The 57671-nt window shown below is 61.4% G+C and carries 49 protein-coding genes; 20 read left to right on the forward strand and 29 right to left on the reverse strand.

Annotated elements, in window-relative coordinates; all coding sequences use genetic code 11:
* Positions 1–1032 (forward strand): IS110 family transposase (locus ACQQ92_RS00985; protein ID WP_427795564.1); only part of this gene is annotated, 1032 nt, incomplete at its 5' end.
* Between the two features lie 424 nt (positions 1033–1456).
* On the opposite strand, the gene ACQQ92_RS00990 is transcribed toward ACQQ92_RS00985, so the two are convergent.
* The 4 genes from ACQQ92_RS00990 to dnaK form a co-directional block, all read right to left on the reverse strand.
* Entirely contained in the window at positions 1457–1873 is a 417-nt protein-coding gene (locus ACQQ92_RS00990) for a heat shock protein transcriptional repressor HspR (protein ID WP_427719306.1), read from the reverse strand.
* Between the two features lie 72 nt (positions 1874–1945).
* Complete coding sequence (locus ACQQ92_RS00995; protein WP_154518131.1) at positions 1946–2911, reverse strand: DnaJ C-terminal domain-containing protein; 966 nt, start codon at positions 2909–2911, stop codon at positions 1946–1948.
* Between the two features lie 107 nt (positions 2912–3018).
* Positions 3019–3861, reverse strand: a complete 843-nt coding sequence (locus ACQQ92_RS01000) for a nucleotide exchange factor GrpE (protein ID WP_427795565.1) — start codon at positions 3859–3861, stop codon at positions 3019–3021.
* Positions 3862–3863: 2 nt separating this feature from the next.
* The gene (dnaK, locus tag ACQQ92_RS01005) at positions 3864–5756 is read right to left on the reverse strand and encodes a molecular chaperone DnaK (protein ID WP_427795566.1); all 1893 of its coding nucleotides are present in this window, start codon (positions 5754–5756) and stop codon (positions 3864–3866) included.
* 590 nt (positions 5757–6346) lie between these two features.
* Between dnaK and ACQQ92_RS01010 the strand changes: the two genes are divergently transcribed.
* On the forward strand, positions 6347–6598 hold the full coding sequence (locus tag ACQQ92_RS01010; RefSeq protein ID WP_158564522.1) for an indolepyruvate ferredoxin oxidoreductase subunit alpha: 252 nt from the start codon (positions 6347–6349) through the stop codon (positions 6596–6598).
* A 237-nt stretch (positions 6599–6835) separates the two neighbouring features.
* On the opposite strand, the gene ACQQ92_RS01015 is transcribed toward ACQQ92_RS01010, so the two are convergent.
* Genes ACQQ92_RS01015 through nadA form a run of 4 tightly spaced genes read right to left on the reverse strand, consistent with a single transcriptional unit; the run spans position 6836 to position 10703 of the window.
* The gene (locus ACQQ92_RS01015; RefSeq protein WP_427719302.1) at positions 6836–7381 is read right to left on the reverse strand and encodes a transcription repressor NadR; all 546 of its coding nucleotides are present in this window, start codon (positions 7379–7381) and stop codon (positions 6836–6838) included.
* Positions 7381–8241, reverse strand: a complete 861-nt coding sequence (gene nadC, locus ACQQ92_RS01020) for a carboxylating nicotinate-nucleotide diphosphorylase (protein ID WP_427794080.1) — start codon at positions 8239–8241, stop codon at positions 7381–7383. The genes ACQQ92_RS01015 and nadC overlap by 1 nt, the downstream gene beginning before the upstream one ends.
* A 3-nt stretch (positions 8242–8244) precedes the next feature.
* On the reverse strand, positions 8245–9621 hold the full coding sequence (locus ACQQ92_RS01025; RefSeq protein WP_427794079.1) for an L-aspartate oxidase: 1377 nt from the start codon (positions 9619–9621) through the stop codon (positions 8245–8247).
* 56 nt (positions 9622–9677) lie between these two features.
* Positions 9678–10703, reverse strand: a complete 1026-nt coding sequence (nadA, locus tag ACQQ92_RS01030; RefSeq protein WP_427794078.1) for a quinolinate synthase NadA — start codon at positions 10701–10703, stop codon at positions 9678–9680.
* Between the two features lie 194 nt (positions 10704–10897).
* Here nadA and ACQQ92_RS01035 point away from each other — a divergent pair, with 194 nt between their 5' ends.
* Entirely contained in the window at positions 10898–11038 is a 141-nt protein-coding gene (locus tag ACQQ92_RS01035) for a hypothetical protein (protein ID WP_427794077.1), read from the forward strand.
* 60 nt (positions 11039–11098) lie between these two features.
* Here ACQQ92_RS01035 and ACQQ92_RS01040 read toward each other — a convergent pair whose 3' ends face one another.
* Complete coding sequence (locus ACQQ92_RS01040) at positions 11099–11674, reverse strand: hypothetical protein (protein WP_427794076.1); 576 nt, start codon at positions 11672–11674, stop codon at positions 11099–11101.
* Between the two features lie 136 nt (positions 11675–11810).
* Between ACQQ92_RS01040 and trxA the strand changes: the two genes are divergently transcribed.
* From trxA to ACQQ92_RS01080, 8 genes are all read left to right on the forward strand, one after another.
* Positions 11811–12131, forward strand: a complete 321-nt coding sequence (gene trxA, locus ACQQ92_RS01045) for a thioredoxin (RefSeq protein ID WP_154518161.1) — start codon at positions 11811–11813, stop codon at positions 12129–12131.
* A 219-nt stretch (positions 12132–12350) separates the two neighbouring features.
* A complete protein-coding gene (locus ACQQ92_RS01050; RefSeq protein WP_006235225.1) occupies positions 12351–12599 on the forward strand; it encodes a hypothetical protein in 249 nt (82 codons plus the stop codon).
* Position 12600: 1 nt separating this feature from the next.
* Positions 12601–13107, forward strand: a complete 507-nt coding sequence (gene nikR / locus ACQQ92_RS01055; RefSeq protein WP_427794075.1) for a nickel-responsive transcriptional regulator NikR — start codon at positions 12601–12603, stop codon at positions 13105–13107.
* Between the two features lie 117 nt (positions 13108–13224).
* Positions 13225–15882, forward strand: coding sequence for a carbamoyltransferase HypF (gene hypF, locus ACQQ92_RS01060; RefSeq protein WP_427795567.1), 2658 nt, complete (start codon positions 13225–13227; stop codon positions 15880–15882).
* Positions 15883–16016: 134 nt separating this feature from the next.
* Complete coding sequence (locus tag ACQQ92_RS01065; protein WP_427727316.1) at positions 16017–16277, forward strand: HypC/HybG/HupF family hydrogenase formation chaperone; 261 nt, start codon at positions 16017–16019, stop codon at positions 16275–16277.
* Positions 16277–17389 (forward strand): hydrogenase formation protein HypD, encoded by a 1113-nt coding sequence (gene hypD / locus ACQQ92_RS01070; protein ID WP_427794073.1) that lies wholly within the window; start codon positions 16277–16279, stop codon positions 17387–17389. The genes ACQQ92_RS01065 and hypD overlap by 1 nt, the downstream gene beginning before the upstream one ends.
* A 48-nt stretch (positions 17390–17437) precedes the next feature.
* Complete coding sequence (gene hypE, locus ACQQ92_RS01075) at positions 17438–18472, forward strand: hydrogenase expression/formation protein HypE (protein ID WP_427794072.1); 1035 nt, start codon at positions 17438–17440, stop codon at positions 18470–18472.
* A gap of 124 nt (positions 18473–18596) precedes the next feature.
* Entirely contained in the window at positions 18597–19265 is a 669-nt protein-coding gene (locus ACQQ92_RS01080; RefSeq protein ID WP_427794071.1) for an HAD family hydrolase, read from the forward strand.
* Between the two features lie 511 nt (positions 19266–19776).
* Here ACQQ92_RS01080 and ACQQ92_RS01085 read toward each other — a convergent pair.
* The 4 genes from ACQQ92_RS01085 to ACQQ92_RS01100 all read right to left on the reverse strand — a co-directional run bounded on the left by ACQQ92_RS01085 (position 19777) and on the right by ACQQ92_RS01100 (position 23996).
* Positions 19777–20334: a hypothetical protein gene (locus ACQQ92_RS01085; RefSeq protein WP_427727307.1), complete on the reverse strand. Its 558-nt coding sequence runs from the start codon at positions 20332–20334 to the stop codon at positions 19777–19779.
* Between the two features lie 233 nt (positions 20335–20567).
* The gene (locus ACQQ92_RS01090) at positions 20568–21104 is read right to left on the reverse strand and encodes a PTS sugar transporter subunit IIA (protein WP_427747646.1); all 537 of its coding nucleotides are present in this window, start codon (positions 21102–21104) and stop codon (positions 20568–20570) included.
* Between the two features lie 263 nt (positions 21105–21367).
* The gene (locus ACQQ92_RS01095) at positions 21368–22816 is read right to left on the reverse strand and encodes a glycoside hydrolase family 1 protein (protein ID WP_427747645.1); all 1449 of its coding nucleotides are present in this window, start codon (positions 22814–22816) and stop codon (positions 21368–21370) included.
* A gap of 172 nt (positions 22817–22988) precedes the next feature.
* Positions 22989–23996 (reverse strand): AraC family transcriptional regulator, encoded by a 1008-nt coding sequence (locus ACQQ92_RS01100; RefSeq protein ID WP_427793656.1) that lies wholly within the window; start codon positions 23994–23996, stop codon positions 22989–22991.
* A 116-nt stretch (positions 23997–24112) separates the two neighbouring features.
* Between ACQQ92_RS01100 and ACQQ92_RS01105 the strand changes: the two genes are divergently transcribed.
* Entirely contained in the window at positions 24113–26683 is a 2571-nt protein-coding gene (locus tag ACQQ92_RS01105) for a hypothetical protein (protein WP_427795568.1), read from the forward strand.
* Positions 26684–26725: 42 nt separating this feature from the next.
* Positions 26726–27580 carry a MurR/RpiR family transcriptional regulator gene (locus ACQQ92_RS01110; protein WP_427795569.1) on the forward strand — a complete coding sequence of 285 codons (855 nt, stop codon included), beginning with the start codon at positions 26726–26728 and terminating at the stop codon, positions 27578–27580.
* Positions 27581–27844: 264 nt separating this feature from the next.
* Here ACQQ92_RS01110 and pyrE read toward each other — a convergent pair whose 3' ends face one another.
* The 4 genes from pyrE to ACQQ92_RS01130 all read right to left on the reverse strand — a co-directional run bounded on the left by pyrE (position 27845) and on the right by ACQQ92_RS01130 (position 33462).
* The gene (pyrE, locus tag ACQQ92_RS01115) at positions 27845–28528 is read right to left on the reverse strand and encodes an orotate phosphoribosyltransferase (RefSeq protein WP_006236284.1); all 684 of its coding nucleotides are present in this window, start codon (positions 28526–28528) and stop codon (positions 27845–27847) included.
* Positions 28529–28649: 121 nt separating this feature from the next.
* Positions 28650–30185, reverse strand: coding sequence for a LuxR C-terminal-related transcriptional regulator (locus ACQQ92_RS01120; RefSeq protein WP_427795570.1), 1536 nt, complete (start codon positions 30183–30185; stop codon positions 28650–28652).
* Between the two features lie 324 nt (positions 30186–30509).
* Positions 30510–31823: a DUF4038 domain-containing protein gene (locus ACQQ92_RS01125; protein WP_427747641.1), complete on the reverse strand. Its 1314-nt coding sequence runs from the start codon at positions 31821–31823 to the stop codon at positions 30510–30512.
* A 211-nt stretch (positions 31824–32034) separates the two neighbouring features.
* Positions 32035–33462 carry a PTS transporter subunit EIIC gene (locus ACQQ92_RS01130; protein WP_418825681.1) on the reverse strand — a complete coding sequence of 476 codons (1428 nt, stop codon included), beginning with the start codon at positions 33460–33462 and terminating at the stop codon, positions 32035–32037.
* Between the two features lie 490 nt (positions 33463–33952).
* Between ACQQ92_RS01130 and ACQQ92_RS01135 the strand changes: the two genes are divergently transcribed.
* From ACQQ92_RS01135 to ACQQ92_RS01160, 6 genes are all read left to right on the forward strand, one after another.
* Complete coding sequence (locus ACQQ92_RS01135) at positions 33953–35290, forward strand: prolyl oligopeptidase family serine peptidase (protein WP_427747640.1); 1338 nt, start codon at positions 33953–33955, stop codon at positions 35288–35290.
* A gap of 78 nt (positions 35291–35368) precedes the next feature.
* The gene (locus tag ACQQ92_RS01140; RefSeq protein ID WP_427795571.1) at positions 35369–36880 is read left to right on the forward strand and encodes a nucleoside hydrolase-like domain-containing protein; all 1512 of its coding nucleotides are present in this window, start codon (positions 35369–35371) and stop codon (positions 36878–36880) included.
* Positions 36881–37109: 229 nt separating this feature from the next.
* Positions 37110–37847, forward strand: coding sequence for a DUF4428 domain-containing protein (locus ACQQ92_RS01145; RefSeq protein WP_427795572.1), 738 nt, complete (start codon positions 37110–37112; stop codon positions 37845–37847).
* A 24-nt stretch (positions 37848–37871) separates the two neighbouring features.
* A complete protein-coding gene (locus ACQQ92_RS01150; RefSeq protein WP_427793660.1) occupies positions 37872–39194 on the forward strand; it encodes a hypothetical protein in 1323 nt (440 codons plus the stop codon).
* A 48-nt stretch (positions 39195–39242) separates the two neighbouring features.
* Positions 39243–40484 carry an SPFH domain-containing protein gene (locus tag ACQQ92_RS01155; RefSeq protein ID WP_427795573.1) on the forward strand — a complete coding sequence of 414 codons (1242 nt, stop codon included), beginning with the start codon at positions 39243–39245 and terminating at the stop codon, positions 40482–40484.
* Positions 40485–40565: 81 nt separating this feature from the next.
* Positions 40566–41408 carry a hypothetical protein gene (locus ACQQ92_RS01160; RefSeq protein WP_427795574.1) on the forward strand — a complete coding sequence of 281 codons (843 nt, stop codon included), beginning with the start codon at positions 40566–40568 and terminating at the stop codon, positions 41406–41408.
* 192 nt (positions 41409–41600) lie between these two features.
* Here ACQQ92_RS01160 and ACQQ92_RS01165 read toward each other — a convergent pair whose 3' ends face one another.
* The 4 genes from ACQQ92_RS01165 to ACQQ92_RS01180 form a co-directional block, all read right to left on the reverse strand.
* Positions 41601–42224 (reverse strand): response regulator transcription factor, encoded by a 624-nt coding sequence (locus ACQQ92_RS01165; RefSeq protein WP_427795575.1) that lies wholly within the window; start codon positions 42222–42224, stop codon positions 41601–41603.
* Positions 42221–43720 carry a sensor histidine kinase gene (locus ACQQ92_RS01170; RefSeq protein ID WP_427795576.1) on the reverse strand — a complete coding sequence of 500 codons (1500 nt, stop codon included), beginning with the start codon at positions 43718–43720 and terminating at the stop codon, positions 42221–42223. Before ACQQ92_RS01170 ends, ACQQ92_RS01165 begins: the two co-directional genes overlap by 4 nt.
* An 880-nt stretch (positions 43721–44600) precedes the next feature.
* On the reverse strand, positions 44601–45515 hold the full coding sequence (locus ACQQ92_RS01175) for a histidine kinase N-terminal 7TM domain-containing protein (RefSeq protein WP_427795577.1): 915 nt from the start codon (positions 45513–45515) through the stop codon (positions 44601–44603).
* 226 nt (positions 45516–45741) lie between these two features.
* Positions 45742–47172 (reverse strand): 6-phospho-beta-glucosidase, encoded by a 1431-nt coding sequence (locus ACQQ92_RS01180; RefSeq protein ID WP_427727282.1) that lies wholly within the window; start codon positions 47170–47172, stop codon positions 45742–45744.
* 406 nt (positions 47173–47578) lie between these two features.
* Between ACQQ92_RS01180 and ACQQ92_RS01185 the strand changes: the two genes are divergently transcribed.
* A complete protein-coding gene (locus ACQQ92_RS01185; RefSeq protein ID WP_427795250.1) occupies positions 47579–48685 on the forward strand; it encodes an ATP-binding protein in 1107 nt (368 codons plus the stop codon).
* A gap of 195 nt (positions 48686–48880) precedes the next feature.
* On the opposite strand, the gene ACQQ92_RS01190 is transcribed toward ACQQ92_RS01185, so the two are convergent.
* The 8 genes from ACQQ92_RS01190 to ACQQ92_RS01225 form a co-directional block, all read right to left on the reverse strand.
* Positions 48881–49525, reverse strand: a complete 645-nt coding sequence (locus ACQQ92_RS01190) for a DUF4867 family protein (RefSeq protein WP_427747629.1) — start codon at positions 49523–49525, stop codon at positions 48881–48883.
* 144 nt (positions 49526–49669) lie between these two features.
* Positions 49670–50158 carry an S-ribosylhomocysteine lyase gene (locus ACQQ92_RS01195; RefSeq protein ID WP_118652431.1) on the reverse strand — a complete coding sequence of 163 codons (489 nt, stop codon included), beginning with the start codon at positions 50156–50158 and terminating at the stop codon, positions 49670–49672.
* A 150-nt stretch (positions 50159–50308) separates the two neighbouring features.
* Positions 50309–51799, reverse strand: coding sequence for an FGGY family carbohydrate kinase (locus ACQQ92_RS01200; RefSeq protein ID WP_427747628.1), 1491 nt, complete (start codon positions 51797–51799; stop codon positions 50309–50311).
* 170 nt (positions 51800–51969) lie between these two features.
* Entirely contained in the window at positions 51970–52908 is a 939-nt protein-coding gene (locus tag ACQQ92_RS01205) for a transketolase family protein (RefSeq protein WP_427747627.1), read from the reverse strand.
* A complete protein-coding gene (locus tag ACQQ92_RS01210) occupies positions 52901–53737 on the reverse strand; it encodes a transketolase (protein ID WP_427718096.1) in 837 nt (278 codons plus the stop codon). The genes ACQQ92_RS01205 and ACQQ92_RS01210 overlap by 8 nt, the downstream gene beginning before the upstream one ends.
* A gap of 2 nt (positions 53738–53739) precedes the next feature.
* The gene (locus ACQQ92_RS01215; RefSeq protein WP_427747626.1) at positions 53740–55140 is read right to left on the reverse strand and encodes an L-fucose/L-arabinose isomerase family protein; all 1401 of its coding nucleotides are present in this window, start codon (positions 55138–55140) and stop codon (positions 53740–53742) included.
* 255 nt (positions 55141–55395) lie between these two features.
* A complete protein-coding gene (locus ACQQ92_RS01220; RefSeq protein WP_055252157.1) occupies positions 55396–56406 on the reverse strand; it encodes a LacI family DNA-binding transcriptional regulator in 1011 nt (336 codons plus the stop codon).
* A gap of 167 nt (positions 56407–56573) precedes the next feature.
* A complete protein-coding gene (locus tag ACQQ92_RS01225; protein WP_427747625.1) occupies positions 56574–57488 on the reverse strand; it encodes an ROK family protein in 915 nt (304 codons plus the stop codon).
* Positions 57489–57671: the final 183 nt, after the last annotated feature.

Consider the following 57671-nt stretch of genomic DNA (forward strand, 5'->3'; position numbering starts at 1 on the left):
ACGAGGAGGTTCCCCGGCAACCCCTGGGGCGAGATCGCCGGGTGGATGGATGGGTTCCCCGGGCCGTCGCTCGCGGCCTACGAGAGCGGCTACCTCGGCTTCGCCCCGCAAAGGGAGCTCGCCGGGCTCGGCGTCGAGTGCGTCGTCGCCGCGGTCTCGAAGATCCCCAGGTCGGCCGCCGACTCGGCCTCCAAGAACGACAGGAACGACGCCGCCAGGATGGCCAAGGCGATACTCGCCCACGACATCTCCCCCGTATGGGTCCCCTCCCCCGAGGTCGAAGGCATCAGGGACCTCGCCGGCGCCTACGACGGGGCGACCGCGCGCCTGGCGACCGCCAAGCAGCGGCTGCTCGCCTTCCTCGCAAAGCGGGGGTTCGTCTACGGCGGAACCACGCCCGCCGGCAACCCGAGGAAGTACTGGACCTACGACTTCCTGAGGTGGCTCGACAAGGTCAGGCCTGAGGACGATGGCGGGGTTCGGGCGCTCGCCGCCCTGAGGAACGAGGTCGAGGCCGCGGCGGAGGCCCGGGCGGACCTGCTCTCCGAGTACAGGGCAGCCGTGGATGCCAGCCCGATCGCCGCGGAGGTGGCCGCCCTCCAGTCGATCAAGGGCTGCGCCTTCGCGCTGGCCGCAGCCTTCTCGGCCGAGGTCGGCGACTTCACGAGGTTCCGTTCCGGAAGGCAGGTCACGGCCTATTTCGGTCTCGCGCCGAGTCAGAGGTCGAGTGGCGACTCCGTGCGGCTCGGAGGCATCAGCGATGCGGGCAACGCGCTCGTGAGGAAGCTGGCCGTTGAGGGTTCATGGTGCTACGCCGCGGCACGGCACCAGCCGAAGCTCATGCCAAGGGACACGGGCGTGCCCCTCGAGATAAGGATGCACGGGAGGAAGGGGTCCGAGCGGCTCCTGCGGCGGCGCGAGGAGATGCTCGCCCGCGGCATGCCCGCGGCGAAGGCCAACGCGGCCACCGCGGCCGAGCTCGTGAGGTGGCTCTGGGCCCTCGGCATGATGTGCCGGGAGGGCGCGGAATAGACATAGCCCCCGTCCCGGCGAGCCGGGCGGCCTTCGGGGATACCCCCTATTTCGCTGTGCGCGCGGAGCCCTCCGCATGCGCCTCGACAGAGTTGGGGAACCCCGCCGAAGGAATGGAGTGCGGGCCGACAGAACGGTATCCGCGGATATGAGACTGAGCCGAAGGCGTCGATGACATGCCGGGGGCGGACCGGGACGGGTTCAACGGCAGGCCCCGCCGACCGATTGCAAGCGGTCGGCGGGACCATTGTGGCTCTTGACAGCGGATTGGGTCATATGAGCGAGCGACGTCCAGAGCGAACAAGTTGGCATGAAAAAGGCAAGGCATAGACCTTCTGGTCATGCCTTGCCTTTTGAATGACAAATTGTCGCTCTGGGCGGCGCGCAGCGTCGACCGGTCCGCCGTTCGTTAGAACGGCGGAACCTAGAGATCCCCGCCGGCTCCCAGTAGCTTGCGCATGACCTGTTCGGGATTAACCGAGCCATCGCGCGGGGCCAGGGAGGTGATCTTCTTCTGCATCTTGTACTCGTGCAGCTCGTCCTCGAGCTGGCGCATGCGGGCGCGGAGCTTTTCGTTCTCGCGCTCGCGCTCCTCGGCACGCTCCTTCATATCGAGGATGCGCACCACGCCGGCAAGGTTGATGCCCTCGTCGGTCAGCTGGTTGATGAGCTCCAGGCGCTCGATATCGGCACGCGAATACAGGCGCGTGTTGCCGCCCGAGCGCTGGGGGTTCACCAGACCCTTGGACTCGTAGACGCGCAGAGTCTGCGGATGCATGCCGGTCAGCTCGGCCGCCACGCTGATCATGTACAGCGGTTTGTTCCTATTGTCCTCGGCCATGCTACCTGACCCCTTTCCGTCTCGTTATCGTCCATCATAAGCCCGCAGGCGTGGGCGTGCACCGCGACCGCCCTAGAACGTCGCCTTGTAACGGTTGACCTTCTCGCGGTAGTCGCGCGTGTCGGCCTCGCGCAGCTTGGTCATGGCATCGCGCTCGTCATCGGATAGGTTCGTGGGAACCTGTACCTTGATCTCGACGAGCAGCGCGCCCGTACGGCCACGGTGCTTAACGTCGGGCGCCCCCATCTCCTTAAAGCGGAACTTCTTGCCCGTCTGGGTACCCGCAGGCACTTTCAAACGGACCGTCGCACCGCCGGGCGTGGGCACGTCCACCGTACAGCCGAGCGCCGCCTCGTAGACCGAGACCGGTACCTCCATGGTCACGTCGGCGCCTTTGCGCTTAAACAGCGGGTGCTCCTCCACATGCGTGGTCACGACCAGGTCGCCGCGCTCGCCGCCGGCGACGCCATACTCGCCGCGACGCTTGTAGCGTAGCTTGCCGCCGTCGACCGCGCCCGCGGGCACCGAGACCGTAATGGTCTGCTGCTCGCCTGTCGAGGGAATGCGATAGGTGACCTTGTGCGTCACGCCGCGAAACGCGTCCTCGGCCGTCACATCGACGGTCAGCGACAGGTCGCCGCCCTTGCGAGCGCGGCTGCGACCCGCGCCGGCACCGGCAGCGCCCGCAGCCCCGGCAAAGCCCGAGCCCCAATCGCTGCCCCAGGCGCCGTTGCCGCTAAAGATGCTGTCGAAGATGTCTCCCCAGCCGCTGGCACCCGCGCCGGCACCGTAGCCGCCGCCATACGCGCCGCCTGCGCCCGGCATGCCGCCAAACATGAGCATCTGGTCGTACTCTTTGCGCTTCTTCTCGTCCGAAAGCGTCTCGTAGGCCTCGCTGATCTCCTTGAACTTGGCCTCGTCGCCGCCGGCGTCGGGGTGATATTTTTGCGCGAGCTTGCGAAACGCGCTCTTGATCTCTTTGTCGGAGGCGCTCTTGGATACGCCCAGGATGTCATAGAAGGTTTTGCCTGCAGCCATCGTAGCTCCTCTCCTGTTTTATCCGTCGCCCAGCGGGCGGCGGTTCATGCTTTCATATGGCACTAGGCCAGAAAGGGCCCCGGGTGTTGCCCCGGGGCCCTTCTCAATTACTCCTCGGTGCTCTCGGCCGTATCGGCCGCAGCATCCTCGGGCGCCGCTTCGGGCTCCGGTGCGGGGCGCTTTTCGCCACCGTAGGTCACCGTCACCATCGCGGAACGCAGGATGCGGTCCGCCATGCGGTAGCCCTTCTGGTACACGTCGTTGACGGTCTCGTCGTACTGCGACGAGTCCTCGACGCGACCCACAGCCTGGTGCTCGAGCGGATCGAACGCCTCGCCCTTGGGGTCGATGGGCTCAACGCCCTCGTGCGCAAACACATCGAGTAGCTTGGCATGCACCGCGTCGACGCCGTCGACGAACTGCTTAAAGTCGTCGGAAAGCTCTTGGCTGCGAGCATGGTCGATCGCGCGCTCGATATCGTCGACCACCGGCAGCAGCGCAGTGACGAGCTTCTCGGTCGCGCGCTCACGCTCGGCGATACGCTCGCTGGCGGTGCGGCGACGGAAGTTCTCCCAGTCGGCCTGCAGACGGGCGGTGCGCTCGGTGGCGTCCTTCGCCTTGTCCTCGGCAGCCTTCTGAGCCTCTGCCGCAGCATCGAGCTCATTGCGCACGTCGGCAAGCTCCTTCTGGGCCTGCTCGAACTTGAGCTTAAAGTCGTTGTCGGCGGCTTCCTCACCGGCGCGGATAGCGGCTTCCACCATCTCGTCCTCGGTCATCGTCGCCTCCTTGTTGGAATCCTCTACCTGGTTCTCGACAGCCTCGGCGGCCTCGGCCTCGTTGGTCTCGGTATCGTCGACGGCCTCTACGGGAATCTTCACGTCCTTCTCCTCAGAGTCAACGGGGGCGGCTCCAACGGCAGCCGCCTCCGTGCGAGCTTTACGGGCGGACATGATTACTTGTCCTCGTCGTCCACAACCTCGTAGTCGGCGTCGACGACGTCATCGTCGGCAGGCTGGGCGCCGGCGGCACCGTCGGTCTGCTGCTGAGCGTCGGCGTAGACAACCTGAGCCAGCTCGTAGGCCACGGACTGCAGGGACTCGCCAGCGGCCTTGATGGCCTCGACGTCAGAGCCCTCGAGCGCCTTCTTGGCATCGGCGATAGCGGCCTCGGCCTTGGACTTCACGTCGGCGGAAACCTTGTCGCCCAGCTCGTTGAGGGTCTGCTCGGTGGAGTAGCACAGGCTGTCGGTCTGGTTGCGGACCTCGACCTCTTCCTTCTGCTTCTTGTCCTCCTCGGCATGAGCCTCGGCGTCCTTGACCATACGATCGACTTCTTCGTCGGACAGAGCGGTGGAGCCGGAAATGGTGATCTGCTGCTCCTTGCCGGTGCCCTTGTCCTTAGCGGAGACCTTGACGATGCCGTTGGCGTCGATGTCGAAGGTGACCTCGATCTGCGGCACGCCGCGGCGGGCAGCCGGGATACCGGTCAGCTGGAACTTACCGAGCGACTTGTTGTCGCGGGCAAGTTCGCGCTCGCCCTGGAGCACGTTGATCTCGACGCTGGTCTGGTTGTCGGCAGCGGTGGAGTAGATCTCGGTCTTGGAGGTCGGAATCGTGGTGTTGCGGTCGATCATCTTGGTCATGATGCCGCCCATGGTCTCGACGCCCAGCGACAGCGGGGTAACGTCGAGCAGCAGGATGCCCTCGACGTCGCCGGTGAGCACGCCGCCCTGGACGGCAGCGCCGTCGGCAACGACCTCGTCGGGGTTCACGGACATATTGGGCTGCTTGCCGGTCATGGTCTTGACGAGCTCCTGGACGGCGGGCATACGGGTGGAGCCGCCGACGAGGATGACCTCGGTCAGATCGGAGAGCTTAAGGTTAGCGTCGCGCAGGGCGTTGGTGACAGGCTGCTTGCAGCGCTCGAGCAGGTCGCGGGTGATCTTCTCGAACTCGGCGCGGGTCAGCGTGTAGTTGAGGTGCAGCGGGCCGGACTGGTTCATGGTGATGAACGGCAGGTTGATAGTGGACTGCTGGGCGGCGGAGAGCTCCTTCTTGGCGTTCTCGGCGGCCTCCTTCAGACGCTGCAGGGCCATGGGGTCCTGACGCAAGTCGACACCGTTCTCCTGCTGGAACTTATCGGCCATCCAGTCGATGACGCGCTGATCCCAGTCGTCGCCGCCCAGGTGGTTGTCGCCCGAGGTGGACAGAACCTCAAACACGCCGTCGGCGAGGTCGAGGATGGAGACGTCGAAGGTACCGCCGCCCAGGTCGAAGACCAGGATGCGCTGGTCGGAGCCCTGCTTGTCCAGGCCATAGGCCAAAGCGGCAGCGGTCGGCTCGTTGACGATACGCTTAACGTTGAGGCCGGCGATCTTACCGGCGTCCTTGGTGGCCTGACGCTGGGCGTCGTTGAAGTAGGCCGGGACGGTGATGACGGCGTCGGTGACGGTCTCGCCCAGATACTTCTCGGCGTCGGCCTTCATCTTTGCGAGCGTCATGGCGCTCACCTGCTCGGCGGTGTATTCCTTGCCCTCGATGTCGACGACGGCACGGCCACCCTGGCCCTCCTTGACCTCATACGGCACGGTCTTGAGCTCGGAGGTGCACTCGGAGTACTTGCGGCCCATGAAGCGCTTGATGGAGAACACGGTGTTCTTGGGGTTGGTGACCGCCTGGTTCTTAGCGGCCTTGCCCACGACGCGGTCGCCGTCGGCACGGAAGCCCACGACAGACGGGGTGGTGCGGTCGCCCTCGGCGTTCACGATGATGGTCGGAGAACCGCCCTCGAGAACGGCCATTGCGGAGTTAGTAGTACCAAGGTCGATACCAAGAATCTTGCCCATTAGAAATTCCCTCTCTCTTGTGCGTTTGCACCGACTCGGCGGTCTGCCAAGCGGTCTTTCGGTTTGTCTTTCAGGATGTAGTGTATCCCCTTATGGACCGGAATATACAAAATCTAAGTCAATTCATATAAGATTTCTTATCACTTAGAGTTTAGGTTCTCGAATACGCAGGTAGATGCGCTGATTGAGTTCTCGGCAAATCTATCGAGATCTATGTAGAGATGGCTGAGGTTTGGGCCGGGGGTGCTTGGGGCTGCTTTACGGAAAGCTCGTCCCGGTTTGAGCGTGGATTCCGGGTCGTAGTTTCCGTCTGAAGGCTCAACCGGAAACTGTATCCCGTTTTGAGAGCTAATACCGGGTCGCAGTTTCCGCTAGCGGGCCCAACCGGAAACTGCGACCCGTTTTTCGACCAGATAACGGGATGCGCTTTCCGAAAGCCCACTCAATTGCTCAATAATTCGAGTCACCTTTAGCTAACATTTGCACAGCTCACCAGCCTCACCTGTGCGTTTCTTAGTAAGCCGTGGCATACTCGGCGAATGGTATGAAGATGCCGGCCAGAGGGTATTGCAAACGGTCGCTCACGTGGTATGTTTTTGCCCGAATCAAACCGGCGCGCATCGCCTGTAGCGTCGGTCAACAGAGAGGAAACTACCATGGCTCATCCCGTAATTGATGCCGACGAGTGCATCGCTTGTGGCGTTTGCGTCGACTCCTGCCCCGCTGGCGTTCTGGAGCTCCAGGACGTCGCTACCGTTGCTGACGAGGACTCCTGCGTCGCCTGTGGCGCTTGCCAGGACGCTTGCCCCGCCGGCGCGATCACCGAGATCGTCGAGGAGTAACAACTCCCCCACTTGCACACTCACAAGTACACCGTGCACAAAAAAGGAGGCCTCCGCATCGCCGCAGAGGCCTCTTTTTTGTGCGGATAGCTAATTTGGCACCGTCGCAGGTTGAGCATAAGTCAGCGAAAACGCCCCTAAGCGAGCAAGGTGACGCGAAAGAGAAGAGAAGCGTACTTTTGTACGCGACCGACGATTGAACGTCAGATTGCCGCTTAGGGGCGTTTGCAGCGTCGGCTACGACAGATCGTCTTCGTAGGGCATCAGGTCTGCCAGATAGCCCTTCTCCTTGAGCATAGCCTCGATCTCGTCGAGGGCTTGCTCATCCTCTGCCGCGATGCGATGGAAGTGATAGCCGCTCGTCACCGTTAGTAGTGGAAAGCTCTTGCCGCTCTCGATATCGTGCAGGTAGCGCTCAACATCGCGACGATTGCGGATGTCCAGGTCGGCCGTGATCTTACCGTACACGCGGTGGTTGACGATTACGTTGAGCACGGCGCCTCCGGCGTCGACGATACTCGTGAGCTCATCGCCTGTCTGCTCCACGCTATGGCGAACCTTGACCAGGCGCGTGGGCACGGCGGGGCTGCTGGGGGCCTCCTGCAGCACGTAGCCGCGATTGGTCGCCACGATATCGTGCCCATCGGCGCGCAGCAGGGCGATGTCTTGCACGACAACCTGGCGGCTCACACCCACCTCGCGAGCAAGCGTACTGCCGGAGACGGGGTCTTTGGCTCGCTCGAGCACGCCCATGATGGCACGGCGACGCTCGCGGGCGTCCATTATTTACCGTCCAGCAGACGCAGGTGCTTAAGCGAGAGGTCGAGAATCGGCGCAGAGTGCGTCAACGCCCCCGAGCTAATAAAGTCAACGCCCAGGTCGGCAAGCGCACGGATATTGCCGGCATCCACGTTGCCCGAACACTCGGTCTTGGCGCGACCGGCAATAAGCTCAATCGCGGCAGCCATGTCATCGTGGGTCATGTTGTCGAGCATGATGATGTCGGCGCCGGCCTCCACGGCCTCGCGCACCATGTCCAGGTTCTCGCACTCGATCTCGACCGTCGCGGTAAACGATGCATGGGCGCGCGCCATCTCGATCGCACGCGTCACGCCGCCGGCGGCGTCGATGTGGTTGTCCTTGAGCATGACGGCCGTCGACAGGTTGTAGCGGTGGTTGCTGCCGCCGCCGATCTCGACCGCGGCCTTCTCGAAGACGCGCATACCCGGCGTGGTCTTGCGCGTGTCGACGAGCACGGTCTTGGTGCCCTCGAGCGCCGCAGCCATCTGGTGCGTATAGGTAGCGATACCGCTCATGCGCTGCAGGTAGTTGAGCGCCACGCGCTCGCCCGAAAGCAGCACGCGTGCATCGCCGCGTACCTGGCCCACATGGTCGCCGGCGTGCACCTCGTCGCCATCGGCAACGTCAAACAGCACCGAGCTCTGCGAATCCAGCAGCTCAAAGGTACGAGCGAACACATCCAGGCCCGCGATGATGCCATCGGCCTTGGCGATGAGCTCCACCGTGGCGGGACGCGCCGTGGGGCACACGCTCGCCGTGCTCACATCCTCAAACGTAATGTCCTCGCGCAGAGCCTGCAAAATCAGATCATCGACGACGAGCTTCATGGTAATGGGGTTCATGGTCTACTCCTCCACGGCCTGCGTGCCGGCGGCACGGGCCAAATCATCGATTGCCAGGGTGTCGGCGCTCAGGGCGCGATGACGGCCATCGAGCGCGGGCTCGCCCGCCTGCTCCACGGCGAGCGACTGGCCGGTACGCATGTGCCACGCGGCGCGACGACCCCAGACCAGCGCCTCGAGCAGGCTGTTTGATGCAAGGCGGTTCTTGCCGTGAACGCCGTTGCAGGCCGTCTCGCCGGCGGCGTAGAGCTCGGGCATCGAGGTGCGGCCGTCCTTGTCGATCCACACGCCGCCCATAAAGTAGTGCTGCGTGGGTGTGACGGGAATGGGCTCGTCCAAGATGTCGCGGCCGTCCTCCAGGCAGCGTGCGCGAATGTTGGCAAAGTGTCCGGTTACCACGTCGCGCTCAACGGGGGCAAAGCTCAGCCACTCGTGCTCGGTACCATCCTGCTTCATCTGCTCGCGAATAGCGGCGGTGACAACGTCGCGCGGCTGCAACTCGTCGGTAAAACGCTCGCCGGCGGCGTTAAGCAAAATCGCGCCCTCGCCGCGGCAGCTCTCGCTGATCAGGAAGGTGCGGCCCGGCTGCGGCGAGAACAGTCCCGTGGGGTGAATCTGCACGTAGTCCAGGTGCTCCATCTTAATGCCATGCTCCTGGGCGATGTAGCAGGCATCGCCCGTGAGCTGCGGATAGTTGGTCGAGTGGTCGTACACGCCGCCGATGCCGCCTGTCGCCCACAGCGTGTGGCGGGCATGGATCTTAAACGGCTCGCCGGCATGCACGCCCTCGGCGGCATTTGCCAGCTCGTCGGCGGGGCGAACCGAGTTGTCCTCGTCCACGGGAACGGCGACGACGCCGAGGCACGCCGTGGCGCCATCACGCTCGCCCGTCAGAATGTCGGTCATGGCCACGTGCTCCAAAATCTGCACGTTATCCAGCTTGCGAACGGCCTGGAGGAGCTTGGTCGTGATTTCCTTGCCCGTAATGTCGGCATGGAAGGCGATGCGCGGGCGACTGTGCGCACCCTCGCGGGTAAAGTCGAGGCTGCCGTCGGCCTTGCGCTCAAAGTCCACGCCCATGGCCAGCAGGTCGTTGATGACCGAGCGGCTCGAGCGGATCATGATGTCGACGCTCTCGCGGCGGTTATCGTAGTGGCCGGCGTGCATGGTGTCCTCAAAGAAGGCGTCGTAGTCAGAGCCTTCGGGAAGCACGCAGATACCGCCCTGCGCGAGCATCGAATCGCACTCGTCGACAGCACCCTTGGAGAGCATGATCACGCGCGTGCTCGTCGGCAGATTGAGGGCCGCGTATAGGCCCGCCACGCCGCAACCGGCAATGACGACATCGCACTCCATGTCGGGGCATTGTTTGGTTTCCACAGGAATCCTCTCCCTTGCAATGTGACATAAGGGATGGTCCCTCATGTCACATCGTTCTAGCGCGCCGCGTATTCGAGCATGCGGTCGAGCGTGAGCTTGGCCTGGTCGGCGGCTTCATCCGACACGCCGATCTGCACCTCGCCCTCGCCCGTCTCCAGGCAGCGCACGAGCTTTTCGAGCGTGATGAGATCCATGTTGACGCAGGTGGGCTGCACCGCGGGGAAGTAGAACTTCTTGCCGGTGCCCTGGCAGCGCCGCTCGAGCTCGTAGAGCACGCCGCGGACCGTCACGATGATAAACTCGCTCGCGTCCGACTCCTCGGCATACTTGATGATGCCGGCAGTGGAGCCGATGTAGTCGGCCTCGGCCAGGACGTCGGCCTTGCACTCGGGGTGCGCCAGCACGAGCGCGTCGGGGTGCGCCTCCTGTGCGTCGACGATCTGCTCGACGGTGATGATGTGATGGCGCGGGCAGTAGCCGTTGTTGAGGATGACGTGCTTTTGGGGCACCTGCTCGGCCACAAAGCGACCCAGGTTCTGGTCGGGAATGAACAAGATGTGCTGCTGCGGCAGCTCGGAGACGATCTTGACGGCGTTAGAGCTGGTAACGCACACGTCACTCCAGCTCTTGATCTCGACCGTCGAGTTGACGTAACACACCACGGCCAGGTCGTCGCCATATTCGGCGCGCGCCGCGTCGACCGTCTCGTGCTTGACCATGTGCGCCATGGGACAGTCCGCGCCCGGCTCGGGCAGCAGCACGGTCTTGGTGGGGTTGAGCAGCTTGGCGCTCTCGCCCATAAACTCCACGCCGCACAGCACGATAGTCTGCTGCGGCAGGCTCTTGGCGAGCTTTGCCAGGTAGAAGCTGTCGCCGACGTAATCGGCCACAGCTTGAACCTCGGGCGCCACATAATAGTGCGCCAGAATCACTGCGTCACGTTGGGTTTTTAGCCGATGAATGGCCTCGACGAGCTCTGCGGGCACCAGTGCCGCGCGCTCCGTTGCCGTCGTTGCCGATGCCAGGCCGGCCGCGATATCGCGTGCAAGCTCCGATGCATCCATGTTCGCGCTCTGTGCCATCAAGGCCCCTCTCTTTTGGCGAATCTTGGGGCTTTAGTATGCCACCTGGCTTTACAGCTGACAAGACAGCTGTAAAGCCAGGTGTAAAGTTGGAATAAGGATTCAATCTTGGGGCGGGTCCATTTTCGAACTGGCAAGCTGAGGACAGTCGAGCTCTCGATAACGCAGGAGGCATCTTTGGACGGCCGCCGCGCATGGTCGACGGCATGCCCGTAGCCGGGCACACCGGACACGGCTTTGGCACCAGGAGCATTAAGCTTGCCGTCGAGCGCATGAACGGCAACTGCCAGTTTCGCATTCACGGCAATCGGTTTGAGCTTCGTGCAGTGATGTAAGGGCGCGACAAGTCGGCGCCGCGCTCGACCCATCAGGACCGCCTTGCCGGCGCCAGTCCGCTACAGCGGCGCGGCGGCCGGGGTCAGCTGCTTGATGTAGGCCCACATGCGCTGCTTGGCGGCTCTGTCAGTGAGCGCGGCCTCAAAGCCGTCGAGCGCGAGTACGCGACGACCCTGCACGTGGGCGACCAAGCCGGGCTTGAGCATGGCGGTATCAAAGTCGTCGATTGCCACGAGCATGTCTGCGTAGGTCTCGCGCATGGTATCGGCCGCGCGATCGTCCAACAGCAGGACCGCCTCGGGGTCCAAGGCCTCGAGCGCCTCGCGGAACAGCTCGCACGGCAGGTCCTCGCCCGCCGCAACCGCCCCGTCGCCCGCGCCGGCAACACTTGCCAGCACGCAGAAATCCTCGGGCGCGTAACCGATGGCGCCGAGCGCCTTACGCAACGCGGCGCCGTCTGGACCGGCAGCCAGCTCGCCACCCGCACGCTCGGCATCGTCCAAATCACCTTTTACCAGCACAATCGGCGAGCACGCGTTACCCGCGATACGCACGCCGCGACCCGCGAGCGATGCGAGCTCCTGCTCGGCCGCCTGGGCGATGGCTTCTTTTTTCTGGCTTTGTGACGTGGGCATGCGCTCTCCAATCGTTTGAATGCCCACCATTATATAAAAGAGCCGCCCGCGAGTGGTTGCATTGCGGGCCGTTGGGTATAAGCACGGTCGTACTGAGTTTTACGCGGCCGAGCCGCGTCGCACTATGGAGGTCACCATGGCTGACATTAAGCAGATTACCCCCGAGAATTTCGATTCCGTCGTTAACGGCAGCCTTCCCGTGCTGGTTGATTTTTGGGCACCGTGGTGCGGTCCCTGCCGTTCGCTCTCGCCCATTGTTGACGAAGTGGCCGACGAGCTGGCCGGCAAGATTACCGTCGCCAAATGCAACGTCGACGACAATCAGGACCTGGCCATGAAGTTTGGCGTTATGAGCATCCCCACGCTGGTTGTCTTTAAGAACGGCGAGGAAATCGACCGCTCCGTCGGTGCGCTGCCCAAGGCCAGGCTGCAGGCGCTGCTTGAGAAGCACCTGTAATACGCCGGTCATTTGTTGCCGTCCATGAGTGGTTTTGTGCCGCTCGCCGGAGAGCCGGGTGTTGCGCCCGCGACCACGGATAGTATGGTAATCACAAACAGCCCCCAGTGAACGGGTGCGGGTCAGACGGACTCGCACCCGTTTTCTTATGCGGCGATGCGTAAAGCGGGCGTAGTAGAATCTGAACCACTGATTAGACCCGTACAAAAGGAGATTCCCATGCATGACGTCGGAATGAACATGAGCCAGCTTGCCATGAGCGTCAAGCAGGTCGACGACACGATCGAGCTCGCCCACGAGTGGAGCCATCAGCTGCTGCATGCGACCGAGAACTTTGACATGGAGCGCATTGGCGCCAAGCTCGAGGCCGCCATGGCGGCGCTCCACGAGGCGCACGACGCACTCGAGGGCTACGAGGAGGCCATCGAGGCCGACCATAACTCCGTTGGCTCCGTAAAGCTGGTGTAGCGTGGCCGAGCACGAGCACGCCTGCGAGCACGAGCATCCGCACGGGCCGACCGGCGACGTGGGCTGCCGTTGCAGCAGCTCCGCCTCCGAGCTGGTCCGTTTTTCGGTCACCGCGCCCGACGACCTGTTGCGCCTCTTTGACGAGCAAATCGCGCGCCGCGGCGACGTTGCCAACCGCTCCGAGGCCGTGCGCGACCTGATTCGCGCCTCCATTGCCAAGGAGCAGATGCGAACGCCCGACGAGCAGGTCATCGGGTCGCTCACCATGATTTACGACCATCACACCGGCGACCTGACGCGCCGCCTGGACGAGGTGCAGCACGACTACACCGACGAGATTGTCTCGACCATGCACGTGCATCTGGACCACCACAACTGCTTGGAGATTCTGGCGCTTAAGGGTCGCGGCGAACGTGTCTACGAGCTGGCCGACCGTCTGCTGGGCCTGCGCGGCGTTAAGCACGGCGAGCTCACCTGCGCCGCCACCGAGCAGAGCCTGGGGCTGTAGCGGGTCTTTGCGCGGCGCACCTGCCAAGAAGGGACAGGTTTGTTTTGGCAGGTTTAACGTTTTACCTACCAAAATAAACCTGTCCCTTTTTGGCAGGTCTCGATGAAGGAGGGTCGCATGCGACATGCGCATATCCATGTAACGGGCATTGTGCAGGGCGTCGGCATGCGACCGTTTGTGTATCGCGAGGCCATGGCGCACGGCATTTGCGGCTGGGTGCTTAACGCGGGCGATGGCGTGCATATCGAGGCGCACGCTCTAAGCGAGGCGCTCGACGAATTTGTCGCCGCGCTTTCCGAGCATACGCCTGCGGCGGCTCGTGTGGAGCATGTCGAGGTTATGGACCTAGCGCCCGGCGACTGGGACGCCGCCAACGAGCGGGGCTTTCGCATTGTGGCATCGCAGGATCAAACCGCCCACACGACGCTCGTCTCGCCCGACATCGCCACGTGCGACGACTGCCTGCACGAGCTGTTCGACCCCGCCGACCGACGCTTTCACTATCCCTTTATCAACTGCACCAACTGCGGACCGCGCTTTACCATCATCCGGTCGCTGCCCTATGACCGAGCGGCCACCTCGATGGATTGCTTTCCCATGTGCCCCGCCTGTGCCGCAGAGTATGGCGACCCGCTTGACCGGCGGTTTCACGCGCAGCCCGATGCCTGCTTTGATTGCGGGCCGCACATTACGTGGCGCGAGGCCGGCGAAGCCGCCGTGTCGCTGACCGTCGGCACCACGCGCAAGACCAGCGACGCCATTATCGACCGCTGTGTTGAGCTGCTGGCCAACGGCGGTATCATCGCCATCAAGGGTCTGGGCGGATTTCACTTGGCATGCGACGCCTCCAACGAGAAGACGGTAGCCGAGCTTCGCCGCCGCAAACGCCGCAGCAACAAACCGCTTGCCGTCATGGTACGCGGCCTTGCCGATACTGAACGCCTGTGCCATGTCAACGACGTTGAACGCGGCTTGCTGACCGGCAGCATTCGCCCCATCGTGCTGCTGCACCGACGTGCCGTTTGCGAGAGCGGCGGCTCCCCCAACGCGCTCGCGCCGTCCGTCGCGCACAACCTTCCTGAGCTTGGCGTTATGCTCCCCTACACCCCGCTTCAGCATCTGTTGCTTGCCGCGGCAGAAGCCCGCGGTATGCACGCGCTCGTCATGACCAGCGGAAACCTGAGCGAAGAACCCATCGAGACCGATGATACCCTTGCATGGGAGCACCTTGTTGCCGCCGGCATCGCTGACGCGCTACTTGGCAACGACCGTGCGATTCTCTCGCGCTACGATGATTCCGTGGTGCGCGTGGTCGGTGGGGTCGCCATGCCCGTTCGCCGCGCTCGCGGATATGCACCCCAGCCGCTGCCGTTGCCGGCGCTCGACGGCGCTCCGTCCTGCGTGCTCGCCTGCGGGCCACAACAAAAGGCCACGATTGCGCTCACGCGTGAAGGGACGAACGGCGAGGCAACCTGTTTTGTATCGCAGTATATCGGCGATGTTGAAAACGGCAGGACCTTCGATGCCTGGAACGCCGCGCGCACGCGCTTGGAAGATCTCTTTGACTTGGCGCCCGCCGCCTTGGCCTGCGATCTACACCCCAGCTATCTGTCGAGCCAATGGGCGCGCGAGCAGGCGCGAAAATGCAATCTGCCGCTCGTCGAGGTGCAGCACCATCATGCGCACATCGCGAGCGTAATGGCAGAGGCGATTGCCGCGGGCCAGCTTACAACCGACGCGCGCGTCCTTGGCATCGCCTTTGACGGCACCGGCGCCGGCACCGATGGGACCATTTGGGGCGGCGAGTTTCTTGTTGCCAGCCTTGGCGGCTTTGAGCGCGCCGCGCATTTGCGCACCTGGACGCTCCCCGGCGGGGCGGCCTCCGTGCGCGACGCCCGCCGCAACGCCTTTGCCCTGCTCAGTGAGCTCGGCCTGCTTGAACATCCGGGGGCCGAGCGGCTCTTGGACGGCCTAGACGAGCAAACACGCAGCGTGACGGCAACGATGATCGAGCGGAACATCAACAGCCCACGCACGAGCAGTATGGGGCGTCTCTTTGACGCCGCCGCTGCAGTTTTGGGCATTTGCGGGCAGGCAACCTACGAAGGCGAGCCCGCCATCGAACTCGAAGCCGCCGCCTGGCGCGCGCTCGGCAGCAAAATTACCCATGTTCCCGGCGATAAAGACGGCTGTTCCGCATCTGACCCATTGCGACTGGACAGTTTGTTCAGATTTGTATTAAAAACAGACCCTCTAACCAACGGTTTTGACTCAGATTACCCCGAAGAGGGCTCTCCAGGCACCTCATTTGCGGTTAATTCGCCCGCCGGATACCCCAAATCAACCCATTCGGGGCCCTCGCAGACGATTTATACCACCCATTACCACTCTAAAAAGTACAAATCTGAACTAACTGTCCAAGCAACCTCGAGCAGGTCTCTCGTCCTGAGCCCCAGCTCACTTTTTGCGGCACTTTTGGAGGGAACCAGAGCCAGTGTGCCCGCCGACAGGCTCGCACTCGACTTCCATGTCGCCGTCGCGCGCTCCTCGGCACGCATCGCCAGCGAGATCTGCACCCGTGAAGGCCTCGATACCGTTGCGCTCTCGGGCGGCGTGTTCATGAACCGACTTCTGCTCCAGCTCCTCACCCGCGAGCTCAAAAGCGCAGGTCTTACTGTCCTTATCCCCCATACCGTGCCCGTCAATGACGGCTGCATCGCCTACGGTCAGGCGGCGGTCGCAAGCGCTCGTCTTGCGCAGATCGCATCGCAGTAGCTCGCTCTCGCACACCGCTGTGCCCAGCCGTCTCACAGGCGTAACGCGTTTGCCCGCGAACCCCGCGAGCGCTACCATCAACTGATGGATTATTGAGCGCCTATCCAGCGCAAAACGTCTAAAAGGGGAACAATATGTGCCTTGCCGTCCCCGGTAAAGTAGTCAAACGCGACGACGGCCTCAAGGCCACCGTCGATATGATGGGCGTCGAGCGTCCGGTGTCGCTGCGACTCGTGCCGACGGCGCAGGTTGGCGACTATATTCTCGTACACGCCGGCTTTGGCATCCAGATCGTCGACGAGCAGGAAGCGCAAGAAACACTCGAGCTCGTTAATGCCATGACCGAACTGGCCGAAGAAGACCAACTGGCCAGCAACCCGGCCGAGGCATACTAGTGGCGGCCGGACAGCCGGCTCGCTCCGGTATCGACTTTTCGGCATTTCGCAATTCCAAGCTGGCCCGCGAGCTCATCGAACGCATTCGCGGTCTTGTCGGCGACCGTACCATCAACCTTATGGAAGTCTGCGGCACGCACACCGTGAGCATCGGCCGCTATGGCTTTCGCTCCATTATGCCGGCCGGGCTCAAGCTGCTGAGCGGCCCGGGCTGCCCCGTCTGCGTTACTGCCAACCGTGACATCGACCACGCGATCGCGCTCGCCAACATAGACGGCGCCATCATCACCACCTTTGGCGACATGATGCGCGTGCCCGGATCGTCCACCTCGCTCGCAGCGCAAAAGGCGGCAGGGCGCGATATCCGCATCGTCTACTCCCCGCTCGATGCGCTCGACATTGCCGAGCAAAACCCCGATCGTCCGGTCATTTTTATGGGCGTGGGCTTTGAGACTACGACGCCCACCATCGCCGCTGCCATCTTGGAGGCCGAGGCGCGCGGGCTTTTGAACTTTTCGGTCTATTGCGCCCACAAGACCACGCCGCCGGCGTTGCGCGCCATCGCCAACGATCCCGAGACCGCCATCGACGGCTTTATCCTGCCGGGCCACGTCGCCACCATCACGGGCTTGGCGCCCTTTAGCTTTTTGGTCGACGAGTTCGATACCCCGGGCGTGGTCACGGGATTTGAACCGGTCGACATCCTGCAGGGCATCTGCATGCTGGTCCAGATGGTTGTCGAGGGCAGGCCCGCGATCGACAACGCCTACCGCCGTGGCGTCAACGCAGGCGGCAACCCCGTGGCGCGACAGCTGGTCGAGCAGGTGTTTGAGCCATGCGACACCACATGGCGCGGGCTGGGGCCAATTGCCAACTCGGGCCTTTCCATCCGCCCTGAGTTCTCGCGCTTTGATGCCCGTACCCGCTTTGACGTGCCCGTTGAGGCGACGGTCGAGCCGCGTGGGTGCCGCTGCGGCGACGTGCTGCGCGGGGCCATTACGCCGAGCGGCTGCCCGCTCTTTGGCCGCACCTGCACGCCCGAGCACCCCGTCGGCCCGTGCATGGTGAGCTCCGAAGGCAGCTGCGCGGCGTACTACCGCTACCGCAACTAGTCCGGACGCACCCGCACACTGGCACCACCCACGATTGGAGTTTTCGATATGTCCCGTACTGCCACCGATAGCACCGTCCTTTTGGGCCATGGCTCCGGCGGTCAGATGATGAAACGCATCATCGATGAGGTCTTTTTGGATGCCTTTGGGGCGCCCGAGTTGCTCGAAGGCAACGACGCCGGCGTCGCCGCGCTGCCCGCGAGCGGGCGCATCGCCATGTCGACCGACAGCTTTGTAGTCTCGCCGCAGTTCTTCCCCGGTGGCAACATCGGCCGTCTCGCCGTGTGCGGAACCGTCAACGATGTCGCGACCTCGGGCGCCAACGTGCGCTACCTATCGTGCGGTTTTATCCTCGAAGAGGGCTATCCCATGGATAAGCTCCGCCAGATTGTGCAGACGATGGCCGAGACGGCGCGCGAGGCGGGCGTGTCCATAATCACGGGCGACACCAAGGTGGTCGAGCGCGGCGGGGCCGACGGCGTCTACATCAATACCGCCGGCGTGGGCGAAGTGCCTGCGGGTGTGGCGCTCAGCGGTGCAAACTGCCAGCCTGGCGATGTCATCCTGGTGTCGGGCACACTCGGCGACCACGGCATCGCCATCATGAGCCAGCGCGAGGGCCTGGCATTTTCGAGCACGATCGAAAGCGATGCCGCGCCGCTCAACCACCTGATTGCCGACGTTTTGGCCGCAGCGCCCGGCACGCGCTGCTTCCGCGACCCCACGCGCGGCGGCCTGGCATCCACACTCAACGAGTTTGCCCAGGCCAGCGGTGTTGCCATGGAGATCGACGAGGATGCCGTGCCCGTGCGCCCCGACGTGCAGGCGGCATGTGAGATGCTCGGCTACGATGTGCTGCAGGTGGCAAACGAGGGCAAGATGGTCGCCGTGGTGCCGGCCGAGCAAGCCGATGCGGCTCTAGCCGCCATGCGCGCCGCCCGCTACGGCGAGAATGCCGCCATCATCGGCCGCGTGCTGCCGCTTGGATCGGACGCCCGTCCCGCCGTGCGCGTGCGCACCGGCTGGGGCTCTACCCGCATCCTCGACATGCTCGTGGGAGAGCAGCTGCCGAGAATTTGCTAGGGCGGAATCTCATGAGTGGCGCGATGTCACCTGATATCCCTGGAGATGTTCAGATTCCAAGCACACCCAACGCGTAAGCCCAGTATTATGGGGTGCGTTTTGAAACCCAACGACGGGAGCTTTCATGGCAGCAGCTTTTTCCCATGTGATCTTCGATCTGGACGGCACCATCCTCAACACGCTCGAGGACCTGGCAGCCGCCGGCAACCATACCTGCGAGGCGCACGGCTGGCCCACGTTTGCCGTTGACGAGTACCGCTACAAGGTGGGAAACGGCATGCTCAAGCTGGTTGAGCGCTTTATGCCCGCCGAGTACGCGGGCGACGGCCGTATGTTTGAGCAGACGCTTGCCGAGTTTAGGGCTTATTACGGCGAGCACAAGGAGGACCACACCGCCCCCTATGCCGGCACGATCGAGATGCTCGACCGCTTGCGTGCCGCGGGTGTGCAGCTTGCCGTGCTCACTAACAAGGACCACGTCTCGGCGGCCCCGCTTATCGAGAAGTATTTTGGTTCCGAGCGCTTTGCGCTGGTACAGGGCCGTGTCGATGCGTTTCCGCCCAAGCCCGAGGCACCCGTCACGCTGCATGTGATGGAAGAGCTGGGCGCCGACCCGGCGACCACGCTCTATGTGGGCGATTCCAATGTCGATATCCTGACCGGCCACAACGCCGGTATTAAGAGCGCGGGCGTCAGCTGGGGCTTCCGCGGCCGCGCAGAGCTGGAAGCCGCCGGCGCCGACTACGTGGTGGACAGCCAGGCAGAGCTCGCGGCGCTGGTGCTGGGCGAGTAGCGGAGCCGCCGCTTAACGTAGCTGCGACAATTCTTCCACGCGGAAACGGCATCCCGTTTTGGGGCTCCGGAATGGGATGCACTTTCCGTTTGAGGCGCGTCGGGGAAACGACATCCCGTTTTGGAGCAATATTCCGGGTCGCACTTTCCGCAACCCACCCCATCCGGAAACCGCAACCCACTATTCGGCCAAAAACCGGGTCGCATTTTCCCAAGCATTCGATGTAACGCCGGTGCAAGGAGTGTCCCCAGCTGCCGGCAGAAAAGGAACGTCCCCAAGTGCCGCAAGAGTGTCCCTTTTGACTAGTCATTTAAGAACGTCCCCAATGACTACCATGGCAACGTCGATGTTTCGGCAATGTCAGCGAGCGGGCACCAGAGCGAACAAATTGGCATGAAAAGAGGACGGCATAGACCTTCTGGTCATGCCGTCCTCTTTGAATGACAAGTTGTCGCTCTGGTGCCCACGCAGCGTCGAGCAGTTGCGGCGTTTGGTAAAACGCCGCAACGAACTAGTTCATCATCGCATTCATCATCTCGGTGGTTGCGGAATCGTCGGCAGACCACTCGTTATCCTCGTTGGCGGAATACTTAAAGGTGACCTTGGTGTCCTTGGTCTCAGCGGCCTTGGTCACGTCGACCATCACCTGGCCGGCCATCTTGTACAGCTCGTCCTCGGAAGGCATCGTATCGAGTGCGGCGATCTTCTCCTGATACTGGGTGGCAAAATCTTCGACGATCTTGTTCATGGACTTGCAGGTGATGGTGACCTCGGCGGTCGCGGTGCCCTTGTCCTCATCGACCGTCACATCACCGATCTTGTAATCAAAACCCTCGAGATAGCTCTTGGCATACTCCTTGGGATCGATGCCCAGCTGCTCAAACTCGTCGCCCGAAGCCTCTTCCAGGCCGGAGAGGAAATCATCGCCGCCGTTCTTGATCTCGTCAAACTGACTCGTAAGGTCGTTGGTGATGAGCTCCTCCACCGAAGGCCCTCCGCAGCCGGAAAGCAAAACCACGCACGCGACCAGGGCAGCCATCAGGGGCGCAAGCAGCAGCTTCTTTTTCATGACATTCCTCCAAACAAGCGGCGCTGCGTTTCCCGCGCAGCGCACGTCGTAACAGTAGGTCCATATTAGCGGCTCCGTTCAACCCCCTACGTCGCAAAAGCGTGGGCGGCTCAATTTGACGAGTGAATGGCCCATAAAGCAAGCCCCCTGCAATAAAATGCGCCTGCTCGGCCTATTAAAAAAGGGTGGCCGGATAACCCGACCACCCTTGTGCATCTTCTGGATGCCGCAGACTACTTGCGGACGACCTTAACGATGGCGTCACCGGCGGCGACGGCAGACTCGGCCTCGACGGCGAGCTCGACATCGGCAAACTCGGCGGTGTTGGACACGGCCACGACGACGCAGTCCTTGTAACCGGCGGCAGCGATCTTGGTGCGGTCGATCTTGAGCAAGGGCTGGCCGGCCTTCACGACGTCGTCGGCCTTGACGAAGCCCTCGAAGCCGTCGCCATTCATGTTGACGGTATCGACGCCAACGTGCACCAGAACCTCGATGCCGCTATCGGACTGCAGGCCCACGGCGTGACCCATGGTGACGGTCACCTTGCCGTCGCAGGGAGCGTAGACCAGGTCGTCCTCGGGCCACACGGCGCAGCCCTTGCCCAAAACCTCGCCAGCAAAGACGGGATCGGGCACGTCGGCCATCTTGATGACCTTGCCCTTGACGGGCGAACACAGCACGTCGGCGCCGGCAGAAGCAGAAATGGAGGCCGGAGCAGCGGCAGCCACGGGCTCAGCCTTCTTCTTGAACATATCAAACAGACCCATACGTTTTCTCCTCTTGATTAAGCGCAACGTTATGCGCATACCTATGGTGATTATAGTGCCAAATGGCCAAAATGCTAAGGCGAGGGCCCAAATCACAAGCCCTTCCAAGCCCTTCCAAAACCTTTTCCCATGGGCACTCATATTGTCGATTAAGCCTCGATAAGCCCCGGGTGAACAAAAGCGTTCCAGATGCCGTCGTCATCGACGTCGGTGGTCACGTAGTCGGCGGCCGGTCCGGCGTTCGGCGGAACGCCGGAGCTCAATTATTCCAAGCCCTCGGTGCCGTTGGACTTGATGATCTTCTGGTATGCGAAGAAGCTGTCCTTGCGGCGGCGCTCGTAGGTACCGGTGCCGTCGTCGTACTTATCGACGTGGATGAAGCCGTAGCGCTTGCGCATCTCGCCAGTGCCGGCGGAAACCAGGTCGATGGGACCCCACCAGGTGTAGGCAATCAGGTCAACGCCATCGGCAATGGCCTCGCCCATGGCCTTGATGTGGCTCTGCAGGTAGGCGATGCGATACGGGTCATGGATGGAGCCGTCCTCCTCGACCTCGTCGTAGGCGCCCATGCCGTTCTCGACCACCATCAGCGGAATCTCGTAGCGGGCGTAAATCTCGTTGAGGGCGATGCGCAGGCCCAGCGGATCGATCTGCCAGCCCCAGTCGGTGGACTCCAGATAGGGATTCTTACCGCCAAAGGTCATGTTGCCCTCGGTCATCTCGTGATCCTTGTGGGTGCCCACGGTGCCGGACATGTAGTAGCTAAAGGTGTAGAAATCAACCTTGCCGTCGGCGATATCCTGCAGGTCGCCATCCTCCATCACGAGCTCGACATCGTTCTCGGCCCAGAAGCGCTTGGCATAGAACGGGTACTTGCCGCGCACCTGCACGTCGGAGCAGTACCAGTTCATGGTATTCATCTCCTGCTGCGTGGCGAACACGTCGGCCGGATCGCACGTGGCGGCATAGGAAAGGATGAAGCAGTCCATGTTGCCCATCTTAAACTGCGGGTAATGCTCATGGGCATAGCGCACGACGCGGCCGCTGGCGACAAACTGGTGATGCAGCGCCTGCATACGAGCCTGCGGCGTGGTGTGGACCGCCGACGCCGGACCCTCAAAGCCCTGAATCATGCTGGTCTCAAAGAGGTTGCCCATGTCCTGAGTACCGCAGTTGATCTCGTTGAAGGTGAGCCAGAACTTGACCTTGTCCTGATAGCGGTCGAAGACGGTCTGGCAGTACTTCTCAAAGAAGCCGATGAGCTCGCGGCTCGCCCAGCCGTTGTATTTCTCGACCAGGTGATAGGGCATCTCGTAGTGCGAGAGGGTCACGAGCGGCTCGATATTGTGGGCGCGCAGGCAGTCGAAGACGCGGTCGTAGAAGGCGAGGCCGGCCTCGTTGGGCTCAGCGTCGTCGCCGTTGGGGAAGATACGGCTCCAAGAGATGGACATGCGGAACATATTGAAGCCCATCTCGGCGAACAGCGCGATATCCTCCTCGTAGTGGTGGTAGAAATCGATACCGTCATGATTGGGGTAGAAGCGGTTGGGGTCGATGTCGGTCGTAATCTGACGCGGCTCCTTGTAGCTGCCGCCCAAGAAATGGTCGTCGACGGAAGGACCGCGGCCGTCCACGTTCCAAGCGCCCTCAAACTGGTTGGCGGCGGTGGCGCCACCCCAATAGAAACCCTCGGGGAACTTGATGTTTGCCATGAGCATCTCCTTTGCATCGCGGATCGATGAGCTGAGTATCGCCCACGCGCGGGACGGGCAGAAGCGGTCGCACCAAACCCGATACTTCTTTTCGCCCTTGCGCCCCGTCACCGCCCCGCCCCTGACACTTCCTGACACCTGCCAAAAAGGGACAGGTTTATTTTGGCAGGTTTTATCTGGGCAAACGCCGGCGGTAGACGGCCGACGTGCAGCCATAGCGCTCGGCAAACTTTTTGTAGAAGAAGCTCATGTTGGCGTAGCCTGCCTCGCGCGCCGCGGTTTCGGCAGTGGCGCCGGCGTCGAGCAATGTTGCCGCGCGTGCCAGGCGGCTCTCCTGCACGAGCTGCATAAACGTGCGGCCCGTCTGCCGTTTGAGCAGCGCGCTTGCGTAGTTGGGACTCAGATGCAGGTGGCGAGCTACGTCCTCGAGCGTACAATCGCAGGCATGGCGCTCGATGTAGCTCACGGCGGCCGCGACCTGCGCCGAAGGCAGCGTGGGCATGTCCGCCTGCAGCAGCGATGTCTCATAGCTTTGCATAAGTTCGACCAGCAGCAACTCAAACAGCCTCGACACGATCTGGGGACTCGCCGCCGTCGGCTCCAGAAGTTCGCACAGCATCTCCTGCATATATCGGCGCACGCGGCGGCTGTTGCCCGTGCGGAAATGCACATGACCGCGGTGGTCGGTTTCGTCATTGAGGGCATTAATAAGGAACTGCGAGACGGCGCTTGACGGCGACAGGCTCTGCTCTAGGCTGCGGTGCAACATCACCCGCGAGATGACGATGCTCAGCATAATGTCATGCTCGCCGAGCTCGCCTACGGCATGCGGACAGGCCGCGTCGAGCAAGAGCACCTCGTTTTGGGCAAGCGTGAGCCGTGCGCCGTTGACGACCTGCGGCGCATGCCCTCGATAGACATAGCTGATTTCGACATAATTGTGCACATGCTCCGGCACGGGGTTAAAGCGCGAGTTGCGCACGATTGACAGGCCCTCAGGCATGCCTTCTTGGTGCAGGGCTCGCGTCGGGTCACCGATTTCATGGATATGTTTTTCACCGATATTCTGCTGATGACCCGAGCTGAACGCATCGTTCCAGTCATAGCGGGTGCCTGCGCAGTAAGCGCGCTCGCTGTCGGTCAGCTTGAGCAAAAGATTGTCCAAACGCGCGATATCCATAGCGCCACCATCATTGATTTGGTCATATTCTGCCGTGGTTTTGATATTAGCAGGAGTGTGCGCGCGACGTACTCTGACTTCAATCGATTTAAAAGGTTTGTTTTAGAGGAGTGGATATGGCGGCATACGACAACCATGTGCTTCCGTTCTTGTGGCTCAAGGGCGAGGCGCGCGAGACGATTACCGAATACTTAGAGCAGATTGCCGGGGCGGACATCCACGAGGTCTGCCTCGAATCGCGCACGCATCCCGAGTTTTGTCGCGACGGCTGGTGGTCCGACCTGCGTTTTATCATTGGCGAGTGCAAGCGCCTGGACTTGAAGATCTGGCTGCTCGATGATGCCCACTTTCCCACGGGCTACGCCAACGGCGCGCTTGCAGGCGAGGATGTAGACCCCGCGCTCAAAAAGACCGTGCTTAAGCATCACACGGTAACGGTCGTCGGTCCCCAGCCGTCCACGACCATTAAGCTCGGCAATCTTATGGATCCCACGGAGCGCTTTGTGGGCACGGCGACTTTCGACGCCGCCGGTGCACCGCTCGACCTTGAGCTCGCCGTTGAACAGACCGAGGACGGCACTCCCGTCCGCCTGCGCTTTGACGCTCCTGCCGGCATCACCACCCTCGAGCTCTATGTCACCAGCCAAAAGACCGGCTTTCGCGATGAGTACATCAACATGGTCGACGCCGATTCGTGCCGTATGCTCATCAACGCCGTCTACGAACCCACGTTTGAACATCTGGGCGACGAGTTCGGCAAGACCATTCTGGGCTTCTTTACCGATGAACCGGGCTTTATGAACGAGAAGGGTGCGACCCTCGAAGACGCTTCCACCAGCAGCTTTATTGGACGCGGCGATATGTCACTGCCCTGGTCGGATGAACTTGCCCGCCGCTTGCACGAGGAGTTGAGCGCGAGCTGGCTTGCCGAGCTCCGCGGCCTTTGGACGCGCGACCCCGCCGGCGCTCGGGTCCGCCACACCTACATGGACATCGCCACGCAACTCTACCGCGCGTGCTTTGACGAGCAGATTGGTGACTGGTGCCGCAAGCGCGGCGTCATGCACATCGGACATGTGATTGAGGACAAGAGTTGCCACACGCGCCTGGGCCAGGGCGCCGGACACTACTTCCGCGCGGTCGCCGGGCAGGATATGGCGGGCATCGACGTTGTCATCAACCAGCTTGCCCCCAGCGTCGACCACGGACGTTACAGCTACTTCCACGGCGCGTGGAACATGGAGTTCTTTACCTACGCGCTCGCCAAGTTGGGCTCTTCGGCCGCACGCCTCGACCCCAAAAAGCAGGGGCGCTGCATGGCCGAGGTCTTTGGCGCCTTCGGCTGGCACGAGGGCTTGCGCGAGATGAAATGGATCGCCGACCACATGCTCGTCCGCGGTATTAACTGGTTTACACCGCACGCGTTTAGCATGGCGCCCTTCCCCGATTGGGACTGCCCGCCGCACTTTTACGCACACGGCAACAATCCGCAATGGCCGCACTTTGGCCAGCTCATGAGCTATATGAACCGTACGGCAACGCTGCTTTCAGGAGGCTATGCCATGCGCCCCGTTGCCATCCTGTACCATGCCGATGCCGAATGGGCCGGCAACGCCATGCCTATCGAGCGCGTGGCGGCAGAGCTCACGCGCGCGCAGATCGACTTTGATTTTGTGCCCGCCGAGGCTTTTGAGGATGAGAACCGTTACGAGGTTTCGATTGCCGACGGATTACTTACCGTAAACGATTGTCGTTACCAGGCGTTTGTTATGCCAGGAGCTTCATTTATTGGCGCTGCGACGGCGGAGGCAATGAGACGCATGGCGGATGCAGGCGTTATGGTGCTTGCCGTCGACGAGGTGCCCGGCACATTCTACGATACCGATGGCGCGGTCGAGCTGGGAGGGCTCGTCGCAACGCCGCTCGCCGATGTCGCCCGCGCGCTTGCAAGCGCGGGACTACAGACCGTTGTGCCTGACACACCGCAGCCTTGGCTACGCGCACTTCGCTACGAGCGGGTGGGCGAGACCTACGTTATGCTCGTCAACGAACACCCACGCGAGCGCATCGACTGCACGGTTGCACTTGCGACAGGCGAGCGCCTTTGCGGCACGCGGCTCGACCTGCTAAACGGCGCCGGGCCCGTTGCGTTTGACGGTGCGTTGGAGCTCGCACCCTTCGAGAGCTGCATCGTTGTTTTGGAAACGAGCAGCGAGAATGCGCCTGGAGACGGCGCAATCGACGCTGACACGTCGCTCGGCCTGCGCATCGAAGGCCCATGGACCGTCGCCCTCTCTCCTGCCGGCAGCAATGGTGCCTTTGGTGAATCACAAAAGCTCAAGCACCTGTGCGACCTTACAGCCGATCTGTTCACCGGCACCTGCGGTACCTACCGATATCATGCGTCGTTTGAGCTGGCCAACGATTGCGTCGACGCCACAATCGACCTGGGAGACGTCTACGAAACCGCGACGCTCACGCTCGATGGACGCCCGCTCGGCACACGCATCTGCCCGCCCTATCGTTTTGCCGCCGGCGCACTTTCCGCCGGTGCGCATGAGCTCACGATCGACGTCATCAACACGCTCGACCATGCGATCCCCGACATTTTCGCCCTCACCGAGCCCGTCGCCCCCAGCGGCATCCTCGGCCCCGTTACCCTTTGCGGGCAAAACCTGCCAAAATAAACCTGTCCCTTTTTGGCAGGTTTGGCGAGTGTGGGAGTTCGTATGGATATCAAACGCAAGATCACCGAGGCGCAGGGTCTCACCCCCACCGAGCAACAGCTCGGCATTGCAGCCCTTGCCATCGGTCAGGACATCCGCGGGCTTTCTATTAAGGAATTTGCCGCGCGCACCAACGTTTCGGTCGCGAGCGTGCATCGTTTTTGCAAAAAGCTCGGCCTCGAGGGCTTTAAGGATCTCAAGGTCGAGCTTATTCGCTTGGCAACCGAGGCGGGAAACCGCCGCGACGTGGACATCAACTTTCCCTTTGATGCTACGTCCAGCCCTGCGCAGGTTATGGAGCGCATGGAGGGGCTTTACCAGACCACGCTGGCCGAAACGCAGGAGCTGCTCGACCCCACGCAGCTCGACCACGCCGCCAAGCTCATCGCGAACGCCCGACAGGTCGACATCTACACGGGCTCGCACAACCTCTATCCAGCGGGAATGTTCCGCGACCGCCTGCTCTCCGCCGGTAAAAGCGCGACGTGCCACAACGGTGTCGAGGCCCAGGTGCGAACGGCGCTCGCCTCGGATCCCGACCATGCGGCAATCGTCATCTCCTACAGCGGCCTTGCCCCCAACCTCAAGGACATCTTGCCGATCCTCAGCAGTCGGCATGTCCCGGTCATCGTCATCGGCACGCCTTATTGCGCTCGCATTCACCCCGGCTTTGCCGCCTACCTTACGGTGAGTGACCACGAGAGCATGACGCATCGCATCACGCAGTTCGCCAGCCACATCGCCGTGCAATACGTGCTCGATTCGCTCTACAGCAGCTACTTCGCCAAAGACTACGCCCATTGCTCCGAATTCCTGGAGCGTTCGTTCCCCTATACCCGCCTGCCCGGGCTTAAGTAGTCGTTTAAGAACGTCCCCAATGGCTACTCTGGCAACGGCAGCGAGCGGGCCGCATCCGGAGCAAGACAACGCCGCAAGTAGAGGACGGACAGCGAGCGACGTCCAGAGCGAACAAGTTGGCATGAAAAAAGCGAGGCATTGACCTTCTGGTCATGCCTCGCCTTTTGAATGACAAATTGTCGCTCTGGGCAGCGCGCAGCGTCGGTGGGTCCGCCGTTCGGCAGAACGGCGGAACCGATAGGGTTGGTAAACCCACGTAACTACCTACTCCCGAGCTCCGTACTGCTCGTAGTAGGCGTCGATGGCGGTCTTAAGTTCGTCATCGATGACGACCTTGCCATCGATCTCGTGGTTGTAGAGGGTCTCGACGACCTCGGCCATGGAGACGATGCTCGCGACGGGGAAACCGTACTTTGCCTCGATCTCCTTCTGAGCGGTGGTCACGCCACCCTTGCCGACCTCCATGCGGTTGAGAGACACGATCAGGCCCTTGATTTCGACGTCGGCGGCAGCCTTAACCTTGGGATAGGTCTCGTCGATGGACTTGCCGCTGGTGGTAACGTCCTCGACCATGACCACACGGTCGCCGTCCTGGGGCTCATAACCCAGCAGGTTGCCCTTATCGGCACCGTGATCCTTGGCCTCCTTGCGGTCGCAGCAGTACTTGACCTCCTTGCCGTACAGCTCGTGGTAGGCAATTGCGGTCACGACGGCCAGCGGAATACCCTTGTAGGCCGGTCCAAACAGCACATCAAAGTCGTCGCCAAAGTTATCGTGGATGGCCTGGGCGTAATACTCGCCCAGCTTCTTGAGCTGATAGCCTGTCACGTAAGCGCCGGCGTTCATAAAAAACGGGGACTGACGGCCGCTCTTGAGCGTAAAGCTGCCGAACTTAAGAACGTCGGACTCAACCATAAACTTGATGAACTCTTGCTTGTAAGCCTCCATGCGGGCTCCTCTCGTAATCGCGTACGTGCCCTCCAGTTTAGCGCAGGCGAAGCGTCGATGCGGGTGCGCTTTGGAGCCACATCCCCCCGTTAGAGTAAGGAACTGGGCGGCGCCTCATACGCTAGTCCTTGGGTGCCCAGGACCAGAAGAAGTTGATCAGGGCCACACGGGAGGCGGTACCGGTCTTTTTGTTGATCGAGGAAATGTGACGATAGAGCGTGGAGCGCGAAAGGAAAAGCGTTGCGGCAATGTCCTGAACGCTCTGGTCCGAAACGACCAGGGCCTCAAGAATATCGCGCTCGCGCTCTGTAAGCCCAAAGGTGGCGACGAAGGCGTCGAGGCGCTCATCAGGCGTGAGCTCCGCTGCCTCCACGAGCGCGGGGTCGGAACATGCGGGCGCAAGATCTCCACCAAGATTGTCGGCAGCAAGCGCCAGCCCGTCCTGCATCACGGCATCATCGGTTCGTTGCCCCAACTGTCCCAGCAGCGTAATCGCAATACCCACAAACATCACGAGTGCCGCGCCGACTGCAGCCAGCACGTTTTGACTCGAGATAATCGCCACCGCCGGCGCCGTCACGAGCATCGAGCACACGTTATTGACGACGCGACCCATGCACGGCCAAAAATATGACCAGCGCGCATAGAGCGAGATAGCGGCGAATTTTGTGGTAAAGAACACCACAAAGAAGCCCGAGCCCAGATAAAAGATGATCGTGGCAGCAAGCTCGTTACCGCCATTGCCATCGATGATGAGCACAAAGAACGAAAGCGTGGACAGCATGGCGACACATGTCATGCCGATATTCATATACGAACGGCCATGCAGGTCAAATAGGGCGCCGGCAGCCAACGAGCTCGCAACAAGCAGCAGGCGCGGCCAATCGCCCAAATCAACGGCTCCGGTAGCATGCAAGGTCGTGAGGCCCGCGTTAAGAGCGGCGAATACGCCGGAAAGATACGCCGTCGCCACGGTCAGGCGAACTACGGCGCGGCGGAATGCCGCCTTTGCCTCGGGATCGTCATGCCACTTGGCGCCATATTCCAAAGCATCTACCGAAAGCCCGGCAGCACTGGGTTCAAAGTTTGGATCGGACTCGTCGCGCAGCTTGGCGCGTCGGACCCCATGAAGTAACGCCACCTGCGCGATCGCACAAACAACCAGAACAGCCTGCTGAGGAATGCCGACAGGCATCACCATGTGGTTGAGAACCTGCACCAGAATGCCCATGGCATAGGAAAGCGCGGCGGCGCGCGCCAAGCAGGGCGTCCGCGCAAAGCGCCGCGCAAAGTTTGCATGGGCAGTCGATCCGCAGTAGCCCAGCGCACAGCACGCCACCAAACCGCCGGCGATTACCACCTCAGCCCGAACCGCCATGATCAACAGCAGGAATGCCGCCACCAGCAAAACGCCCGTGATATCGCTCGTTGCGTCGATGACATGGGGGCGGCGATAGTACAGAACGGGACGCACAAAGAAGCCAATCACGCTCGCGCCGAGGACAAGGCTCTCATAAATAACGACCTCGTTCGGAGACACGAGCTCGGCCATGCGAGTATCAAAGAGATACTCGCACGCCAAAAACGTGAAGAAGAACAGCGCCAGGCATATAATCTCCCGAATGCCCCGACGCAAATATGCGGTTGTGTCTCCCATGCCCCTCATGGTTAACCCCCAGCCGCTCAATTGTCTGGAAATCTATTTTAATGCAGAACCAGTCTCAATATCGAAGCCAGGCTCGAAATGCCGCTCATTTCGAGCCCACCGTCCACATCACGCCGCGATTTTGAGCCGCATGGACCAGAAGGGACACGCGAGACCTCTAGCTCGGCTAGGAGCGTCTCCAACTACCACTCATTTAAGTACGTCCCCAATGAGTGCGACGGAATGGCTCCCTTGGCAGCTTAAAGCTGTCATGCACGAACCATTCCGTCGCAACCTCATGAAAGGGACTGGATTGTAAATGTTGGAGAAGAGCCGTTAGCGCCCGGGAGCCAAGATCACCAGTGCGTCGTGCTCAAAGGGATGCTGAGCCACGCGCACGGTACCGTCACCGTTGTCGCGAACGGGCAGCTTGGCGATGCGCTTGTCCTCCATGTCAAGGACCGTCGCCGTCCAGCCGCACGCGCCGTCGAGCTTAAACTTGAGCGCCGTAGTGCGCGGCAGGTACGTGACGACGTGATCGCCAACGCGCGCCACACGAATGGCCTCGCGCGCGTCATCGAGCAGCTCCTGCGCCGGAACCACGGCAAGTGCGTCGTCGCCAGCCGTAGCGCCCAGACCGGCAAGCACATGCTCGATCGCGCCAAAGTCCCAAACGCCCGCAAACTGCAGGCACTCCTGCCAGCGGAACGGCATGTCGAAGCCCTCGCCCAGCACCGAGCCCTGGCTCTTGCTGGTCTGCCAGTTCCAAACGCCGTGCGCGCCATAGGTCACACCCGCGCTCGCACCGGCAAGGATCGACGACCACACGCTCGCGCGGCAGTCCTGCGCGGTGAAGCGCCAGTACACGTTGCGTGACGCGCCCATCTGCTCGTAACAGGGCTCGGAGTTGACCATCGGCTTTTTGGGGTAGTTGGCGATAAAGTCCTGCGGCAAGCGCCAGGCCTCGGGCTGGCCCTCGTAGTTGTGGCCGGGCTGGAACATGTAAAAGTCCAGACGGTCCAGGTACTGTGCCGGAATGGTGCGGTTGCCGCGGTTGATATGCATAGTGCGCAACGCCTCGGGCGCGCGTTTGACGACTTCGTCGAGAGCATCCTCGTAGTAGGCGATCGCCTCGTCGCTGGTAAAGTCGGTATCGCCCGTCACCACGTAGACGGGGTCGAACTCGCCCAGGTTCTCGACGACGCGGGCAACGTGGGCACGGACCTCCTCGCGCGGCATAACCTCGGCACCGCAACGCTCGGCGATCTTAGCGCCCCAGGTACCGGGCACGTAGTTGCACCACATGAGCACGAGCGCCGGACGAATGCCGTGCTCGACGGCAGCGCGGCACATGGCGGCGGCGCGATCCCAATACGCCTGGTTGGGTTGAGACCAATCAAAGCGCACGCCATCCTCGCTGGCATAGGGCCAAATGCCCAGATCGGGGCAGCAGCGATCCCACTGCGGCAGCGTGTTAATCTGCAGCACGTTCATGCCCTGCTCGGCGCGGCGGGTCAGATAGTAGTCCCAGTCGGCCTCGGGGATGCTGGTAAACGCACTCCAGCACGTATCGGCAAACCAAAAGAACGGCTTGCCCTCGCACAAAAAACCGTCCTGACGACCGTTGACGGTCAGTTTTCCCAAACTCATCTGCATGTCCTTTCGCTCGATAAAGGAATTGCGAACCGGCAGAAGCTTTCGCGGTAACCCCTGATGCGAAAGCCCCCGCCGTTTAACAAACCCCTGCGGGCGGACACCACTTGCCCACTCCAGTCTACCTTGCAAGAAGGGCCCCGCCGGGCTTGCGCCTGACGGGGCCCTGTCGTGTAGGTAAGGTCGTATGCGACCGAATGGCTTGGCCTTAGGCCTCCATCTCGGCGAGCTCCTCCTTGGAGAAGCCGGCGACGAAGACGACGGCAGCGGCGATGACAAAGGAGATTGCCATACCGACGATAGCCCAGACGGTGTTCATCTGGCCACCCTGCAGGTAGTTGGTGAAGACCAGGAAGTTGGAGGCACCGCCAGCGAGGTAATAGGTAACGCCCATGAGGCCGGAGAACACAGCGCCGATGGCACCGCCGATGAACATACCGAACATGGTGCGACGGAAGCGCATGAGGATACCGAAGAGTGCGGGCTCGGTGACGCCGCCGGCGATGGCGGAGATGACGTAGCCCAGGGCAAGACCCTTCTCGTCGGGGTTCTTCATCTTGAGGAAGGCACCGAAGGCGCAGCCCCAGACAGCGGCCATAGCGCAGTTGGTGGAAACGAAGACGAAGGGATCGTAGCCGGCAGCGATGATCTGAACCTGAGCGAGCAGGATGACGGGCATGTGCATACCGCAGACCACGAAGAGCTGCCAGAAGGCGCCGAGGACGGCCATGACGAGCAGGATACCGATGCCACCCATGTCAGCGAGACCGAAGAGGGCGTTAGCGATGAGGCTGCCGATCTCGTTGCCGAGCGGGGCGAGGACGATGAAGGCGATGGGGATGGTAACGATCATGGTGCAGAACGGCGTGAAGACCGTGGAGAGCACGTCGGGCATGACCTTCTTAAAGAACTTCTCGACGAAGTAGAGGACAGGCACCGAAAGGATAATCGGCAGGACGGACTGCTGATAGTTGGCAGCGGCGATCTGAATGCCGTAGACGGAGATGATTCCGCCGCCATCCTGGGTCGCGACACTCACGACGGACGGGGCCATGAGGGCGCCGCCGAGGAGCATGCCCAGAACCGGGGAGGCGCCGAGCTTCTTAGCGGCGGCATAGCCCAGGTAGATGGGGATAAAGGTGAACGTGGCCTCGTACAGGGTGGTGTAGAGGAACGTGTAGGTCGGATCGGTGTCAGAGAGAACGCCGAGCATGGTGGGACCGAGGACCGCAGCGATGGTGCGGAACAGACCGCCGGCCATGAGCAGCGGGATCAGCTGGGTCATGGAGCCCGACAGATAGTCGAGGATGATGTTCGGCAGGTTCTTGAGCTCGAACTTCTCCTTGGGAGCATCGAGGTTCTCGTCGACCGCGGCACCCTGCTTGACGCCGGACATGGCAACGAACTCGGCGAGCACCTTGGGCACGTTCTGGCCGATGATGACCTGGAGCTGGCTGCCGGCGAACTGGCAACCCAGAACACCCTTGACCTTCTTGATCTTCTCCACGTCGGCCTTGTTGTTGTCCTTGAGCGTCAGACGCAGACGCGTCATGCAGTTGGTGGCGACGGAAACATTCTCCGCACCGCCCACGAGCTCGAGGACATCGGTGGCAATCTGCTTGTTATCTACTGCCATGGGACCCCTCCCCATATCATCGTGTGCCTACTCGTTTGGGCGTAGGCACGCCTTTGGCTCGGCGACTATAACCCCTTACGGCCACCGAACCCTTGGATACGCTGTCGTAAACAATGTGTTTACTGAACGTTTACGGGCTTTAGTTTACACGGAACGTCTAATTTGTGGCAATTTTGCCGTCTGTAGTCCGGTGAACGGTAGGAAATCGGGGGTGAACGTACTTGAACGGTAAGGGATTGTCTATTTGACGCTCTGCTGCTAAATGCCTATTTACGTGGTCTTTTAATTTGGTAAACACCTCTATTCTTTGTTGACCCATCAACAAAAGCCCTGCTAAATGGTGATAAACGAATGTTTAGTAATTTGTTGAGTGTTCATTTTGACCGTTTACCGAGTTCATCTGCCTGTTCTGTAGCTCTGCATTAAACTAAACATGTTTAAGTTGTATTGCCGCTGATGTTTACCACTCGCGGCGCAGAGGAGGCAGCTCATGGAACTCAAATCGTGCACCTACGCAACCGTCACCACGCTGGGAGACTTTGGCCCCTGGATCAGCAAAGTCGTGCTCGACCTGCCGTGCACCGTTCGCGCCAACGATATCAATGCGCGCACCTTCCATATATATGTAGAGCGCCATGAACGCACGGGCGAGATCCTGATGCGCAAAGAGCGCGGCGCCGACCACGCCGCACCTTCCGTAGGCTATGTCGACGTCCTCGCCGCCTATCCGTGCGATGAGTGCGGACGCAAGCTCGCCTTTGGCACCCATGTGGCGCTCGAGATCGCCGAGCAGCGCCTGACCAAGAAGATCGAGGGCAGCGTGATGGGCTCGCGCTTGCTCGACGACCAGCTGCGCATCACGCAGCTCGCGGCCCTTCCCGGCAATGACGGTGACGATCCAACCTGCGGCCTGGTCTTTGACACCTGCCGCGGCGACATCTGTCCCGCGCTCAAGGGCTGGAGCAATGCCACGCAAAAGACCGCCGTCAACGGCATCGCGCTCGAGTACGGCTTCTTTGAGCCCAGCTTTAAGGCCGAGGACTCCGCCTGCTTCAACCCCTTCGCGCCCGAAACGATAGTCGTGCCCCAGAAGGCCCCGCTCGTGGTGTACCTGCACGGCGCTGGCGAGGGCAAGGGCGCTACGCAAGGCGAGGGCGCCACGCGCGCTTATATCGGCAACCGCGTGACGGCCATCAGCCAGGCGCAGATCCAACGCTACTTTGGCGGCTTTGCCTGGGTTCTCGTGCCGCAGTCGCCCACGTTTTGGATGGACAACGGCACTGAGCAGCTCGGCCACTCCAACCAGAGCATCTACTCCCCCGTCATTAAGGCGCTCATCGACGAGTTTGTCGCCGAGCATGCCGACCGCATCGACACCGACCGCATCGTGGTCGCTGGCCTTTCCAACGGCGGCTTTATGACGCTGCGCCTGTGCGCCGACTACCCCGATTTCTTCGCCGCCGGCCTTCCCTGCTGTGCCCCGTGGTACAACGCCACGGACGAGGACGTAGCCGCGCTCGCCAAGACGCCGCTGTGGTTTACGCACTCCAAGGGCGACGAGCTCGTGTCGCCGCAGCAGACCGTGCTGCCGCTCACGGCACGCCTGCGTGACGCCGGAGCCAACGTGCACCTTACCTACTTTAGCCATGTCGAGGACCTGACCGGTCGCTATCGCGAGGCCGACGGCTCGCCCAAGAAGACGTTCAACCACGGCGTGTGGATCCACCAATTCAACGACCTGTGTTATCAAGACTTCGACGGGGGCAGCGTACTCATCGACGGCGAGCCGGTGGGCTGCTGGGAGTGGTCGGCCAGGGTCAAACGGTAATCCGTCCCGGCGCGGGGACCGGGTCCCGTCTTGCCTTGCGCGTAACTGGCTGAATTGATTTTGATTGGAGCTGCTCCTATGTCCCAAGAGTTAACTCGGGTGATTGTTACTACCGATATGGAAGTCGACGATATGAACTCGCTCGTTCATTTGGCTCTGTATCTTAATGTGCTTGATGTTCAGGCTGTGGTGTATACGGCTTCGCAGTATCACTTTCTTGGGGATGGGGTTCATACGCTGGGCGAGGTGAATTCGCATTGGCGGACCAAAGGGCGTCGCTCTTATGAGTGGGATGTTGTGCCTCATGAACCCGATCCGCTGGCCGGCGAGCTTCGTGAGTATCGTCCGTTTCCCGAGCATTGGATTGAGAGTCTCTGGAGTAATGAATACGCCCAGGCTTGGCCGCAGTTGCAGGCGAATGCGGGCGCTGCCGGTGAGCCGCCGTTTCCCACGCCCGCCCAGATGATCGAGCGCACCTTTGTGGGAAATGTTGCCTTTGAGGGTGATGTGACTGAGGAAACTGAGGGATCTCGCGTAATTGCGCAGGCAATCTTGGATGATGATCCGCGTACGTTATGGTTGCTCAGCTGGGGTGGCATGAACACCATCGTTCGCGCCCTCATGAGTATTGCCGAGCGTTATCGCGCCACGCCCGAATGGCCTGCCGTGCAGCAGCGGGTCTATCAGAAGGTGCGCGTGATGGGCGTTGCCGATGGCGTGGGGCAGGACAACTCATGGCTCGACCATGGACGCGAGCTCTTTCCCGAGCTCATCTTTTGGTGTGTGCCCTATATGTATGGCGGCTATGTCGATGCCAAGATGGCTCAACCCGATACGCTGCCGCTGTTTAAGGCACCTTGGCCTGAGCAGAATCTCACGCAGGGCAACGGCCCCCTCATGGCACGCTACATGCTCTATGGCGACGGCAAGGTCTACGAAAATGAGCCCGAGCGCTTTCAGTTTGGCAAGCATGCCCGTCTGGATTGGGGTCTAGAAGGCATGCCCGCGATGCAGTTTGAGCGCGGCGACTTTATGGCCGAAGGCGACAGCATGACCTATATTCCGCTGCTGCCGTTTGGCCTGCGCGGTATCGACGACCGCGGCTTCGACACACTGCTCGGCCGCATGTTTCTTGATGGACATCCCGATACGGACGCACCCGCCGGTTTTGCCGCCATCGGCACGCCCGTAGACGGCAACCCCAATCCCTACCTGCGCGCCTATCAGGAAGACTTTGCCGCCCGCGCGCAATGGTGCGCCCATGATCCGGCAGCCTGCTCGCATCCGGCATATGTTGTCGAGGTCACGGCCGACCGCAGCGCTACAGCCGGCGAGCGCGTCACCCTTGCAGCGACCGTCGTCGACCCCGACGGCAAGGGCTTTGATGCACATTGGGATGTCGCCGTGGACCCGTCGAGCTATGCAGGCACGCAGGATCTTTCGCTGTGGCAGGAATGCACGGTGAGCACCGCTTTTATCGTGCCCGCCGACGCGCAGCCCGGCGACCGCTTCGTGCTCACCCTTACCGTGCAGACGCGCGCCGAGCGCCCCTGCAGCCGCTACGCCCAGGTTGCCGTGACCGTGGCATAGCAGGGACGGCGCCCATATTCGTCAGCCGCCACATTCGGCATGGACTGTCCCCAGCTGCCACTCATTTAAGTACGTCCCCAATGAGTGTAAGTACGTCCCCAATGAGTGGCCGAAAATGGGCCATGTGTCCCAGTTGTGGAGACTCCTTGAGCCGTCTGGGTATCGTGAAAGATCGCGCGCTCACCCATCATCAAAAGTGACACACGCTACCTGTTGATGGGAGGCAGCCATGGGCTTCTTTGACAAGATGTTCGAGAAGAAAGAGTGCGCGATTTGCGGTACCGAACTGGGGATTTTGGGAAAGACCAAAATCAACGAAGGCTACCTGTGCAAAGAGTGCGCAGGCAAGCTCTCCCCCTTCTTTAGTGGTTGGCGCTCCAGCACCGCGGACGATATCCGCGAGCAACTCGCCTACCGCGCGGCCAACGCCGAGCGCCTGGCCTCGTTCAACCCCACGCGCACGCTCTCTGCCGGGCGCACCAACATCATGCTCGATGAGGACGCGGGCCTGCTGATCATCACTTCGCAGAGCCGCTGGCGCGACGCCAATCCCGACATCATCGAGTTCTCACAGGTACTCGGCTGCGATATGGATATCGACGAGCATCGCACCGAGATCTATCGCGAGACCAAGGACGGCGAGCGCGAGAGCTACAACCCGCCGCGCTACGACCTGGATTACGACTTTAACCTGACCATTCACGTCAACACGCCGTACTTTACCGAGATCAACCTGCGCGTGAACGACTCCACCATCGATCAGCGCGGGTCCATCGAGTACCGCGAGGCCAAGCGCCAGGCAACCGAGGTCCGCGATGCACTGGTGCAGCTTCGTCAGGAAACGCGCGACAGCGTCGTGGCCGCCAAGGCCCCCAAGACCGCGGTCACCTGCCCCTTCTGCGGTGCAACCACCATTCCCGATGCCAGTGGACGCTGCGAATACTGCGGCGGCGCCATCGGCGCATAGCCTCCGGCACGGAAAGGACCGATCATGGCCTTCGAGAGTGTCAACTATCAGTGCCCCGCGTGTGGCGGCCCCCTTCACTTTGCCAGTGCCGAACAAAAGCTTGTCTGCGACTACTGCGATTCGCGTTTTGAAGTCGAAGAAGTCGAGGCCCTCTATCGCGAGCGCCAGGACAAGGCAGATGCCAAAGCCGATGCCGCAGCCGCGGCTCGCAAACCTGCTGTCGACGATGCCGTGCAGGATCTGGCCCAAAACGCCGGCTACATCTGCTCGTCGTGCGGCGCCGAGCTGGTCTCGGACGGCACCGTCGCCGTTACCACCTGCCCATACTGCGGCAACTCCGCCGTGGCGCCCGGCCAGCTCTCGGGCGACTTCTCACCCGACCTGGTAATTCCGTTTAAGCTCGGGCGCGATGATGTTATGGCAGCACTCAAAGAGCACTACAAGGGCAAAATCCTGCTGCCCAAGAGCTTTGTCACCGGCAACCACATCGACGAGGTCCAAGGCGTTTACGTGCCGTTTTGGCTCTACGGCGCCCGCGTGGACGGCGAAGTGCACTTTGATGCGACCAACGAGACCGTGACCGAGGAATCCGACCGCACCGTCACGACCACCGACCACTACGACGCCTACCGTAAGGGCAAAATCTCGTTTGAGCGCGTGCCCGTCGACGGATCGTCCAAGATGCCCGACGGCCATATGGACGCCATCGAGCCGTTTGACTACGACGCGCTGCGCCCGTTCTCGGTCGCGTACATGCCCGGCTACATCGCCAACCGCTACGATGAGGATTGCGAGACCTGCAAGGCGCGCGCCGAGCGTCGTATGGAAGAAAGTACGATTTCGGCCCTGCGCGAGACCGTCGTCGACGAATATGACGATGCCACGGTCGAAAGCAAGCAGCTCGACTACACCTGGGAAGACAGCAACTACGCTCTGTTCCCCGTGTGGATGCTTTCCACCTCGTGGAACGGCAAGAGCTACCTGTTTGCCATGAACGGCCAAACCGGCCGCATGGTCGGCGAGCTTCCCTGCTCCAAGCTCAAGCTCGCCATCGCCTCGGTGCTGTTCTTTGTGATCGGGTTTGTCCTCTCCCAGATTCTCTTTATGGGCGAGAACGCCTTCAATCCGGACTACCTCACCTTTGATATCGAGGGCATCCTCATCAACATCGTCGCACCGCTGATCATCGTAATCATCGGAGACGTGCTGCTGGTAGGCCAGCTCAAGACGGCCAACGAGGCCACCCACGCCGATTGCTACTGCGGCGAGCTCGACTTGACCGAGAAGCACGACACCTTCAGCCACACCGAGACCACCGTTGTCATGAAGGACAACAAGGACGATTAGCCATTCTGACCAATACCACCCGGCCTTTGACGAGAAAGGAAGATCACCATGGGACTCTTGAAAGCTGGATTGGGTGCTGCCGGCGGCGTCATGGCCGACCAGTGGAAGGAATATATCTATTGCGAATCGATGCCCGCTGACGTCTTGGCCTGCAAGGGCAGCAAGCGCACCGGCGGCCGCAGCTCCAACACGCGCGGCGAGGACAACGTCATCTCCAACGGCTCCGTCATCGCCGTCAACGACGGCCAGGGCATGCTCGTGGTGCAAAACGGCAAGATCATCGAGGTCGCGCTGGAGCCCGGCGAGTTTGTCTTTGACACCGGCAGCGAGCCGAGCGTCTTTAGCGGCAACCTGGGCGACTCCATCAAGGAGACGTTCGCCAATATCGGCAGCCGTTTTACCTTTGGCGGCGACGCGGGCAAGGACCAGCGTGTCTACTTCATCAACACCAAGGAGATCATCGGCAACAAGTACGGCACCGCCTCGCCCGTGCCCTTCCGCGTGGTCGATAACAACATTGGCCTGGATGTCGACATCTCCGTTCGCTGCAACGGCGAGTATTCGTACCGCATCACCAACCCGCTGCTGTTCTACACCAACGTGTGCGGCAACGTGACCGATAGCTACACGCGCGATAAGATCGACAGCCAGCTTAAGTCCGAGCTGCTCACCGCTCTGCAACCCGCCTTTGCCAAGATCTCGGAGATGGGCATCCGCTACAGCGCTATCCCCGGCCACACCACCGAGCTCGCCCGCGCGCTCAACGAGGTTCTCTCCGCCGACTGGCGCGACCTGCGCGGCGTCGAGATCGTGAGCTTTGGCGTCAACTCCATCGCCGCCTCGCAAGAAGACGAGCAAATGATCAAGGACCTGCAGAAGGCCGCGGTCATGCGCGATCCCACCATGGCAGCCGCCAACATCGCCAGCGCCCAGAGCGATGCGATGCGCGCGGCAGCCGCCAACCCCAACGGCGCGATGGCCGGCTTTATGGGCATGGGTATGGCGGGCGGCATGGGCGGCATGAACGCCAGCCAGCTGTTCGCCGCCGGCCAGGCACAGCAGCAGGCCGCCCCACAGCCGGCTCCGGCACCCGCCCCCGCACCGGCTCCTGCCGCTGCCCCCGCGGCCGGCACGTGGACCTGCAGTTGCGGTGCCACCAACACCGGCAAGTTCTGCCCCGAGTGTGGCAGTCCCGCACCCGCCCCGGCACCGACCAAGTGGTTCTGCCCCAACTGCGGCAGCGAAAACGGCGGCAAGTTCTGCAGCAACTGTGGAACGCCCAGGCCCTAGCCCCTCTACCTGGTAATTGGCAGGGAGGTCCGCCACCCCCGCATTTGCTTCTATGGGTTTCGTTCGATAAAGGAGGACACCATGAAGACAACGTTCAAAAAGTCCGTACTCGCATTCCTGACATGCGTCCTGGCGCTCGCCTTTGCCCTGACGGGCTGCAGCGGCGGCGGCAAGGACCCCAAGGCCAACTTCGTCGGCAGCTGGGAACTCTCGGGTGGAACCCTGGAGGGCGAAGAGCTCACCAATGAGTACATGGATATGCTCAAGGAGTGGGGCCTCAACTGTATCCTGATCCTCGACGAAGACGGCACGGGCGTCCTCGACATGTTCCTTGAGGTCGCCGACCTGAAATGGGAGGCCAAGGACGCCACCACTGCAACCATCACCGCCGACGGCGATTCGCAGGACATGAAACTCAAGGACGGCAAGCTCGTCCTCGAGGTGGAAGGCGACAAGCTTATCTTTACGAAGTCCGACAAGGATCTTTCCGGTACGCTAAAAAAGGATCGCGAGGCGGCCGAGAAGGAAGAGGAGATCGATGAGGCCGTCGAAGACGACGACGTCCAGAGCGTCGAAATCTCCCCCGCCGTCACCGTCGCCGATGACGATCTGTGCACCATCACCATCACCGAGAAGTTCAAGGACGAATGGGGCGACATCGGCTTTGTCGTCAACATCACCAACAAGAGCGACAAGGACCTGACCTTCTACGCTCCCTCCGGCAAGACCAACGTCAACGGCACCATGAAGGAACCCTGGTTCTCGGCTAACCTGATGCCCGGCACCAACGCCACCGAGGAATTCACATTCTCGAGCGGCGAGCTTGACAGCCTTGACGACCTGGTCAACACGACCATCGGCATCGACGCCTATCTGACCGATTCCTACGAGGACGTCGCCTCCTACACCGCAACCATCGCGTAGCGGCACGTAACATCAGCCACGGATTGGCGGACGCATCCGCGCACTTGCCAGGCGGGGCCGCAGGAGTTGATCCTGCGGCCTCGTCGTTTTTATGCCGACAGCACAGCCGCACAAGCAGGCCGCCCGTCGTTTTCTGATGCAAAACGGCGGGCGGCCTATCTTTACGGCGCCGGAACACGGCGAGCGCATCGATTACGGGCGCTCCATGTTGGGAACGATGCTGCCCTCCGTTACCGCGCGCACGGCAAGACGCATGATGTTGTCGTAGCCGGTCTTGCTCAGAATCTCCGAGATGCGACGCTTGATGGTACCCTCACTCATAAACAGCTCGGCCGCGATCTCGCGGCGGCTTTTGCCCTCGCAGGCAAGGCGCAAAATCGACAGCTCGACATCGTCGAGTGCCGCCGTGCCCGAAAAAATGCTCTCGGGCGGCTTGGGAAACGTGCAATAGCCCGCCAGCGTGGAGCGCATCACGGCGAACAGCTCGTCGATACCAACGTTCTTGTACACAAAGCTATCGACGCCCGCCTCGCGAGCCTGATCGACAAAGGTGATCTCGGGCATGCCGGTCATGATGATGACGCGGCACTCGGGCAGCTGCTCCTTGATGCGCGCCGCCGCCACGATGCCGTTTGAATCGTGTTCGGTGCACACGTCCATCAGTATCATGTCCGGGTGCTCCTTGAGCGCGACACCCAAGGCCTCGGAGGCATCGGCGATCGCGGCGACGACGGTCATATCGGGCTGGTCGCCAACGGAGCGCGCCAGGCTTTCGCGCAGAATGGCCTGATCTTCGACAATTAACACGCGGATCATGAACTTCTCCTTTGGACCGTGGCGTTGGGGCTCAGCGGGATGGACACCGCAAGCGTAAAGGGCTGGGCGGCGTGGACTTCCAGGCCGCCGCCCAAATCTTGCGCGACATGCCTCATACCTGGGATACCCGTTCCCTCGCGATACGATACGGAGGCCGGGGACCCGTCGTTAGAAATCGTCATGCGCGCGACGGCGCCAGCATTCGTCCCCTCCTGCCACAGGCGCACGTGGACCCGATGCGCCTGCGCATGCCTGGTGGCATTGGTCGAGGCCTCGCGGATAATCTGCAAAAATGCGGCGGCGACACGCGCGTCCTCAGGCAGCGCACCCTCAACATCGATCTGCACACTCACCAAGCCAAAGGCGTGGACGATATCGCTCAGCTGCTCTGCAGGCTCGCTGGCACCGCCACTGCGCAAATCGGCGGCGATTGAGCGCAGCAACGGGTCAATCTGCTCGAGCGACTCATCATCCAGACGTCCCTCCTCCAAATAGCGATGAAGAATGGACAGGCGCTGGCCGATCACATCGTGAACGCGGGCACGCATACGTAGGTAGGCCGCATTGTCGGCAACCTTTTTGGCTTCTTCGATCTGGGCCTGGAGCTCTTGCCCAGCACGCTCAAGCAGGTGGTTGGCTTGCGCCAGACGGTCGTAGGCGTGTGCGTATTCCGTCACGTCCAGGCCGACGACGCGCTCGAACGGACGGCTCGAGACCGTAACGGAGTCACGCACGAACAGACGAATCTCGGAAGGAGAGATCTCGACCACGGCGCGATCCCTACCAAAGCGATCAAGGTCGATATGGGCGCGATTAGCGCTGCTTTCGGGCATTTGCATGCTCAGTTTACGCAGGTCGTTCCATGTCCTGCTCATGTCGCCCAGGTCGGTGGGCATATGGAGCTCTACGAGGTTTTTGCGCATGCAGCGGTTCATGAGCAGCGGACGGCCCCTCGGGTCTAGATACAGGATGCCCACGGGAATCACGTTGATGGTCTCGATCGTCGAGAACATGGTGATATCCTCTTGGCGGTTACGGACGTCCATCAAGAGCGCCGCGATGGAACGGAACAGGAAGAACGCTCCCTCTGCGATAAGGACAACGGTCCACGCCGAGCCCATGGCAAAAACCACCGGTGGTGTAACGGCGACAACAAGCAACAGCTCGACCAGCATGACGGGACGACGATAGTGCACCATAAGTACCACGCCATAGGCAAAGATTGCGGCATTGAGCCACAACGCTCCGCCCATTGCCCTGGCGCAAACGTCAAGCGGCGCCACCAGATACGAGCCAGACGACGTGAACAAGATGAGCGCCGAAATCATCAGGTGAAGCACAAGACTCGCCTCGTAGGCGCAAATCACCTTACGGTTATAGGACGAGCGGCGCGATGCGATGAGCGGGACGTGGATCGTCTGCAGACACGCAGCCAGGGCAAAGACAACATCGAGCGCAACGATTTGGGGAAGTATGAGCGAAATCTGCATCGTCACTCACCCGCCCTCGGCATCAAGACGATCATGCGCAGCTGACCGGACTCGCCCTCAAGGCGGTATGCCACGTTGCGCCCTTGCAAAGCGCTTTCGAGCTCTTGCGCAGCGGGCGTCTGCGAAAGATCTTCATCATCGTTGGAAAAAAGTGTGGCGCGCAGCTCGACGCTGCATCGGTCATGGTCGCCCAAGTGATACATAAGTGCCGGATGATCGGTGGCGTAGGCAAAAAACGCAAAGTCATACACGCAGTCGTACAGCGCACTTACCGTACTGGCGTGCATCGGGCGCCGTATGGCAATAATCGAGGCGCAATCGACATCGATCGTGCGCAGGTCGCTTGCGAGCTCGTTGGCAATGAGCTGAATGCGGTCGCGGTCAAAACCGCTCTCCCCGTGCTGTGCCAACGTGAGCGACCCCTTCCGTTTGCAATAGGCAACGAGCATCTTGGCGCGCTGCAGCATGCGGTAACGCTCGCGCGAAGATTCCTCGTCAGTCAACGGCGGCAGCGAGCTCAACAAGTCGTACATCTCTTCGAGCGCGCGGGCAAGCGCCTGGTCCACGTCTTGGACTAGCAAGGTCTCGGCCTCTTGATCTGCCAAATGTGTCTTAAGGTCGTAGTCGGCGGCAAGCAGCTCGTTTTGGCGTTGCAGCTCCATGCGACGATGTGCCAGTTCGCGATTGAGCTCGTTGAGCTCCGAAACGTCTTGGGCAAGCAGGGCCGATCCCCCCAGCAGCGGAAAAGCACGATACATCACATCGGGATCGGACGCCACGGTAAAGGCATGGGCGCGGCCGTGCTCCTGGTTCCGCAACTCCTCGCGCACGCCTACCGGCATTGGCTTTGACACCGGCGTGGCATAGACCTCCTGCAGGTCGCGCGTTAGAACTTTGAGGTCAAGCGGCAAGGTGTCGAAGATGCCGGCGATATCGTGGTACGACGGAATGACACCGCAATCGAGACAGATTTCCATCGCCACCACGCACAGGATGCAATAGACGAGCGAAAAGTTGAGCCTCCATGCCCAGGGCACGCGCAGAGCATATGAGATGCCAAAGAATGCGCCGCCCAGCAGCACGAGCGCCGCCGTGCCCGAGAAACGTTGGATGCGAAAGGACGAGGACCGACCAACCAGGATAAAAAAGCCACGAAGTTAAAGGCCGTCCACACGAGGAAGGCGAAATAACCCCGGCCGTACGTGTAATCGTTGCTCCAGGTGTCGCTTGTACGGTCAAAGCGGAAGACCTGCTGGTGAAAATCGTTGGTGAGCACAAATCCGATAAGCAGGATGGCCACAATCCACAGCGCAGCACGGTAGCGGCGACCCAGGCGGCGTTGCTCCAGGCCCGCAAGGCGCAGGCCGCAGAGCTGGTAGAGCAGCGGAATGAGCGTCATGGGCACGTAGTACAGGTACCACAGCAAGGTGGCATAGAACGGCGTGTACGACTTGTACTTGAGAATGACCTCGATCATCCACAGGGCACAGATGGTGGCGATGGCAACAAGGCGGCGGCGCAACACATAGTCCAAACAACGCAGATAGACCAACACGCCCCAAATCGAAAATACAATTGCGGCGACAAGCAGCGGGAGAGGGCTCGAATGGGTGAGCCCATCCACGACCTCTTCGGACACCTCGCTATAGGCGGGCACGGCGTTAGAAAGTTTGGGGTCGAAGGCGAACAGCACCGGCAAGATTGCCAAAAGCATGAGGAACAGCGCGGTGATGGCGCCGGCGATAGCAAAGACGCGGTGACGGTACACCTGATGCGTTATGCCAACAAGGAATCGCGGCATAGCGAAGAGCCTGCCGCCCCTGGGATCCGCAACCGGAGCGGTCCGGGCGGCCGCGTGGCCGATATGTCGCTCGCGGGTACTCATAGTCCCTTTAGTGTACCGACAGGCGGGTCCAAAAAGCGGGCCGCATGTCCCAAAATCCGCAGACGGCAAGACGCCCGGCGAGCAATAACTACTCGCCGGGCGCCTTGGTTAGAAGGCTATGAAGTTGAGTGTCTCAGCTTCCTTAGGACAGGTCCTCACCATTAGAAGCAATAACCTTCTTGTACCAGTCGAAGCTCTTCTTTTTGGAACGCTTGAGGGTACCGTTGCCGGCGTCGTCGCGGTCCACATAGATAAAGCCGTAGCGCTTGGACATCTCACCCGTGCCGGCAGACACCAGGTCGATCGGGCCCCAGGTGGTGTAGCCCAGCAGGTCAACGCCGTCCTCGGTCACCGCATCGCGCATCGCGGCGATATGCTGGCGCAGGTAGTCGATACGGTAGTCGTCGTTGATGGAGCCATCCTCCTCGACAACATCCTTGGCGCCCAGACCGTTCTCGACCACAAACAGCGGCTTCTGATAACGGTCGTACAGGTCGTTGAGGGTGATGCGGAAGCCCAGCGGATCGATGGCCCAGCCCCACTGGCTCTCCTGCAAGTAGGGGTTCTTGGCGCCGGCGAAGGCGTTACCCTGGGTGCGCTCGACATCGGGGTTATCGGCACCGGCAGAGCAGCGGGTGCTGTAATAGCTAAAGCTGATAAAGTCGACGGTGTTAGCGGCCAGGATCTCGCGGTCCTCGTCCGTCATGCCCACATCGATGCCTAGACGCTCGAGCTTCTTGACGGCATATGCCGGGTAGTAGCCGCGGCTCTGGACGTCGACGAAGAAGTAGTTGTCCTGGTTATCGAGCTGCGCCTGGCGCACGTCGCCCGGACGGCAGCTGTAGGGGTAGTAGCTACCCGCGGCGAGCATGCAGCCGATCTTGATCTCGGGGTCGATCTCGTGGGCGATCTTGGTTGCCCAAGCGCTGGCGACGAGCTCGTTGTGAGCGGCCAGGTACTCGACGGCCTTCTTGTTCTCGCCCTCCTCAAAGACCAGACCGGCACCCATAAACGGCAGGTGCAAGATCATATTGATCTCGTTGAAGGTGAGCCAGTACTTCACCAGCCCCTTGTAGCGGGTAAAGATCGTGGTCGCGAGGTTCTTGTAGAAGTCGATGAGCTTGCGGTTGCGCCAGCCGCCGTACTCCTTGATGAGGTGAATCGGGCAATCGAAGTGCGTGATGGTCACGAGCGGCTCGATGCCGTGCGCCTGACACTCGCGGAATACGTCCTCGTAGAAGGCCAGGCCAGCCTCGTTGGGCTCGGTCTCGTCGCCGTTGGGGAAGATGCGGGTCCAAGCCAGGCTCATACGGAAGGTCTTAAAGCCCATCTCGGCAAAGAGAGCGATGTCCTCTTTGTAGTGGTGATAGAAATCGATGCCGGTCTGCGCGGGATAGTAATAGCCGTCCTCGAAGTCGAGCATTTTACGCTGGCCGGAGACCACCGCATAGCGCTCGGGGCCGTGCGGAGCCACGTCCACGTTGGCCAGGCCGCGGCCGTCCACGTCGTAGGCACCCTCGCACTGGTTGGCAGCCGTTGCGCCGCCCCACAGGAAGTCATTACGGAAAGCCATGTATCAATCCTTTCGCACGCTGTTGTCATAGGCTCAGTATCTCTATAAACGGCACGTCGCTCAACGGCAACGGCGCAGGTCGACACTTCTTTTCGCTCCCGCATATCGGCAGACGGTGCGCTCCTGACACTTTTTGATACCTCGCGTGCACGAAAAAGCACCCGCCCACACGCCGCGAACGTCAAGTGAGTAGACTTTTTGGCAAAACTCAACCAGACCCGCCTTTGACGCCATCAAAACCGCAGGTAGCTTACCTGGCATGTTCCGGCGTGGTCAGACTAAGCCAAAAAGTCTACTCACTTGCAAAAAAGGGCGCCTCCACAACAGCGAAGGCGCCCTCGGGTGGCAGACCATTTGACTGAATAGGAAAGAAAGGAAAAAATAGGAAAAAAAGGAAAGGAGACTTATGACTGAAACCATCTTCTCCCCCTCATTTGGAAATCGCCCGTCCTATCTGGTGGGACGCGGGAGCGTGATTTCGACATTCATCTCCGGCCTTGAGCAGGAGCCGGGCAATCGAGACCGAGCCATACTCATGCTCGGCCAGCGAGGCAGCGGCAAAACGGTTCTGTTGTGGGAACTTGCCGATCGCGCCCGCAAGCTCGGCTTTGTTGTCGCCACGCCCACCGTAGCCTCCGAGGATATGCTCGAGCGCATTGTTGAGAAAATCCAGGAAGCGGGCGAGCCTTACGCCAACAAGCATCGTCTCCCCAAACTTACAGGTGGCAGTTTGAGCGTCTTCGGTTTCTCAGCCGGCCTCGAGTTTACGCGCGACGTACAGGAAACTAAGAGTTTCCAGTTCAAACTCACGCAGTTGGCACGCAAGTTAACCGAGCAGGGACACGGCATCCTCATCCTCATCGACGAGCTCCAGGCAAATTCACCCGAGATCAGACAGCTCGTCACCGCCTATCAAGAGCTGGTCGGCGAGGGACTCAACGTCGCGCTCGTCATGGCGGGCCTCCCGGGAGCAGTCTCCGCGACACTCAACGACCGCGTACTGACATTTCTCAACCGCGCACGCAAAGTCACGCTCGAACCGCTTTCAGTCGGAGATGTCGATGCCTATTATCAGCGGGCTTTCGAAGAGCTCGACCTTGATATTCCAGGCGATCTTCGCCTCCGTGCCGCTCGTGCAACCCAAGGATCGCCCTATATGCTGCAGCTCATCGGCTACAACATCGCCAATCGCTGCCAGGCAGGAGAATACGTAACGCCAGAGCAAGTCGACGGAGCTATCGAAGCGTCAAAGGCCGATTTCGAAAACGATGTTTGTGAAACGACGCTCGCCGCGCTATCGGACCAAGACGTCGCGTTTCTCGACGCAATGACTGATGACAAAGACGGCGTGTCGCGCATTTCTGATGTTGCGAAGCGCATGTCAGTCACACCCGACTATGCGCAAAAGTATCGCCGGCGCCTCATCGACGCCGGCGTTATCGAGCAGGCGCGCCGCGGCTACGTGCGCTTCGCCGTCCCCTATATGGCCGATTACCTGCGCAGCCAGCTCTAGGCAACCACCGCAAAGGGGACAGGCACCTTTGTGGTGGGTTGGGCCCGCTTGTCTCGATCTGTAACAGTTAGGCCGTCAAAACCGGGCTTGGCGTTACAGATTGAGATTGTTCGGGCGGCCCCCGTGGTTCGTCTTGATCTGTAACAGATAGAGACGATTTAGCGCGCCAACTGTTACAGATTGAGACGGAAGACCCTAGTCACAGGCGATGTCGAGGTTTTTGCCGATGAGACCTACGTAGCCGCCTTCGGCTGCCTTGGGGCTGTCAGCATGGCAGAGAACCCACTTGTCGGCCTTCCAGTAGCAGTAGCTGTCGCCGGCAGCAGGCATATCGGCTGCAGCCTCGGGACGCGGACCGTTGGTGCCGGCGGGCAGCGCAACCATCACCTGGAAGCCACCGTCGTCGACCATGCACGGCGTGTAGTGCAACGTGGTGGCGTAGACCTCGACGAGCGTGCCGGCGGGCGCGCGGAACGCCTTGACCTGCGCGGTGTCGAGCTTGCCGTCGACAATCTGCTCACGCTTGGCGAGCAGCAGAATAAAGTCGCGAGCACCCAGGTTGAACTCGCTCGCGCGGTGATACTCCAAGCAGTTGAGCTTCGTGTTGTGGCCGTTGCACCAGCCCAGCTGGAACGGACGGCCGCCATACATGAGCAGGCCGAGCGCATCGGCGCCCTCGACCTGCTCCAGCTCAGGCGCGGAGGCCACGTACTTGCTGCCCTCGGGGATGGGCGTTGCGGAGAGCGCCTCGACGAGCGGGGCGGTCAGGCTGGACGGGACGTCATCCCACACGCGGCCATAGGGTTTGAATTCGGGGTCGGTAACAGAGTAGATATGCATGTTCGCTCCTGTTCGTTTGTGTGATATTACGAACATTCTAGAACAATCACGCGCGGTTTTAAACGTCCGCCATGTCCGCTCAACAAAAAGGCACCCCCGCATAAGCGAAGGCGCCCAGTGAACTCATTTTGAGCGACGAAACCTTTACGCCTGCTGATAGTGCAGGTGTGCCTCATCGATATCGATCAGATCGCGGTCGAGATAGCGACGCGCGAGCCAATTTGCCATAGGGAGATTCTGGTCCAGGTAGTTACCGCACTCTTCGGGAGCGGCACCGGGGACATCGCCCTCGAAGCCAGCAACAAACTCGAACAACTCGCGCACGAGCGGCAAGATCTCCTCACTCGTCACCTCGCCAAACACAACCAGGTAAAAGCCCGTGCGGCAGCCCATAGGGCCAAAGTAGACAATACGGCTCGACCACTCGGCATGGTTGCGAAGGAACGTCGCGCCCAGATGCTCGATGGTGTGGCACTCGGCCGTGTTCATAACCGGTTCTTTGTTGGGCGTGGTCAAGCGCAGGTCAAAGGTGGTGACGGCGGCACCGGTCGCCGGATCGCGGTCGACGCGGCTCACATACACGCCGGGCTCAAGCAGCAGATGGTCAACGGAAAAACTCGCGATGCGCTCCATGGCAGATCCTCTCGGTAGTCAATTTGGGACAGGGCTCTTTTAGCTGGTTCGAATGGTCGCACCAATCATACCAGTCAAAAAAGCCCCGTCCCAAATGAGCTGCCCGAGACGGGGATCAATGAGTTTTTAATCCCGTCCCAAAAAATCATGCTAGGCAGTGTATGCAATTGTTGATTTGACAGCGTGGCGCCAGCCGGCGATCTTTTTGGCGCGTTCGTCAGTGGGCATCGACGGCTCCACGATGCCGCGGGCGCCGTAGACATCGACGACATCGCGCGTGTACATGCCCAGCGCGATGCCGCAGGCCCAGGCCGCACCCAGGCCGCTCATCTCGTCGTTGCTCGCGATGCGGATGGGCGAGCCAACCAAGTCGCTCTCAAACTGCATCAGGTACGCGTCGCGCGTGGGACCGCCGTCAACACGAAGCTCGGCCAACGTTGCACCCGAATCCTCAACCATCGCATCGATCACGTCAAAGATCTGATAGGCGATCGACTCGTCGGCGGCCTTCACGAACTCCGCGCGACCCGTGGTGCGCGTCATGCCAAAGACGCAGCCCTCGGCGTCACTCGCCCAGTGCGGCGCGCCCAAACCGGTAAACGCCGGCACAAAGTAGACGCGGCTCGCCGGATTGGCGGCGTAGCACAGGTCGGTGACCTCCTCGGGGTTGTTGATGAGTTCCAGATCGTCGCGCAGCCAGGTCTTGACGGCGCCGGCGTAGCTCACGTTGCCCTCGAGTACATACTCGGTCACGCCATCCATACGCCACGCAAGCGAGCTCGAAAGCCCGTGCGAGCTGGCGACAAACTCGTTGCCGACGTTCATCATGACCGAGCTACCGGTGCCATAGGTCGCTTTGGCCATGCCGCGGCTGTGGCAACCCTGCGCAAACAGGGCCGCATGGCTGTCGCCCAGCACGCCGTGTACCGGCACGGGTGCGGGCAAAAAGCCATCCAGGTCCGTTGTGCCAAACAGACCGTCGGAATCGGTCACCTGCGGCAGGCAGGCCGGATCGATGCCAAAGGCCTCGCACACCGGCTCGCTCCAGCAGCCACGGCGCAGGTCGAAGAGCTGCGTGCGGCTGGCATTGGACCAGTCACAGCGAAACTCCGCGCCGCCCGTGAGCGTCCAGACCACCCAGGCATCGATGGTGCCCAGACACAGCTCACCCGACGCCGCGGCCTCGGCAGCCGCCGGAACGTTCGCGAGAATCCAAGCCATCTTGCCCGCCGGATAGTAGGGCGAGAGCACCAGGCCCGTTGTGTCACGCACCAGCTCTGCCACGCCTTCGCGCGCCGCAAGCTCGTCACACAGCTCGCGGGCGCGGGCACACTGCCACACCACGGCGTCGCACAGCGGCTCGCCCGTCGTGCGGTTCCAGGCAACGGTGGTCTCGCGCTGGTTGGAGATGCCAATACCAGCAATGTCGGCCGGATTGACCCCGGTCTCCTCCACCACGGCACGCGCCACGGCCAACACGTTGGCGGCGATCTCGACCGGATCATGGCTCACCCAGCCGGCATCATTGACAATCTGGCGATGCGAGCGGTCGGCACGATGAATCAGATGGCCGCCCTCGTCCACCAGCAGCGCCTTCGTGCCCTGCGTGGATTGATCGATTCCGATGATGTATTTGCTCATGTACTCTCCCATTCCTTCCGCCAAATCAAAGACGACTGGCGGACAAGGAGCGAGCGGCCGTCAAGTGCCGCAGATTGCCGTGAAAGAAGAGCGCCGCGTACTTTGCGTACGCAAGCGACGGTTTGAACGGCAAGGTGCGGTGCTTGGCGGCCGCGCAGCGTCTGTATCTACTAGTTGCCGAGGAACTCGGCGACGGTCTGCGCGATTCCGGCACCCGTCAGGCCGTAGTGTGTGAAGACCTCGGGGCTCGTGCCGGTGATGACCGGTGCGTCGGGCAGGGAGAGGCACTTGACCGGACGCGGGCAATGCTCGCCCACCACCTGCGCGACCATAGAACCCAGGCCGCCGAAGGGGCTGTGCTCCTCGACCGTCACGACGGCGCGCGTGGCACCGGCAGCCTCAATCACGGCCTCGGCGTCAAGCGGCTTGACGCAATACATGTCGAGCACCGTTGCCGAGATGCCCTGCTCGGCCAGCAGGTCGGCAGCGTCCACGGCATGGCGGACCATCTCGCCGGTGGCGACGAGCGTCACATCGGTGCCGCGACGCACCCAGGTGGCGCGATCCATCTGGAACGGGCACTCGTCCTCGGTGTACACGTCCTCGACCGGGTTGCGGCCCACGCGAATGTAGGCCGGCTTGTTGTCGGCGACCAGGGCCCGCACGAGCTCGGCGGTCTGGAAGCGGTCGCTCGGCAGATACACGCGCATGTTGGGAATCGCACTCATGGCGGCGATATCCTGCGCGGAGTGATGGCTCATGCCCAAGGCGCCATAGGACACGCCGCCCGAGATGCCGATGAGCTTGACGTTGGTGTTGGAGTACGAGACGTCGACCTTGCACTGCTCATACGAGCGCGTGGTCACAAAGGACGCCGGCGAGGCGGCCCAGGCCTTCTTGCCGCACGAAGCCATGCCGGCGGCGATGCTCACCAGGTCCTGCTCGGCAATGCCGACCTCGACGGACTGTTGGGGATACTGATCAAAGAACGGCATGAGCGATGCGGAGCCGCGGGAGTCGGAGCATAGGACGACGATGTCCTTATCGGTCTTCGCGGCCTCGAGCAGCGTGTCGCAGATAACCTTGCGATTGGCGATCTTGTTAGCCATTGACGGCCTCCTTATGGGCAGCGAAATCGGCGATGATCTGGGCATATTCCTCATCGTTGGGCAGGTGATGGTGCCAGGCGGCCTTGTCCTCCATGACGGGCGAGCCATAGCCCTTCACCGTATTGAGGATGATGACCGTGGGCTTGCCGCAGGTCTCGGCCGCAAGCGTCAGCGCGGCGTCGATGGCCCGGACGTCGTTGCCCGGAATGGAGAGCACGTTCCAACCGAAGGCGGCCCAGCGCTCCTCCTGCGAGTCCTGCTTCATAACATCCTCGGTACTGCCGCTGATCTGCAGGCGGTTGCGGTCCACGAGTGCGCACAGGTTATCGAGCTGGTAGTTGCCGCCGCTCATGGCGCCCTCCCAGACCGATCCCTCGGCAAGTTCCCCGTCGCCCATGATGGTGTAGACGCGGTAGTCGCGGCCGTCCATCTTGCCGGCGAGCGCCATGCCCACGGCCACGGGCAGGCCGTGACCCAGCGAGCCCGAGTTCATCTCGATGCCCTTGAGCTTGTTGTTGGGGTGGCCGATGTAGGGGCTGCCGAACTTGGAGAAGCGGGCCTTGACGTCATCGAGGTCAAGATAGCCCTCGTGGCAGAGCACCGCGTAGTAGGCTTCCATGGCGTGGCCCTTGGAGAGCACGAAGCGGTCGCGGTTGGGATCGTCGACGGTCTCGGGCGAAATGTTGAGGTGGTTGGCGTAGAGGGTCATGAGGGCGTCGATCACCGACATGTCACCGCCGATGTGGCCGCCAGCGCCAGCCATGATGATATCGACGCAATCGCGGCGAAGGTCCCAACGCAGGGACTCAAGCTCTTCGATAGTTGCCATTTCTACTCTCCTCGCAGGTAGGCTTTAACGTCTTCTTCGATGGGGTCGTACAGGTCGGGGGCAATACCGAGGTACTTGCACGCCTCGTAGAGCACCGGCACCACGTTGGCGTGAATAGCGACGCAGTGGTGGATGTAGGGACCCTCGACGATTTTGGCCTCGAGGCGCTTGAGGTTGTCGACCTCGACCCACAGATAGGTGCCCATGCCAGCCGGGCCGTCGATGCCGCGAGCGTTGCCCAGCAGCAGCGAGTACTCGCCGTTGTCGCCGTCAAAGCGGGCAAGGGTGAGATCGCCGTGCTTGGCCTCGGCCGTCAGCGCACCGGGGTGATCGAAAGCCAGCGGGTAGGTGAGCTTGGGCTTGACGGCCGCGCAGCTGCAGGGCCAGGGGCCACAATGCTGCAGCAGCTCGCCGTTCTCATTGTCGGGATGGCGCACGGTCCAGTCGGCGAACATGCCGCGGTGACGGCCCAGGTCGGCGGCCTCGACCATCAGCGCGGTGATGGCGCCGTGGATATCGGTCTCGCATACGATAGGAATGCCCATCTCGTTGAGGATGGCGTTGGCAGCGCAGGGCATAATGCCCAGCTCGTCCTGCAGAGCGTTCCAGCACTGAATGGCGCCGGCGTTGCAACCGTACTTCTCGACCAGGCGCTTCATGGCGATGGCAAGACCGGCGACCGCGGGAACCTTATCCTCGGGGATGCAGATCTCAAAGCTGTCGTTGATGTGGGCAAGCATGGTAGCCATGGCCTGCTCGTCGGCCTGGGCGTCGCGCACGGCCTGGACAAGCTCGGTCATGGGAATGGGCGAAAGCTGGATGTTGAACTTCTCGAGCAGCTCGCCCTCGTTGCACATGGTCGACCAGAAGTCGAACGGACGGGTGGCCATCTGCAGGATGCGGGTGTGCTTGAAGGTCTTGACCACGTTGCACACGGCCAAGAAGTCCCAAACGCCGCGCTCGAACTCGGGATCGGTCAGGCGGCAGTTGGTCATGTAGGTGAAGGGAACCTGGAAGCGGCGCAATACTTTGCCGGTGGCGAACAGGCCGCACTGGCTATCGCGCAGGCGGGTGCCGTCGGGCTCGGGGCGCTCGTCGCGCGGGCCCCACAGCAGCACGGGTAGGCCGAGCTCGCGGGCAAGGCGAGCGCAAACGTACTCGGTGCCAAAGTTGGCGTGGCACAGCATAATGCCATCGACGCCCTCGGCGCGGAACTTCTTGACGATAGGCTCAATGTGGCTGTCGTCGAACAGCAGGCCCTCGTCATTGATGTCGTCGATATCCACGATGTCGACGCCGATCTCACGCAGGCGATCAGCCGTCAGGCCGCGATACTTGATTGCGTCCGGCGCGCTAAAGATACTGCGGCGCGTGGGCACAAAACCGAGCTTGATCTTGTCCATGTACGTCCTCCCCTAATCACATGTTCAGTAAACAGACGCATGTTTCGTTTTGTTCTGTTTACTAAATTTTTACTCCAGTGTTTAGAAGTTTAACGCGAAATACTCGTGGGCGGTAGAGAAATCAGCCTAAACGGTATGTAAACAAACTGAACATACAAGGGCAACAAAAAGAGGGCCCCGAAGGACCCCTTTTGGATGACGTTATTTTTCTGCCTTAGCGAGCTTTGCCGCCCTGCGGCCCGGCGTTGCCTTTGCCTAGATCTCACGCACGCTCTGACGCTCGACAAAATAGGTCGATACGGCTGTCTTGCAGGTATAGCTCTTGGGATTGCGGATGTTGCCCACCAGGCGGCGCACCGCGATCTCGCCCACCTCGTGCTTGGGAACGTGCACCGTGGTGAGCGGCGGGTTGGAGAAGGCGCCCAAAGACAGATCGTCAAAGCCGATGATCGAGACATCCTCGGGCACGCGAATACCGTGCTCGTTGAGCGCGCGCATGGCACCCACGGCGAGCACGTCGTTTTCGGCAAAGAAAGCCGTCGGCAGGTCGTCGCGCGAGACGCTGTCGAGCCATGCGCCCATGTCGCGATAGGCGCCCTCGAGCGTGGTGCCCAGCGTAACGCGCCATGTCGGGTTGGCCTCAAGGTCTGCGTCCTCAAGCGCTTGGCGATAGCCGCGCTCGCGATCCTTAAAGTTGCGGATGCGAAGGTCGCCTGCCAGATAGCCGATTTGCTTGTGACCCTTCTCGATAAGGTAATCCACGGCGCGCAGCACCGAGTCGGTGTTGGCAATGACCACGGCATCGAAGTACTGACGATCGCTCCAGCCATCGAGCACGATCAGGTGGGCGGCAGCGTTGGCAAACAGGGCGTAGTCTTCCTCGCCCAGCTCGGTACCCATCAGCACGATAGCGGCGGACGGATCGGCGATCAGGCCCTCGACCTGCGGACGCACGGCGTCCAAGTCGCTAAAGTCGAGCGAGACAAAGCTCGTGCTCATGCCGTGACGACGCGCCTGGCGCTCCACGCCCTCGATGACCGCGGGATGGAAGGTGCTCTCGTCCAGAATGGCGCCCGTCTTGCGCGCGAGCACAAACTGAATGCTCTCGAGCTGCGTCGACTGCTGATAGCCAAGCGATTGCGCGCACTCCAGGATGACCTTGGCGGTCTCTTCACTCACGCTGCGCTTGCGGTTGAGCGCGTTGGACACGGTCGCAGGCGAAAAACCGGTGATGCGGCTGATCTCGCGAACACTTGCTTTGGCCATTGTTCCCCCTAGCAACGGCCGTGGCGGAGCATCGCAACTTGATGACTCGACAACTAAACGACCGCAAATTCAATCTAAACAGAATAGTAAATGTTTATGAGCTAGTTTAGCCTGTTGTCAAGCGAAGTGGCACGACTATTCCCCCAACGGGCACATTTACTCGGTAGCTATTCGCAAAGGCGCATGGCTTCTTGCACGGCACCATACAGGTTAGCATCGTTACCGAGCTCGGCCGCCCTGACCTGCGGCGCAGGGATGCCGGCAAGAAAGCCCTCATAGCCCGCAAGAGCTGCGGGCATCTGATCGCGAAGCGCATCGATGAGCTCGGGGTGGCAAGAAATGCCGCCCGCGATCACAAACACCTCGGGGTCGAGCACCGCCTGAAGGTTTACGAGCATGGCATCGAACGTGCGCGCATAGCAGTCAAGCGCGCACTGCGCCGCCGTATCGCCGGCCTCGATCCACTCAAAAACGCGACGGCCGTCCACCGTTCCATCGGCGGGCAGACCTTTCTCGGCCACGACGAGATCGCGCAGCGCACGCCAGCCGCCTGTGCCGGCAAACATCCTGCCGCCCGACGCAGGCTGCGTCACATCGTTGCGCAGGAAGCTAAACTCGCCCGCAAAGCCATGTGCGCCGCGAAGCACGTGTCCGTTGATGACAATACCGCCGCCAATACCGGTACCGATAGCAAGCACGACGCCAATGCGGCATCCACGGAGGGCGCCCGCCGCGTACTCGCCGAGCGCACAGCATTTTCCGTCGTTGTTAACAGACACCGGCATGTCAAACCGCTCGCGCAGCAGCTTTCCCAGCGGACAGCCGTCCATGTAGGTGAGCGCGCCGCCGCGATGGATGGTGCCGTCTGCGTCATCCTCATAGATGCCGCCGGGCGCACTTACGCCCACGGCGGACACGCGGTCACGATACGGCTCGACAAGACCGGCCAAGGCCTCGACCGCTTCGTCTGCCGTAGCAAAATCAGTCGGCAGGCTTCCCCGCTCGCGAATGGAAAAATCCTCGCCCAGCACAGCCCACTTAACTGCCGTGCCGCCCACGTCAATGCCAAAATACTCTTTCATGCTGCCTCCGATTCTGCACCGATACGTCAATATCGGCAGACCATCCCGTCCATGCAAACACAGACAATTCCAGACAAGGCCAAGTATTTGGTTAACGGTCGCTTTTAGGCTGTAAACGGTGTTTAATCCGTTTACAGCAGCTAGTTCTATATATTACGCAATTATGCGCTCATTTGGGGCGGG

It is taken from the genome of Collinsella sp. SGI.241, assembly GCF_050312955.1.
In the GTDB taxonomy this organism is placed as follows: Bacteria; Actinomycetota; Coriobacteriia; order Coriobacteriales; family Coriobacteriaceae; genus Collinsella.

Excerpts from the sequence above, each read along its gene's own strand:
- ACQQ92_RS01220 (WP_055252157.1), bottom strand. The coding sequence starts at position 56,406 with ATGGCCAAAGCAAGTGTTCGCGAGATCAGCCGCATCACCGGTTTTTCG.
- ACQQ92_RS01165 (WP_427795575.1), bottom strand. The coding sequence starts at position 42,224 with ATGATCCGCGTGTTAATTGTCGAAGATCAGGCCATTCTGCGCGAAAGC.
- ACQQ92_RS01085 (WP_427727307.1), bottom strand. The coding sequence starts at position 20,334 with ATGAAAAAGAAGCTGCTGCTTGCGCCCCTGATGGCTGCCCTGGTCGCG.
- ACQQ92_RS01145 (WP_427795572.1), top strand. The coding sequence starts at position 37,110 with ATGGGCTTCTTTGACAAGATGTTCGAGAAGAAAGAGTGCGCGATTTGC.
- ACQQ92_RS01200 (WP_427747628.1), bottom strand. The coding sequence starts at position 51,799 with ATGAGCAAATACATCATCGGAATCGATCAATCCACGCAGGGCACGAAG.
- ACQQ92_RS01065 (WP_427727316.1), top strand. The coding sequence starts at position 16,017 with ATGTGCCTTGCCGTCCCCGGTAAAGTAGTCAAACGCGACGACGGCCTC.
- ACQQ92_RS01185 (WP_427795250.1), top strand. The coding sequence starts at position 47,579 with ATGACTGAAACCATCTTCTCCCCCTCATTTGGAAATCGCCCGTCCTAT.
- ACQQ92_RS01100 (WP_427793656.1), bottom strand. The coding sequence starts at position 23,996 with ATGGATATCGCGCGTTTGGACAATCTTTTGCTCAAGCTGACCGACAGC.
- pyrE (WP_006236284.1), bottom strand. The coding sequence starts at position 28,528 with ATGGAGGCTTACAAGCAAGAGTTCATCAAGTTTATGGTTGAGTCCGAC.
- ACQQ92_RS01130 (WP_418825681.1), bottom strand. The coding sequence starts at position 33,462 with ATGGCAGTAGATAACAAGCAGATTGCCACCGATGTCCTCGAGCTCGTG.
- nadC (WP_427794080.1), bottom strand. The coding sequence starts at position 8,241 with ATGAACCCCATTACCATGAAGCTCGTCGTCGATGATCTGATTTTGCAG.
- ACQQ92_RS01035 (WP_427794077.1), top strand. The coding sequence starts at position 10,898 with ATGGTCGACGGCATGCCCGTAGCCGGGCACACCGGACACGGCTTTGGC.
- dnaK (WP_427795566.1), bottom strand. The coding sequence starts at position 5,756 with ATGGGCAAGATTCTTGGTATCGACCTTGGTACTACTAACTCCGCAATG.
- hypF (WP_427795567.1), top strand. The coding sequence starts at position 13,225 with ATGCGACATGCGCATATCCATGTAACGGGCATTGTGCAGGGCGTCGGC.
- ACQQ92_RS01180 (WP_427727282.1), bottom strand. The coding sequence starts at position 47,172 with ATGGCTTTCCGTAATGACTTCCTGTGGGGCGGCGCAACGGCTGCCAAC.
- ACQQ92_RS01155 (WP_427795573.1), top strand. The coding sequence starts at position 39,243 with ATGGGACTCTTGAAAGCTGGATTGGGTGCTGCCGGCGGCGTCATGGCC.
- ACQQ92_RS01205 (WP_427747627.1), bottom strand. The coding sequence starts at position 52,908 with ATGGCTAACAAGATCGCCAATCGCAAGGTTATCTGCGACACGCTGCTC.
- ACQQ92_RS01190 (WP_427747629.1), bottom strand. The coding sequence starts at position 49,525 with ATGCATATCTACTCTGTTACCGACCCCGAATTCAAACCCTATGGCCGC.
- ACQQ92_RS01210 (WP_427718096.1), bottom strand. The coding sequence starts at position 53,737 with ATGGCAACTATCGAAGAGCTTGAGTCCCTGCGTTGGGACCTTCGCCGC.
- ACQQ92_RS00995 (WP_154518131.1), bottom strand. The coding sequence starts at position 2,911 with ATGGCTGCAGGCAAAACCTTCTATGACATCCTGGGCGTATCCAAGAGC.
- ACQQ92_RS01095 (WP_427747645.1), bottom strand. The coding sequence starts at position 22,816 with ATGGCAAACATCAAGTTCCCCGAGGGTTTCTATTGGGGTGGCGCCACC.
- ACQQ92_RS01125 (WP_427747641.1), bottom strand. The coding sequence starts at position 31,823 with ATGAGTTTGGGAAAACTGACCGTCAACGGTCGTCAGGACGGTTTTTTG.
- ACQQ92_RS01150 (WP_427793660.1), top strand. The coding sequence starts at position 37,872 with ATGGCCTTCGAGAGTGTCAACTATCAGTGCCCCGCGTGTGGCGGCCCC.
- ACQQ92_RS01215 (WP_427747626.1), bottom strand. The coding sequence starts at position 55,140 with ATGGACAAGATCAAGCTCGGTTTTGTGCCCACGCGCCGCAGTATCTTT.
- ACQQ92_RS01015 (WP_427719302.1), bottom strand. The coding sequence starts at position 7,381 with ATGGACGCCCGCGAGCGTCGCCGTGCCATCATGGGCGTGCTCGAGCGA.
- ACQQ92_RS01175 (WP_427795577.1), bottom strand. The coding sequence starts at position 45,515 with ATGCCGCGATTCCTTGTTGGCATAACGCATCAGGTGTACCGTCACCGC.
- hypE (WP_427794072.1), top strand. The coding sequence starts at position 17,438 with ATGTCCCGTACTGCCACCGATAGCACCGTCCTTTTGGGCCATGGCTCC.
- ACQQ92_RS01010 (WP_158564522.1), top strand. The coding sequence starts at position 6,347 with ATGTTTTTGCCCGAATCAAACCGGCGCGCATCGCCTGTAGCGTCGGTC.
- ACQQ92_RS01040 (WP_427794076.1), bottom strand. The coding sequence starts at position 11,674 with ATGCCCACGTCACAAAGCCAGAAAAAAGAAGCCATCGCCCAGGCGGCC.
- ACQQ92_RS01140 (WP_427795571.1), top strand. The coding sequence starts at position 35,369 with ATGTCCCAAGAGTTAACTCGGGTGATTGTTACTACCGATATGGAAGTC.
- ACQQ92_RS01225 (WP_427747625.1), bottom strand. The coding sequence starts at position 57,488 with ATGAAAGAGTATTTTGGCATTGACGTGGGCGGCACGGCAGTTAAGTGG.
- ACQQ92_RS01090 (WP_427747646.1), bottom strand. The coding sequence starts at position 21,104 with ATGGGTCTGTTTGATATGTTCAAGAAGAAGGCTGAGCCCGTGGCTGCC.
- ACQQ92_RS01135 (WP_427747640.1), top strand. The coding sequence starts at position 33,953 with ATGGAACTCAAATCGTGCACCTACGCAACCGTCACCACGCTGGGAGAC.
- nadA (WP_427794078.1), bottom strand. The coding sequence starts at position 10,703 with ATGGCACAGAGCGCGAACATGGATGCATCGGAGCTTGCACGCGATATC.
- ACQQ92_RS01120 (WP_427795570.1), bottom strand. The coding sequence starts at position 30,185 with ATGGGAGACACAACCGCATATTTGCGTCGGGGCATTCGGGAGATTATA.
- ACQQ92_RS01160 (WP_427795574.1), top strand. The coding sequence starts at position 40,566 with ATGAAGACAACGTTCAAAAAGTCCGTACTCGCATTCCTGACATGCGTC.
- ACQQ92_RS01195 (WP_118652431.1), bottom strand. The coding sequence starts at position 50,158 with ATGGAGCGCATCGCGAGTTTTTCCGTTGACCATCTGCTGCTTGAGCCC.
- ACQQ92_RS01050 (WP_006235225.1), top strand. The coding sequence starts at position 12,351 with ATGCATGACGTCGGAATGAACATGAGCCAGCTTGCCATGAGCGTCAAG.
- ACQQ92_RS01000 (WP_427795565.1), bottom strand. The coding sequence starts at position 3,861 with ATGTCCGCCCGTAAAGCTCGCACGGAGGCGGCTGCCGTTGGAGCCGCC.
- ACQQ92_RS01105 (WP_427795568.1), top strand. The coding sequence starts at position 24,113 with ATGGCGGCATACGACAACCATGTGCTTCCGTTCTTGTGGCTCAAGGGC.
- trxA (WP_154518161.1), top strand. The coding sequence starts at position 11,811 with ATGGCTGACATTAAGCAGATTACCCCCGAGAATTTCGATTCCGTCGTT.
- ACQQ92_RS00990 (WP_427719306.1), bottom strand. The coding sequence starts at position 1,873 with ATGGCCGAGGACAATAGGAACAAACCGCTGTACATGATCAGCGTGGCG.
- ACQQ92_RS01080 (WP_427794071.1), top strand. The coding sequence starts at position 18,597 with ATGGCAGCAGCTTTTTCCCATGTGATCTTCGATCTGGACGGCACCATC.
- ACQQ92_RS01110 (WP_427795569.1), top strand. The coding sequence starts at position 26,726 with ATGGATATCAAACGCAAGATCACCGAGGCGCAGGGTCTCACCCCCACC.